Here is a 47,955-nt window from a genome sequence, read left to right as displayed (position 1 = left end):
GGCCGGGAATGTTGACTTACAACATCACCATTTTCCCAGTTCAGGAGGGGCATTTCCATTCCACACGCGGCTCGATCCGGCTACTTACATCGGTGGATCAAGGCTAAGCCCGCGCAACTGTGAGGCTCGCGCACCCCCTTGGGCCCGCGCACCCCCTGAGACTTATGCAGCTTTCGCGCGCACGAGCTTGAAGCCCTCCGACCAGGCCAGCAGGTCAGCGAGCATCGAACCGAACGGCTGCACCGACACCTCGGTCGGGGCGAAGACACCGTCAGCGAAGTCGGTGAAGATCGAGAACGACGCCGTGTGCCGGACGGTGGCGGCGCGGTGGTTCGAGAAGACCAGGCGCCATGCCTCGACGGCCCGCACACCCTTGTCTGCGCCGTAGCTGGAGAAGGCGATGGGCTTGTTGGCGAACTCGACGGCCACATAGTCCAGCGCGTTCTTGAGTGCCCCGGGAATGGAGTGGTTGTACTCCGGGGTGACGACGATGTAGGCATCGAACGGCGCGATGGCGGCGGCCCATTTCTTCGTGTGCGCGTTCTGGTAGTTGTGCGCGCCCGACGGGATCTCCTCGTCCAGCAGCGGCAGGCCGAAGTCCATGAAGTTGACGACCTCGAACTCAACACCGCGGTTGGTGAGCTGCTGGGAGATCCAGTCGACGACCTGCGGGTTGAGGGCTCCGGGGCGGCTGCTGCCGGCGATGACTCCGATGCGTGTCACGTGCGTGGGCTCCTTTCGGTCGCGGTCACGGCGACCTTGTAGTTGATGAATCAACTACACACTAGAACCGCTGGCCGGGTCTGCGCACACCGATCGGATTCTGCTCGGCGATCTCACAGCTTCGCCAGTCCAGCCTCACCCGTGTGATGCCGCCACGAAACGGTGAGCATCTCACGCAGCACACCGAGGTCGAGGTCGGCGAGCTTGTTCGCATAGAGGCAGGACACACTCGTCGTGTGCTTGCCCAGGCGGGCCAGGTCATCGCGGTAGGCGTCGAATCCCTCGGAGAAGTACAGCGTCAGCTTCGCCTTCCGCGGGCTGAACCCGAGTGTCGGCATCTCGCCTTCCCGGCCGCTGGCGTATCGGTAGTGCTGCGGGCCGAAGCCGATGATCGATCCGCCCCACAGCACCGCCTGCTGCCCGGAGATCTCGGCCACCATCTCGATGAGCGTCCGCGTCTCCGGCTACCGGCGCTCAGGCAGTGCGGCGATGAACTCCTCGATCGCGGCATCAGTGGGCCGCAGCACTGCATCGTCATTGCGCCGGCCATCACCAGCACCATCAGCCGCCCCAACAGCACCAACACCCCCACCGCCCACCGCCGGCTCCTGCTTCGCCACCGGCGTCAGTCCATCACGAGGCCGTTGTCGACGACGAGGTTCTGGCCGGTCACCGCGCGCGAGGCCGGTGAGGCGAAGAACGTCACCGCCGAGGCGAACTCCTCCGGCGTGGTCACATGTCCCAGCGGCGTGCTCGCAGCGATCGCATCGAACACCTCGTCAGGGGTGGCCGAGGAGGCGTCGGTGGTGCGCAGCAGCCCGCCGGAGACCATGTTCACGCGCACGCCCAGCGGCCCGAGGTCCTTGGCGTAGGTGCGGGTGAGTGAGAGCAACGCGGCCTTGGCGGCGGTGTAGTCGTGGTACGGCACGACCGGATTCTGGAACAGGTTCGTGCCGATGTTGACGACCCGGCCAGAGCCGATCTCGCGGAACCCATTCATCGCCGCCTGGATGACATGCATCGCCCCGCCGACGGTGCCGCGGAACTGCTGCTCGAAGGCGGCGAAGGCGATCTCATCGGCGTCCGGGCGCTCATCGCCGTTGAAGGAGAAGTCGACGAGGGCGTTGTTCACCACGGTCGTGACCGGCCGGCCGAACTCCTCGCGGGCGGCTTCGAACATCGCGACCACCTGGCGGAAGTCGGTGACGTCGGCTTCGACGGCCAGGGCCTGACCGCCTCGGGCGCGGATCTGCTCAGCGAGCTCCTGGGCCTGGTCGGCGGAGTGGCGGTAGTTGATAACGAGGGCTGCGCCTTCCTGGTAGAAGGCCTTGACGATCGCGGCGCCGAGCCCGCGGCCGCCGCCGGTGACGAGGACGAGCTGATCGCTCAGCGGCAGCGCCGCCGTCGTGTGAGCCTGTGCGTTCGACATTGAACCTCCCGTGTCGGGGGCCGGATGTGCATGCGACCGGCCCGAAGATGTGACCTGTCACCAGCCTATCGGTTCCGCCTGCCCAGCGGCGTGCCCGGCGATTCTGCCCAGCGGCGTGCCGATCAGCGGCGGGCGGCCCGCTCGGCTTCCCGGCGCTCGCGGCGGGTGAGGAACTCGCCCGCGCCTGCCGGCTCCGGTGCGGCATCCGCGCCCGAGGTAGGGGTCGCCTCAGCGGGGGCATCGGTTCCCGAGGCGGCATCCTCACCCGAGGTGTCGGCGGCCGTGCGCGCCCCATCGGCCGACGGCAGCTCGGAGGGGTCGAAGCCCAGCTTCCGGCCCGGGGCGGTGAGCGGGTAGAGGATCGCGAACCACAGGGCGATGAGCACGCCGGCGACGATGAGGATGTTGCCCCAGGCGGGGATCGCGCGGTCGAAGGCGAGCAGCGCCTCCTGCAGCTTCGCTGCGGTCGCCGTGGAGATGACTTCGGGCGCACCGACGAGCCCGTTGGTGGCCATGAAGATGATGCCCACCGCGATGAAGATGATGCCGGTGATGAGCGAGGTGGTGTGGAAGGGCCGGCCGCCGATCATCAGCGTCTTCCCGCGCAGCCACTGCATCCGGCCTGAGCCCAGGCGCTGCCAGATGAGGGCGATGATGAACACCGGCGCCGCGATGCCGAGCGCATAGACCGACAGGTAGAACATGCCCACCAGCGGCGAACCGCCGGTCGCGGCGATCGTGAGCACCGCGCCGAGGATCGGGCCGGTGCAGAACCCGGCGACCCCGGAGACGATGCCGAGCACATAGGCGCTCAGCAGTGAGGCGGTGCCGCCGTTGCCGGGGTTGCGCATGCTCTCGGGCAGGAAGCGGCCGAGGTCGAAGCCGAGGCCGAAGATCTGCAGCAGCCCGAAGATGATGAGCAGGATGCTCGCGACCATGATGACGGTCGTGCGGTGGGCGGTCAGCAGCCCGCCGATGAAGCCGGCGCCGGCTCCCATCGGCAGCAGGATCGTGAGCAGGCCGATGAGGAACATCGCCGAGCGGCCAATGAGCTTGGCCCCGCCGGAGACGGTGAAGGCGAAGAACGCCGGGATGAGCAGCGCCCCGCACGGGCTCAGCAACGCGAGCACCCCGCCGAGGAACGCGGCAGTGAGGCCTATCGTCACGAACCGGCACCCCCGCCGCCCTCACCGGAGCCGCCCTGGCCGGAGCCGCCCTGGCCGGAGCCGCCCTCATAGGGGTTGTCCTCCGCGGCCGCCTTGATGACCTTCTCGAACTCCTCCAGCGGCTGCGCGCCAGACAGCGGCTCGCCGTTGATGAGGAAGGCCGGAGTGTTGAAGGCGCCGACAGCCGCGGCCTCATCGACGTTGTCGTGCACATGCTGATAGGCCTCATCGGCTTCGATGTCGCGCTCGAACTGCGCGATGTCCATATTCAGCGACTGCGCGACCTCGGTGAGCTTCTCCAGGGTCAGATCCTCGGGATCGAGCGCCTCCCCATCACCGAAGAGCGTCTGATGAAACTCGATGTACCGATGCTGCTGCCCGGCCGCCCACGCGCCGCGCGCCGCAAGATTGGAGTCATCGCCGAAGAAGTCCACATCGCGCCATTCGATGCGCAGCTGCGAGCTGTTGACGTACTCGTCGATGAGCTGCGACTCCGTTTCAGCCGAGTGCCGGGCGCAGAACGGGCACTGGAAGTCGGTGAACACGACCATCGCAACCGGCGCCTCGGGGTAGCCCAGGGCGAAGGGGTCCTCCGCCTCGCGGGTGGCCTCGCCCGGCTGGGCGAGCTGCTCGCCCTCACCTGCACCGTCCTCGCCTCCCGCGCCCGAGGCGTCACCGCCGGGCCCGCCTGCCTCACCCTGGCCTGCCGGCTGGGAGGGCTCGGCGACTGGGGTCGGCTCATCGGCCTCGTCGATGACGAGGATGAAGATCGCGATGAGGGCGATGACCACGATGTTGACCGGGATCGCCCAGAACCAGAAGGGGCGGGAGTTGGGTCGCACGCTTCCACCATAGACAGGATGAGCGAACCTGTGCACACGCTGAGAAACCGACCCGGGTATTTCCCGACACAAGCTTCCTTGCGGGTTCGCAATCGGCGCCGCGACGGCCGGCGGCAGGGCTCGGGTGCGTGCAGGAATTTCGCAGCGTGGGTATTAGGATGAGTCGGAGACTCCTGCACCGGCGACTTCTGAAACGGACCCTCTTTGAACGGCAATTCGTCTTTCCGGCACTCCAACGTCGCACTTCTCGGCCTCGCCGAGGTGACAGCTCCTGTCGAGGTCACCTCGGCATCGTTCGATGAGCGGCTGGCCGGAACCCTCAAGCGTCTGGGCCTGCCCGCCGGCCTGCTCCAACGTGTGGCCGGAGTCCACACCCGCCGCAACTGGGAACACCCCTCCGACTTCGCCACCGGTGCCGCCGAGGCCGGCCGCAAGGTGCTCGCCGACACCGGCATCGACGCCGATGCCGTCGGCCTCATGATCAACGCCTCGGTCACCCGCGAGAACCTCGAACCCTCCGTGGCCGTGTCCGTCCACCACGGCATCGGGCTGCAGCCGCATGCCATGAACTTCGATCTCACCAACGCCTGCCTCGGGTTCGTCAACGGCATGACCCTGGCTGCCACGATGATCAACTCCGGCCAGCTCGACTACGCGCTCATCGTCGCCGGTGAGGACGCCTCCCGGGTGCAGGAGTCGACGATCGAGCGGCTGTCGCGCCCGGAGATCACCCGCGCTGAGTACCTCAACGAGTTCGCCTCTCTGACCCTGGGCTCCGGCGCCTCGGCAGCCCTGCTGGGACCGGCCGACAAGCACCCGGAGGGCCACCGGATCCTCGGCGGCGTGACCCGCGCTGCGACGTGGAACCACCAGCTGTGCGTCGGCGATCACGACGGCATGTTCACCGATGCCAAGGGCCTGTTGGACAACGGCATGGAGCTCGTCACCACCGCCTGGCACACCGCCCACGGCGACGGCTGGGACTGGCGGAACATGGACGCCTACGTTATGCACCAGGTCTCGGATGTCCACACCAATGCGATCGCCAAGGCCGTCGACCTCGACACCTCCCGGATCCCCACCTCGTATCCGGAGCTCGGCAATGTCGGGCCGGCCTCGCTGCCCATCACGCTCACCCGCAAGGCCCCGGAGCTCTCCGCCGGCGACCGCGTGCTGTGCATGGGTGTGGGCTCGGGTCTCAACACGGCGATGACGGAGATCGAGTGGTGAGACTGCCCGGTCTCGGATCACTGCCCGGTCTCGGATCACTGTCCGGCCTCGGTTCGCTCACCGGACCCAGCTCTCTGCCGGCCCGCCCGGCCGCGCTGCCGGGCGAGCTGCCCGGCTGGGATCCGCAGTGGTCCAGGCTCGTGACGGTCCCCACCGTCGACGGCGAGCGCACCTTCCACGTCCTCGACACGCTGCCGGCGCTGCAGGCTGCCGGCCTGGAGCCCACCGGCACGATCCTCGCCCTCCATGGCAACCCCACCTGGTCGTATCTGTGGCGGCACCTCGCCGCCGTGTCGCTGGACCGCGCCCGAGGCGCCGGTCCGGCTGGTGCTGGTGACCGCGCCCGAGGCGCCGGTCCGGTCTGGCGCATCATCGCCCCGGATCAGCTGGAGATGGGCTTCTCCGAACGCCTCGCACACGATGCCCTCCCAACCACCCACGGTCCCGGCTTCCGGCGCATCGCCGAACGGGTCGCCGACTTCGATGCCGTCGTCACGGCGCTCATGGCCGAGCAGCCGACTGCGCACACCGTCACCCTCGGCCACGACTGGGGCGGGGTGCTGTCCCTGACGTGGGCGGCCCGCCACGAGGACCGCGTCGATGCGGTCATTTCCCTCAACACCGCGGTCGCCCAGCCGGAGGGTACCCCGATCCCTGCGCCCCTGCAGGCCGCGCTGGCCGGGCCGATGCTGCCGCTGTCGACCGTGCGCACCGACTGGTTCCTGCGCACCACCCTGTCGCTGGCCCAGGGCTCACTCACCGACGCCGAGAAGGACGCCTTCCGCGCCCCGTACCGCAGCGCGGAGCAGCGCGGCGGAATCGGTGCCTTCGTCGCCGACATCCCGGCGGTCGAGACCCATCCGTCGTATTCGGAGCTGCAGCGGCTAGGCGAGGACATCGCCGAGCTGCAGGTACCGGCGCTGCTCGTGTGGGGGCCGAAGGACCCGGTGTTCCTCGAGCGGTTCCTGCGCGATCTGCGCCACCGCCTGCCGCAGGCCGATATCCACCGCTGTGAGAAGGCATCCCACCTCGTGAGCGAGGATGCCGATGTCGCCAGCATCGTCCTCGGCTGGCTCGACACCCGGTTCGCCCCCGCCGCCGTTTCCGGCTCGGATGCCGCGGAGGCGACCCCCGCCTCGGGAACGGAAAGCGCCGCCGTGGGCACGCGGATGATCTTCGATGCACTCGCCGAACGCGCCGAGGATGAGGCGATCGCCTCGGTCGACATGTCCCAGTCCCCGCCGCAGTCGGTGAGCTGGCGGCAGCTGGCCGGCGTCGTCGACGGGATCGCGGCGGGCCTGCAGGCGCGCGGGCTCGAACCCGGCGACCGGGTCTCGCTGCTCGTCACTCCCGGCAACGATCTCACGGCCGCCGCCTACGGCGTGCTCAAGGCCGGCGGCACCGTCGTCGTCGCCGATGCCGGGCTCGGGGTGGCCGGTATGACCCGGGCGATCCGCTCGGCGGATCCGCAGTGGATCATCGGCGAGCTGCCCGGCCTCACCCTGGCGCGCACCGCCGGCTGGCCGGGCCGTCGCATCTCCGTCAGCGCGCTACCGGCGCCGGAGCGGCTGACCCTCGGCGTCGAGACCTCGCTCACCGAGCTCATCCGTGCCGGCCGCGCCCACCTCGCCGGCACTGCGTCCACAACAGGGGAGGCCGCTGCCGGGCAGACCGCACCGGGGCGAGCCGAATCTGCGCAGACCGCAGCAGCCCTGCGCCGCCCGGACCCCGATGATCTCGCCGCGGTGCTCTTCACCTCCGGATCGACCGGTCCGGCCAAGGGCGTGCGCTACACCCACGCCCAGCTCGCCGCCCTCATGGACGTGCTCACCCGCACCTTCGACATGCGCCCGGGCGCCGGCCTGGTCGCCGGGTTCGCGCCGTTCGCGCTCTTCGGCCCCGGCCTCGGCGTCACGAGCGTCACCCCGGACATGTCGGTGACGAAACCGCGCACGCTCACTGCCTCGGCGCTGGCCGCTGCCGTCGCCGAGGCCGACTGCACGATGGTCTTCGCCTCACCTGCCGCCTACACCAACGTCTGCGCAACCGCCGGTGACCTCACCGAGGCGCAGCGGGCCGCCTGCGCCGGCGTCGAGCTCGCACTCTCGGCCGGCGCACCGGTGCCGCTGGCGCTCATGGACCAGGTGGCTCAGATCTTCCCGCACGCCGAGATCCACTCGCCCTACGGCATGACCGAGGGGCTGCTGCTGGCCGATATCGACCGGCACGCCGTGGCCGCCGCCGAGGCGGAGGGCACCGAAGCTGAGGGCCCCGCCGAAGCAGCTGGTACCGAATCTGAGGGCGCCGAGGCTGCGGAGGCCGAGGCGGCCCAGCCCGAGGCGGCCCAGCCCGAGGCGGCCCGGCGCGGGGCGCATGCCGCGCGCGGCGTGTGCGTCGGCACCCCGATCGACGGGGTGCGCTTCGCCCTCGCCCCGATCGACGCGGCCGGGGAATCTGCCGAGGAGCTGCTCACCGGAGCGGACGCCCAGGAGCGGCTCGGCGAGTTCGTCGTCTCCGCCGCACACATCCGCGACGGCTACGACCGGCTGTGGTCGACCGACCGGCAGGCCAGCCGCGACACGCTCGACGGGCAGCGCTGGCACCGCACCAACGACATCGGCCACATCGACACCGCTGGCCGCATCTGGATCGAAGGCCGCCTCCAGCACATCATCACCACTCCGGCCGGCCCGCTGGGCCCCGGCGGGATCGAAGCGCTGACCGACCGCGACCCGGCAGTCTTCCGCTCGGCCGCCGTCGGCGTCGGCCCGACCGGCACGCAGGCGCTCGTTCTCGTGCTCGAACCGGCCGCCGGCAGCGACCCGGACACCGGCGAACCCCTGGCCCCCGGCCTGGCTCCGCTGCCGGTGGCTCAGCGGCTGCGCACCCACGTCGCGGCCGCGACCGGCGCGGATGTCGCAGCCGTGCTCGTCGCCCCGTCGTTCCCGACCGACATCCGCCACAACTCGAAGATCGACCGCTCGCGGCTCGCCGACTGGGCGGCGGCCGTGCTGGGCGGCGAGCCGATCCGCAAACCGTAACCACCGCCTCGGGCCCGGCCAGCTCATATCGCGCCAGCCAGCTCACCAGGAGGAACAGTGAAGATTCTCGTCACCGGCGCATCTGGCCTGCTCGGCTCCTCGGTCGCCGCCGCGCTCGTGTCCGCCGGGCACACGGTCACTACCCTGCAGCGCCGCCCGTCGGGGGTCGGCGGGGCCCGCGACATCGTCGCCTCGATCACCGATGCCGCTGCCGTCGCCGAGGCGGTGGCCGGGCAGGAGGCGGTCGTCCACCTGGCGGCGAAGGTCTCGATGACCGGCGACCCGGCCGATTTCGAGGCGATCAACATCGCCGGCACCCGCACACTGCTCTCAGCGGCCCAGGATGCAGGCGTGAGCCGGTTCGTGCACATCTCCTCGCCCTCGGTCGCCCATGCCGGTGACTCGCTTGTCGGCGTCGGGGCCGGCCCGGCCGATCCTGAGCATGCCCGCGGTGAGTATGCGCGCACCAAAGCCCACGGCGAACTGCTGGCACTCGCCGCTGACAGCGAAGACTTCCGGGTGCTCGTGCTGCGCCCGCACCTCATGTGGGGGCCAGGGGACACGCAGCTGACCGAGCGGATCATCGACCGCGCCCGCGCCGGCCGGATGCCGGTGCTCGGCACGGGTGCCGCGCTCATCGATACGCTCTACATCACCAATGCCGTCGACGCGATCGTCGCCGGGCTCAGCGCCGTCGACCACCACCACGGTGAGGCGCTCGTCGTCACCAACGGCCAACCGCGGCCGGTCGGCGAGCTCATGACCCAGATGGCCCTGGCCGGAGGCGCCCGCCGCCCGAAGCTCAGCGTGCCCGTGCCGGCTGCGCTGGTCGCCGGGACTGTCGTGGAGAAGGTGTGGGAGCTCGCCGGGGATCTTGAGGAGACGCTGACCGACCGGCTGCCGGAGCAGGCCGCCGCCCGCCTGCATGAGACCCTGGCCGATGAGCCGCCGCTCACCCGGTTCCTCGCCGAACAGCTCTCAACCGCCCACTGGTTCGATCAGCGCCGCACCCGCGAAGTCCTCAACTGGACGCCGCGGGTGAGCATCGAGGAGGGCCTGGCCGAACTCGCCGCCCACTACGGCGGCACCGCGCCCGAACCTGGGACCGCGCTGACGGCAGGCCGCTGATGCTCACCATCGAAAGCCTCGTCGCCGGCTACCCGGCCGGATTCGCCCTGCCGCCGCTCGACCTGCAGCTGCAGCCCGGGTCGATCACCCGGCTGGCCGGGGCGAACGGGGCCGGCAAATCGACCCTGCTGCAGACGATCGCCGGCCGGCAGACGCCGCTTTCCGGCCGCGTGCTGCTCGGCGGCGAACCGGCAGACCACACCGGGCCTGCCTGGAAGCGGCAGGTTGCAGCCCTCCTCGGCGACGACGCCTGGCTCACCGGGCTCACCGCCGGTGAGCACCTGACGCTGCTCGCCCGAGCCCATGACGTCACCGCTCCCGAGGCGGCCATCACCGAGATCTGTGCCGCCCTCAACCTGCCGATCCGGTTCCTCGACGCTTACCCGGAGGCGCTCTCCAGCGGGCAGCGGCGCAAGGTGCTGCTGGCCAGCGCGCTCATCCGGCCAGCCGAGGTCCTGCTACTTGATGAGCCCGAACAGAACCTCGATGCCGCCTCGGTCCAGGCGCTGCGCCGCCTGCTGATTGCCCGCGCGGAGAGCGGCACGGCGATTCTGCTCTCCACCCACGACGACGCGCTCATCGACCCCGAGCGCACCACCACCGTGCAGATCTGCGAACACCCCGACGGGACGCTGGGCTATGACGCCGCCTGAACCGACCCTGCCGCACCCCCTCACCCCTGCCGGCCTCGCCCGGCTCACCCGCAGCCGCCGCCCGCACACGCTGAGCGCCGGGGCGGTCTACACCTACGCGCTGGCCGCAGCCGTGTTCATCGCCGTCCTCGCCTCGGCCGCGCAGTCCCTCGCCGCACCGCTAGTCGCGGCGCTCACCGCCCTGCCGGCCGGCGCCGTCGCCGATGCGGTGGTCGCCTCCCCGTTCCCCGTCCTGCAGTCGGTCCTCATCGCCGCGTGCGGAATGTTCGTGCTCGCCTGGCTGCTCACCCGCCTCGGCCCGCTCGGGCTGCCCGAACCGGTGAGAGTGTGGCTGTTCCAGCACCCCGGCTTCAGCCCAGCCTGGCTGCGCCGCCGTCTGAGTGCCGTCATCCTCGGCGGGGTGGCCGGCGGGATCATCATCGGGCTGATGGCGCTCGTGCCGCACTTGTCCTGGCAGGCCACCGGTGGCGCGGTGGCGTTCGACCTCGGCATCACCGCAGCTGCCGCGAGCGCACTTGTGACCGTGCTGGCGGCCACCGGGGCGGCGGGTGCCCTCATCCTCATTGGCCTGCAGACGGGCCTGTTCGGCACGACGGTCGACACCGAGCAGCTCGGCGACCGGCTGCTGTGGGCTGCGGTCGCGGCACTGGCGCTGCTTGCCCTCACCGCACCGCTGGGCGACCTCACAGGCACAGTCATGCACGCTGCAGCGAGCGGACTGGCCGCACCGGTCGCGATCGGGTTCGCAGCGGTCCTGGTATTGCTCATCATTGCCGCTGCCGCGTGGATGGTGCTGAGGCCCCCACGGTTGTCGTGGCCGCAGCTCGAAGCCGGCTCGCGGGCCTCGCAGCTCATGCGCTTCGGGCTGGTGACCGCCGATGCCAATGCGCTTGCCACGACCCTCTTCGCCCGCCTGCGGACTCACCGCGGAGGGCGCTCCGGCCAACTGGCGGCACGCTTGATGCGACTGCCGTCTCTGCTGGCCCTGCCGACCGGACTGCTCATCGGGCTGACCCGCACGGCAGGCGTACCGGCGCTGCTCGCCATAACGGTGCTGCTGCCGTGGGCGGCCAGCGCCATGCCGCTTGGTCAGCTGCCGGTCGCCGGAGTCCTCATCGCCTGCCTGAGCCTGGGGATCGCCGGCTGGCTGGCCGTCATGAGTGTGCGCACCTCTGCTGCGAACCCGTCCTTCACCGAGGTGTTCCCGTTCAGCCTCGCCACCTCCCGGCTCCTCATCGCACTCGCACCGGTGGCGGTGCTGCTGCCCGCCGGAGCCCTCGTATTCCTGCCGGTGACCGTGCAGCTCAGCCAGCCGCTGCTTCTCGCCCTTGCCTGCCTGTTCACGCTCATCTGCGCGGCGGCAGCGACACACGCCGCACTGCGCCCGCCGCCGAACTGGTTGGCTCCGGCGGTCATGACCGAAGCCGGTGCGCTGCCCGTCGGCGTCATCGCACAGCTGATCACCCCGGTTCTCATGACAGCGCTCGGTGCGCTGGGAATGCTGCTGGCTGCCAGCACAGTGGTCTCACCGGCAGGTGGTGCGGTGCTGCTGGCCGGCGTGGCCGGCTGGGCGGTCTACCGGCTGCGTCGCAGCGCACACCAGTGACCCAGTGACGTGGGGCCTCAGTCGGTGCCGTCTGGTCGCCCGGCGCCCGGTTCGCCCGGCTTCGCCTGCGCATCAGCGCCCGGCTCGGCCTGCTCATCAGCACGCGGCTCGGGCTGTTCTCCGCGGCGGGCACTGCGGGAGGCTTCGCGCTGGGCGCGGCGCAGCTCGCGCTGCTCGTCCTTGGCCGCCTCCTCGACGGCGATCCGCTTGTCGCGGTCGGCGTTGTCCTCACTGGGGCTGACGATCTCCCAGATGATGAGCGTGCCGACCATCACCACACCGGCGATCGTGCCGAGTGTCAGCGCACCCCATGGCCGCGGCAGCGAACCGAGCCCCACCGCCCAGTGGATGCCCAGAACGGCGAGCGCGGCCAGGGCCATGGCGACGACGTAGCGCATTCTCTCTTCAGCTCCTCCGCCAGCACCTGCTGCGCACCGGCACGTCTTTGCAGGTCCCAGCCACCGCCTCGGGCGCGGGGCAGCCGGCAGGCGCCGGCGCGAGGAGACCCGCTGTTCAACTCTAGTGTGTCGTAGGCAACAATAGAGTATGAGCGATCACACTGACAGCGCCGCCGCGACGGCGCAGCAGCCGACAGACACCCCCTACGACCGCGCTTTCGCCTTCGCCGCTGAGGATCCGGAGGGCTTCTGGCTCGACGCCGCTGAGCTCATCGACTGGGTGAAGAAGCCGACCCGCGCCCTCGACACCTCGCGCGCCCCGATCTACCGCTGGTTCCCCGACGGCGAGCTCAACGTCTGCTACAACGCCCTCGACCGGCACGTCGAGGCCGGCCGCGGCGAGGATATCGCCCTCATCTACGACTCCCCCGTCACCGACCAGATCAAGCGCTTCACCTACAGCGAGCTGCTCGATGAGACCGCCCGCTTCGCGCAGGCGCTGGCCGGTCGCGGCATCGGCAAGGGCGATACCGTCGTCATCTACATGCCGATGATCCCCGAGGCGGTCGTCGCGATGCTCGCCTGCGCGCGCCTGGGCGCGATCCACTCGGTGGTCTTCGGCGGGTTCTCGGCCAATGAGCTGGCTGTGCGGATGAACGACCTGCGCCCGAAGGCGATCATCTCGACCTCCTGCGGCATCGAGCGCACCCGGGTCATCGAGTACAAGCCGCTGCTCGACGCCGCGATCGAAAAGGCCGAGGAGGACCCCGAATTCACCGTCATCGTCCAGCGCGAACAGCATCCGTGCGAGCTCATCGACGGCCGCGACCTCGACTATGCCCAGCTGCTCGCCGCGACCACCGAGCACGCCCCGTGCACGCCGGTCGCCTCGACCGATGAGCTCTACGTGCTCTACACGTCGGGCACCACCGGCAAGCCCAAGGGGATCGTGCGCGACGGCAGCTACGCGACCGCGCTCGCCTGGTCGCTGCCGAACCTCTTCGATCTGCATCCCGGTGACACGATGTTCACCGCCTCAGACGTCGGCTGGGTGGTCGGGCACTCCTATATCGTCTACGCCCCACTCATCGGCGGGGTGACGACCGTGCTGTTCGAAGGCAAGCCGATCGGCACCCCGGATGCCTCGACGTTCTTCCGGGTCGTCGCCGAACATGACGTCGACGTGTTCTTCGCCGCGCCGACCGCGATGCGCGTCATCCGCAAGGAGGATCCCGACGGCGAGGTGATGAAGCGCTACGACATGGCCTCGCTCAAGGCCTGGTACATGGCCGGCGAGCGCCTCGACCCCGACACCTATGAGTGGACGACCGAGAAGCTCGCCGAGGCGACCGGCCGGTCGATCCCCGTCATCGACAACTGGTGGCAGACCGAGACCGGCTGGCCGATCGCGACGAACCCGATCGGTCTGCAGGAGTACCCGCTCAAGGCCGGCTCCCCGACGAAGCCGGTGCCCGGCTACCGAGTCGAGGTCGTCGATGCCGCCGGCAGTCCGGTGCCGGCTGGTCAGGACGGGCTCGTCGTCATTCGGCTGCCGCTGCCGCCGGGCACCATGGCGACGGTGTGGGGCGACGATGAGCGCTACATCTCCTCCTACCTCTCGGCGATCGAGGGCTGCTATCTCACCGGTGACGGCGGGCTCATCGATGAGGACGGCTACGTCTATGTCATGGGCCGCACCGACGATGTCATCAACGTCGCCGGCCACCGCCTGTCGACGGGCATCATGGAGGCCGCGATCGCCGCGCACCCGGCCGTGGCCGAATGCGCTGTCATCGGTGTCGCCGATCCGACGAAGGGCCAGATCCCGCGTGCTTTCGTCGTCCTCAAGGACGCCCCGGGTATCGACGAGGAGACGGTCAAGACCGAGCTCGTCTCGCTCGTGCGCTCCGACATCGGCCCGGTGGCCGCGATGAAGCGCGTCGACGTCGTCACCGCCCTGCCGAAGACCCGCTCCGGCAAGATCCTGCGCAAGACGATGCGCGAGATCGCCGATGGCCGCCCGGATGTGGCAGTACCGTCGACGATCGAGGATCCCGAGGTGCTCGACCGGATGCGTGCAGCGCTGCGGGAGGGATGAGCGCTGAGACGCTGAGCGTCTGAGACGACCGCTGCGGGCGGGGCACCGGCTGGTGTCCCGCCCGCACTTGTGTACATGGGGTGGCAAGTCTGGGAACCGAGCGCTCGGGTGCCTGAGTGCCGTGTCCGGGGACCGAGCGCGCTGAGATCACGAAGCTGTCATGTCGATGATGACAACGACATGTGTTCGTGATCCTGCTGTGATGTGAACCCGCCGAGGCGGTGTTTTCAGTGATCTGCAGCACACCTGACTACGACGAACGTCTAAGTCCGGAACCCGAAAGTGGTAACCGGAAAGCTCGAGAAGCCTTGAATATCGCTCAAGTTCTTTCAGATTCCGGACTCTCTGACGCTGCGTTGATGTTCCCTCAGCCCGATGACCAGCTGGGTTGTTGAAGCCTGCACGACGGGCTTGCGGCGCATGTGCGCGCCCGAGAGCGGCATCGCCGCCACCTGCTGCCGACGCTGAATTCAGTGAGCACCAAGATCGCATTCAGACTGTTCGAAGCCGTCGGCGGTTGAGAGATCACGAAACGGTTGCAATCGTGGAACACGTCGCTGAGATCTGCGGCACGGGCCCCACCCACGGTCCGAGGTCAGCCCCCACCTGGCAGCAGCGCTCAGTGGTATTGCACACCACCCCCGGAAGAATCCCCGAGAACCCGAAAGAGTAGTGACATGAAGCTCACCAAGACCCTCATCACCGCGACACTGACTGCTGGAATCCTCGGCGGAGGCGTGATGGCCTCACCGGCACTGGCAGCACCGGACTTTAACCCCGCCTCCGCTCCGGTCGAGCAGCGCCAGGCCGCCATGGCCTCCATCGATCAGCTCGACCAGGAGCAGATCGACAACGCCCGCACCATCATCGGCGTCGGCCGCGGCGGACAGATCTCCGACCAGGGCATCGTCATCGCCCTCATGACCGCCATGCAGGAATCGACGATGTACAACCTCGACTACGGCGACCGCGATTCGCTGGGCCTGTTCCAGCAGCGTCCGTCGATGGGCTGGGGCACGGAAGCACAGATCCAGGATCCGGTCTACGCTTCGAAGTCCTTCTACGGCATCAACCCTGAGGGCTCCAACCCGGGCCTCATCCAGGTCGAAGGCTGGGAGAACATGGCCCCGACCGAGGCCGCCCAGGCTGTGCAGCGCTCGGCCTACCCTGATGCCTACGCCAAGTGGGAGCCGCTGGCCCGCGAGCTGCTGGCCGCCCACGGCGACGCACCTGCCATCCCGTGAAACATCCCCTGACGCACCCCCTCCCCTGATTCATCCCCCATGAGGTCGCACTCCCCTTGTCGGCCGAACGGCTTCCTGAGGGGACCCGAGAGCCCCTCAGGAAGCCCCCCCCCCACAATCCCCTCGACCACCCAGATCCCCTCAACCCCACAATCCCCGCAGTCCCCTCTGCACCCCACCCCTCGGACGGAGGATCATGACTTTCGCTCTTCTCAGCACCACCACCCGCCGCATCGGCACCGCTGCTGCCGCTGTCACCATGGCCGCCACCGGCCTTGCGATCGCCCCGGCGGCACAGGCCTCGGCGACCCCCGCCTCGGGCGCGGATGCCGCAGCCGCCGAGCAGGCCGAGACCGCCAATGCCGACCGTCGCGCGGAGATCATCGACCGCGCCCAGTTCTGGGTCAACGAAGGCGTGCCGTACAGCATGGAGGCCACCTACCCGGACGTCAACGGCAAGCACTACCGCACCGACTGCTCCGGCTTCGTCTCGATGGCCTGGGGCCTCGACGACAGCCTCAGCACCGTGACCCTGCCCGACGTCGCACACGAGATCCCGATGGAGGACCTGCAGCCGGGTGACGTGCTTATGCGCGGCGGCCCAGGCACCGAAGGTGCCAACGGCCATGTGGCGATCTTCAACGGCTGGGCCAATGAGGAGCACACCGCCTACCACGCCCTCGAACAGGCCGGCGGGTCCGGCGCCGTCGCCCGCGACATCGGCTACCCCTACGACGGCCTCGACGGCTTCGTACCCTACCGCCTCAACGGACTCTGATCCGGCGCTGCGGCACACCGCACCCAGCGGACCCCCCATAACGGCGGGGTCCGCTGTTGCATTCACCGGCCGGGTGGGTGCGCTGGGCCGGTCCCGAGGCGGTCGTCTGGCTGCGCTGGAACCGGCAGCACAGGACAGGTGCGGCGATTGTGATGAACCTAGCCCTCGACAAGCCGGAGCCGCAGTGTCATGAACATCGGGCCAGGCGATAGCATGGCGGGCATGGCTCGTTCCTCGCGCCGCGGGCAGTACGTCGGCCCCACCATCGGATTCAGCATCACCGCCGCGATCCTCGCGTCGGTGTTCATCGTCGTGTGGGCGATCGGCGCGATGGGTGTCACCGGTCCGACGATCGTGCGCCAGTGGGAGCTCAGCCATGTCGACCGTCTCAACGACAGCCAGATCGGCTATGCGCAGACGATCATCGACGTCGGCCGCGATGCCGATCTGCCCGATGATGCGATCATCATCGCGCTCATGACAGCGTTGCAGGAGTCTTCGCTGCGCAACCTCGACCACGGCGACCGCGATTCCCTGGGGCTGTTCCAGCAGCGGCCCTCGCAAGGTTGGGGCACCCCGGAGGAGATCCAGGATCCGGTGTGGGCCGCGCAGTCCTTCTACGGGGTCAATCCCGAAGGGCGCAATCCCGGCCTGGTGCACATCGCCGGTTGGGAGTCGATGACCCCCAATGAGGCGGCGCAGGCGGTGCAGCGCTCCGGGTTCCCGCACGCATACGGACGCTGGCAGCCGCTGGCCGAGGAGATCCTCAGCTCCTACGATTCCGTCACCGCCTCCGAGTGACGCGCGGCCGGACCCGGCGGCGATTCCCTGTGGTTCTCCGCGGACGCTGCGACCGGGTGACCACGCCGACTCTGTCCTGGGGTGACCACGCCGGCTCTGCCATGACGTGACCAAAGCAACACCGCAATGGGACACCCCGGTTGCTCAGGTCGCGACGAATGCAGGTATAATTAAGATTACATATAAGGCAAGCGGTTATCATTGAGTGATGCACGAACCGCCGCTACAACAGAAGGAGGATCGCATGGCCGACCACAAGATCGCAGAGCACACCACTGAAGAGCACCAGCACGGCGGCGCGGACTGCACCCACGAGAAGGTGCAGCACGGCGACCACGTCGATTACATCCACGACGGCCACCGCCACGCCGAGCACGGTGACCACTACGACGAGCACTGAGAAGCGCTCGCCCGAAGAACCCTGAGACTATGTGGCCGGGTACGTGAGTGCCCGGCCGCATAGCGCAGTGAGCAGTCCCCACTTTCTCGCGCGGAATCAGCGGTGGCACGATACTTAACTACCGGCCGGAAATTATAGTGGTGTCACACTACACTCACTCCCACTCCGAGAATAGAGTTTTCCCATGCAGACGAAACCAGACATCGACGCCCTCCCGCGTACACATGACGACCACCCCCATGTCTCGGAGACACTGCTGACCGATGTCCCTACCGATGTGCGTGACGACGCCACGATCAACCGCACCGCCGAGCTGTTCAAGGCTCTGGCGACCCCGTCGCGCCTGCGCATCCTGCTGGTCCTCTCGCACGGACCGACATCGGTCTCCGGCATCGTCGACCAGACCGCGCTCTCACAGCCGCTCGTCTCCCAGCACCTCAAGCTGCTGCGCGGACTGCATCTGGTGAGCGTCGACCGGGTGGGCCGCGAAGCGATCTACTCGCTCAAGGACGACCACGTCGCCCACGTCATCGTCGATGCGATGGCCCACGCCGCCGAACCGCACCTCTGACCTCGGCAGCAGCCTGACAGCGGCGGCTGAGCACCCGCATCCCGCCGGAGACCAGCCACACGACGGCGACCACGATGACGATGCCCAGCCACTGACCGACCGCCAGCTGCTCACCTGCCAGCAGCGTGCCCAGCAGCACCGCGGTGATCGGCTGGGCGAGCATGAGAGAGGCCGTCTCCGTCACCGGCAGCCGAGTGGAGAACACCGCCAGCAGCCCCCACGCTCCGGCCTGACCGAGCACCGCCAGGCCGACCATCGCCGCCCAGCCGGAGAGCCCGAGGTCGAAGTCGAATCCGCCGAGCACCAGCCCGCCGATGAGCGTCACGAGGCAGGCGGCCGTCGTGGCGATGAGCACCGGGGTGACGATGAGCGCAGGAGACAGCACCCGGCAGCGGTGGGTGCCGTAGATGTAGACGCCGTAGAGCACCCCGGAGAGCACACCGAGGATTGCCCCGCGCAGCGGTGCCGCCGCTCCGGGATCGACACCGAAGGCACCGCCGGTCAGCAGCATGCCGCCGAGCATCACCGGCACACACCACAGGAAGAGTCGGCCGGGATGCTCCCGGTGCAGCAACCACACAAGGGCGGGGAACACAACAGCCTGCACGCTGATGAGCACCGTCGAGACCCCGACGCCGGCGTCGTAGACGCTCTGCGCCCACATGATGTAGTCGAATCCGAGGAACGCCCCGGCACCGGCGGCGATGCCGACTGTCGCCTTTCCGGGCAGGCCGTGGCGGGACACCTCGGCGACGGCGAAGGGAGCGAGCGCGAGGATCGCCAGGGCGCAGCGCAGGAAGGCGGCCGTGGAAGGCGAGGCCTGGGAGATGGTGAGCAGCAGCGCCGCCGAACCCAGGCACACGGCGGCGATGAGGACGCCGAGGCGGGCGAGCGCCGGCGCGGCGTTCACGCCCACCGCAGCCCCAGCTCAGCCGGCATCGCGGACCCGGTCGGTGAAGGTCCGGATGCGGGCCAGCGCCGCGGAGATCGCATCCGGGCCGGCGGCCAGGGACAGCCGCACGCACTCATCGCCGTGGACGCTGTCGAAGTCGAGGCCGGGTGAGAGCGCCACACCCTCCTCTTCGAGCAGCGCGGCGCACCATTCGGTGGCGGTGGCATAGGGGCCGAGCACACCGGTGATGTCGGCGTACATGTAGAAGGCGCCGTCGCAGGGCGCGAGGTCCTTCCAGCCGAGCTCATCGACGGCATCAAGAACGTACTGGCGGGCCGCGGCGAACCCGGCGACCGCTGCCTCGCCTTCGGCATAGGCGGCATCGGAGAACGCCGCCACTGCCGCATGCTGAGCCGGCACCGGCGCGCACAGGGTGAGGTTGCCGGCCAAGCCGGCGGCGGCCTGGTGGATGGGCTCGGGCATGATCGCCCAGCCGAGCCGCCAGCCGGTCATCCCCCAGAACTTAGAGAACGAGGAGATGACGATCGCCTCATCGGCATAGGCGATGGCGGTCTCGCCGTTGGGGTTGCCGCCGGCGGTCGCCTCGGTGCCGGGGAAGGTGACGCCGTGGTAGATCTCATCGGAGATCAGCTGCACGTCGTGGGCGCGGCACCAGCCGGCGAGTTCGATGAGGCTCTCCCGGTCGAGCATCGTGCCGGTGGGATTGGCCGGGGAGGCGACCATGAGACCCCGCAGCGGCGCCTCGGCGTGGGCGGCTTCCAGCAGCTCGACGGTGGGCTGGAAGCGCTCGGCGACACCGCAGTCGAGCTCGACGACCTCGCAGCCGAGAGCGGTGAGGATGTTCTTGTAGGCGGCATAGCCGGGGCGGGCGAGCGCCACCCGGTCGCCGGCGTCGAAGGCGGCGAGGAAGGCGAGCAGAAACCCGCCGGAGGAGCCGGTGGTGACGAAGAACCGGTCGGCGGGCACATCGAGGTCGTACCAGCGGCGGTAGTGACCCGACAGCGCCTCGCGCAGCTCGCGGATGCCGGTGACCGGCACATAGCCGAGGTCGGTGCCGTCGCGCATGAGCTCCTGGGCCCGCTGGCGCACCGCGGCCGGGGCTCCCTGGCCGGGCTCGCCGACGCACAGGGAGATGACGTCCCTGCCCTCCGCTCTGAGTTCGGCCACCCGGGAGACGATGTCCATGACGGCGAAGGGGCGGACGGTCTGGGCCCGCTCAGAGATGCGGATGCTGCGCTGTGTCATAGCGTCAGCTTCTCATACCGCGTGCGGTGCACCACACCTCGACAGGCGGGCGGCGACCGGGCGGGCGGCTCCCAGGTGGGCGCCGACCGGGCTGCTGATCGCCGACTCGCCTACTGATCGCCGACCGGCCACGTGTGCACCGGCTCGCCGGTGGCCTGATGGCCGATGTAGAGCTCGAGCAATCGTGCGAGCGCCGCCCGCCGCTCAGCGGTGTCCGGATCGGTCAGCCGCGGCTTGAGCGCCATCAGGGTGCGCAGCTGCCAGGTCGCGCCGTTCTGCCGGGTGCGGGCCCGGGCTTCGATGATGTCCATGTACTCGTCGATGATCGCCGCGTCGACGTCGAGCATCTGCAGACCCTTGCGCGCCTGCGGCACGAGGGTGGTGCGGATGAGCTCGGCGACGTCAACGCGGCCGAGCTTGGGCCACAGGATCCGCGAGTACAGACCTGAGCGGGCGGCGGCGAAGAAGTTCTTCTCCGCATCGGGAAACGACAGCCGCGACCACACCGGCCGGTTCTCCTCGCCCATGTACTTCACCACGCCGTAGTAGAAGGCGGCATCGGCGATGAGGTCGACGACGGTCGGACCGGCCGGCAGCAGCCGGTTCTCCAGCCGCACATGGGCGAGATCGCCGTCGGGGGCGTAGATGGGCCGGTTCCAGCGCCACACGGTGCCGTTGTGCAGGTTGAGGTAGTGCAGCGCCGGGGAGCTGCCGAGCATCACCGGGGTGCCGGACTCCTCGCGGCTTTCGGGCAGCATCGGCGGAAAGTAGCGCACATTCTCCTCGAAGAGGTCGAAGACGCTGGTGATCCACCGTTCGCCGAACCACACCCGCGGGCGCACTCCCTGGGTGACGAGTTCGGGGGCGCGGGTGTCGATCGATTGGGTGAAGACCGGGATGCGGTTCTCATGCCACAGCTTGTACCCGGCGAACAGCGGGGCGTTGGCGCTGAGCGCCACCTGGGCTGCGGCCATCGCCTGCGAGGCGTTCCAGGCGGTGGCGAACCGATTGGGCGGGACCTGCAGGTGCAGCTGCATCGAGGTGCAGCTCGATTCGGGGGCCACATCGGTGAAGTCGTGCCGGTAGTACTCGCGGTCGTGGATCTCGATGCGCACCAGCTCACCGCGCATGTCGATGACGGCGTTGCTCAGCGCCCGGTAGCGGTTCTCGTCGGTGACCCAGCTGGGGTCTTCGAGGAACTCGGTCGTCAGCGTCGGCAGCGTGCCGATCATCGCGACTTTTGCGCCGTGCTCGGCTGCTGCGGCATGGGCCATGTCGAGACGGGACTGCACGCCGTCCTGCAGCTGTGTGAGCCCATCGCCCTGGACGGTGAGGACGGGGTGGTTGAGCTCGATGTTGTAGGCGCCGATCTCGGACTGGAAGTCCGGATGGTCGATCGACTCGAGCACCTTGTGGTTGACCTTCGCCGGCTGCATGTCCGCATCGACGAGGTTGAGCTCGAGTTCGAGGCCGATCGTGCCCTGACTGGAGAACTCCGCCTCCTGCAGATACGAGTCGAAGGTCTCCAGATCAGCGTTGAGCTGCTCACGGTAGCTGGTGCGCTGCTGCGGCGTATAGCGCTGCCTCGAAACGTCATCTCCCATGACCTGATGATACGTGCCGGGACCGCGCCTGGGCAGGCCTGCGGCATACAATGATCCCGACTGTACGCCGCTGTGTGGAATTGAGGACCTGATGACTGACCGCTCCGTCGACCTTGCCGCTCTGCCTGATGCCGCCCAGGCGCGGCTGCCGCAGATCCTCACCGACCTGGAGCGGGTCATCACGCTGGAGACGCCCTCGGAGGACCTCGCCGCGGTCGCCGCCGGCGCCCGGGACCTCGCCGCGCTCATCGAGGAGCGGCTGGGCACCGCTCCCGAGGTGGTGGAGATCGACGGCGTCACGCACCTGCGCCTGCGGTTCGGTTCCGGTCCGGTGAAGGTGGTGCTGCTGAACCACCAGGACACGGTGTGGCCGCACGGCACCCTGGAGCGGCTGCCGTTCTCCACGGCTGATGGGATCCTGCGCGGGCCCGGCAGCTTCGATATGCTCACCGGCACGATCATGAGCATCCACGCCACCGCGATGCTGCTCGATGCGCTCGGCGATGCTGCCGCACTCGACGGCCTCACCCTCCTCATCACCGGCGATGAGGAGCTCGGCTCGACGACGTCCTCGCAGCTCATCCGCGAGGAGGCCGCCGGTGCGCGCGCCGTCTACGTCATGGAGGCTTCGGCCGCCGGCGCACTCAAGCTCGCCCGCAAGGGCACCTCCGACTATCATGTCACCGTCTACGGCAAGGCCGCCCACGCCGGTCTCGAACCGGAGAAGGGCGTCAACGCCGGTCTCGAACTCGCCCGCCTCATGCCACTCATCGCGGATCTGGCCGATGCGGAGAAGGGCACCACCGTGGTGCCGACGACGCTGAGCGGCGGCACCACCCCGAACACGGTGCCGGCCGAGGCCAGCGTCCACGTCGATGTGCGCGCCCGGCTCATCGAGGAGCAGCAGCGCATCGAAGAGCAGATGAAGGCGCTCACCGCGCAGCTGCCCGGCGCCCGGGTCGAGGTGACCGGCGGGATCAACCGGCCGCCGTTCGAACGCGACGCCGCTGCCCACCTGTTCGACCGGGCCGTCGCCCTGGCCGCCGAGCTCGGGATCGCTGAGCCGACCGGCACCGCAGTGGGCGGGGCCTCCGACGGCAACTTCACCGCCGGCGACGGCATCCCGACCCTCGACGGACTCGGGGCCGTCGGCGACGGCGCCCACGCCGAGCACGAGCACGCGATCATCTCCGAGATCCCACCGCGCACAGCGCTGCTCGCGGCCCTCATCGCCGACCAGCTCGCCGACTGAGCAGCCAGCTCTCCGCTGCCGGCGGATTGCTAAGGTGGCGGTATCAACCGCCGCAACGCCGCACGGGAGCCTGCTGTGAAACTGACATCGCTGACCCTCCACCAGATCCGACTGCCGCTCGTCTCTCCGTTCACCACCTCGTTCATGCGGGAGACGGAGAAGGACTGCTACCTCGTCGAAGCCCGCTTCGACACGCCAGCCGGCGAGATCACCGGATGGGGCGAGTCGGTGGCGATGGTCGGTCCGCTGTACTCCGAGGAGTACACCACCGGCGGCATCGACGTCACCCGCGACTGGCTGGCACCGGCGCTGTTCCGCGTCGAGCACCTGACCGCTGAGACGGTCGGCTGGCATCTGCGCCACATCATCGGCCACCCGATGGCCAAGTCCGCCCTCGAGATGGCGGTCATCGAAGCGCAGCTGAAGATGCAGAACCTGTCCTTCAAGGACTACCTCGGCGGCGTTGTCGATCAGATCCCCTCCGGCGTCTCGGTCGGCATCCAGGATTCGATCCCCGAGCTCATCACGACGATCGCCGGATACATCGATGAGGGCTATGCCCGCATCAAGCTCAAGATCAAGCCTGGCGCCGACATCGAACCGGTGGCAGCCGTGCGCCGGGAGTTCGGCGATGACTTTCTCTTCCAGGTCGACGCGAACGCCGCCTACACGCTCGTCGACGCCAACCACCTCAAGCGGCTCGACGAGTACGGCCTGCTGCTCATCGAACAGCCCCTCGGCGAGGCCGACATCCGGCAGCATGCGCAGCTGGCCAAGCTCATGGACACCCCGATGTGCCTCGATGAGTCGATCGTCTCCGCCGAGGCAGCTGCCGATGCGATCAGCCTGGGCGCCGCCTCGGTCATCAACATCAAGCCCGGCCGCGTGGGCGGCTACATCGAAGCCAAGCGCATCCACGATCTGTGCCGCGCCCACGGTGTTGCCGTGTGGCACGGCGGCATGGTCGAGACCGGTCTGGGCCGGGCCGCCAATGCGGCGATGGCCTCACTGCCGGGCTTCACGCTGCCCGGTGATGTGTCGGGTTCGAAGCGGTTCTTCCACGAGGACATCACCGAGGAGATCGTCATGCACGACGGCGTCGTCGACGTGCCGAGAGGCCCGGGCTTCGGCGTGACGATCGACCCGGCGAAGCTGGAGAAGTTCCGCGTCGCGAAGTTCGACATCACCCCCAGCTGAGCTGACGGGCTCAACTGGCTGGGCGAACTGGCGGCTGAGCTGGCCCGGCTGACGGGCTGAGACGAGCAGATCCCCGGTGAGCAGTGCTCACCGGGGATCTGCTCGTCTGTCTGCTGATCCTCAGCTCTGCGGAACCGGCGGGCCGAGGATCAGCAGAACGGTGAAGAGGACTGCCACGCCGATGAAGCCGACGATGACGGCCTGGACCGGCCGGCGGATCGCCCAGGCGCACCAGCCTTCGAAGAAGTTGCGGGGCTCGCGCGGGCCGCGGCCGAGCTCCCAGTCGCTGTCGAGGATGCCGGCCCGTCGAGCATAGATCTCGAACGGGATCGTGGCGTAGGGGATGATGGCCGAGCCCAGGCCGGTTGCGATCTGACCTGCCTTCCAGCGCTGTGAGGTGCCGATGAGCACGGTGACGACGCAGTAGGTGAGGAACACGAACCCGTGGATGCCACCGCCGATCCGCACACCGAGTTCAGTGGTGTGGGTGACGTATTTGAGGATCATGCCGGCGATGAGCAGGGTCCAGGTGATGGCCTCGGCGATGGCGAATGTGGTGAAGAGCTTCTTAGGAGTCACCACACCATTGTGCCCGCACCGCCTGGCAGAAGACGAAACGGGGGCCGATGGCGCATTGCCATCGGCCCCCGCTGCTGTCAGCTCAGCTGGTCATCTGCTCATGCAGGCGCTCAGCTGCTGATGCTGTCTCAGGAGTTCGACTTCCGGCGCAAGGTGGCGGCGGTGATGCCCAGGCCTGCGATCAGCAGTCCGGCAGCTCCCCAGACGAGCGGGCCGGATTCGCTGCCGGTGCGCGGCAGCTTGCCCTTGTCGTCCTTGCCCTTGTCATCCTTGCCGTTCTCGTCGCCGCCCTTGCCGTCGTCATCCTTGACGTCGCCGACGGTGAAGGTGCCGGTCAGATCGTCGCCGCCCTCACAGCTGACAACGACGTCGTAGGTGCCGACATAGCTGCTGGCGCGAGCCTCGTCGACGCCGTGGACACCGAAGGAGACGGTGCCGTCTTCGCCGACCTCAGCGGTGTCCTCGTGCTTGAGGATGTCGCCTTCCTGGGCCTCAACCATGAGAGTGGCTTCGGTGCCCGGGGTGCAGCCGGCTGCAGTGATGGTGACACCCTTGTCCTTGTTGACGAAGTCAGTCGGCGAGATCTGCTCCGGCTCGATGCTCAGGCCGCGCTCGATCGGAGCGTCATCACCATCGTCATTGCCCTCATCGTCGTCATTGCCCTCGCCGTCATCGCTGCCTTCTTCGAGCTCGTAGGCGAGGACGTGCGCAGCCCAGCCCATGGCAGGGGCGAAGATGTTGAGCGATTCGCGGTTGACGTTCTCGAGGTTGTCGTCCGGGGTGTGGTAGTTGCGGTCGCGCTGCACGCCGGCTTCGCCGCCGAACTTCTCGACGTCTTCCTCAGTCTTGATGCCGTCAGCACCGGAGAACAGACCGGAGACCGGAATGTCGTTCTCGATGAAGGCCTGGTAGTCCGAACGACCCGAGAACTCGGTGCCGATGTGCGGCTGACCCTTGGCATCGAAGAAGTCGGTGTAGATCTTCTCCAGCTCAGCCGAGCCCTCCGGAACGTTGACGCCCGGCGGGATCTCGACATCGGACCCATCGGAGTCGAGCGTGCCGACGACGAAGTTCTCCGAGCCGATCATGTCGTAGTTGAGGTAGGACTTGATCTTGGCCAGCTCATCAGGAGCGTTCTCAGCGAGGTCGTTGACGTAGTGGGTCGAACCGACGAGGCCGACTTCCTCTGCGCCCCAGAATCCGAAGCGGACCTTGTTGTCGACTTTGTAGTCGAGTGCGGCCATGCCCTCGGCAACAGCGAGGAGTCCGGCCACGCCGGAGGCGTTGTCGTTGACGCCAGGGCCCTCAGGAACGCTGTCGAGGTGCGCGCCCATCATCTGCACGTTGTCCGGGTCGCCGTCCGTGGTCTCGGCCATGACGTTCCAGGTTTTGACGGTCTCGAAGGTCGTCTCAACCGTCATGTCAGCGGTGACAGCGGTCTCCGGATCCTCCGGATCGACGTCCTTGATCTTCTGGGCCAGGGCGTCACCCTGGGCCTTGCTCAGAGCGCCGGCGGGGGCATTGCCCTTCACACGGTCTCCGGCGGTGAAGTTGTTGGCGCCATCCTGGTTGTTGTAGATGATGACGCCGGCTGCACCGGCCTTGCTGGCGTTGGTGATCTTGTCGCCGAAGGCGCATTCGCCGCGCTGGATGAGGACGATGGAGTCGGCATTGTCTTCGGTGAAGGCTTCATCGGAGCAACCCAGGCCGGAGTTCTCTCCTTCACCTGTCGGCAGCGTCATCGGAACGTCCTTGAGCGGTTCCTCGGTGCCCTCGGCGTTCGAGATCGAGCCGAAGTCCGTCTGCTCTTCGCCGTTGACGCTCAGGCTGACCTCGCCGAAGGTCTGCCGCGGGAGGTCGAACTCCTGCCGCTCAACCTCGAAGCCGGCTTCTTCCATGACGCCTTCGACGTACTTGGAGGCTTCTTCATAGCCCTTGGTGCCGAGCGCGCGGTATCCATCGTCCTTATTGGCCATGGAGATTTCGTTCAGCTTCGACAGGTGCTTGAACACCTGGTCACCGGTCACACCCATATCGGTGTGCTGTGTCACTGGAGCGGCCATTGCAGGGGAGGTCATCCCCAGGCCGAGTGCCGCTGCGGCTGTCACCGCGAGAGCAACGCGTGCCATTCGTTTCGACATATCAACCTTTCGATCCTTCTGCGGGCAGTGCACCTCGCTGTGCACCACATAGTGATCGGCATCACACAGTCCAACACAGTATTACAGTTCACTCCACATTTAGTAACGAAACGATAACACCCGCAACGGAACGGTAACAGAAACCGCCGAGATCGGCATGTACATGCGGATCCCACGGACGCAGAGAATGCACAGAAAAGTTCCTTTGCTCATCTGCGCACATGTTGGATCAACAAACATTTGCGCCTATCATTGAACGTATGCCTGATACCCGTGCGCAAGTGCCTGCCGAGCCGAGCCCTGCCCTCATCCGCCGGTGGCAGCGGCACCTGGCCAATGAGCGCCTCGAAGAGCGTGTCTACCGCAAACTCGCCGCCCGCAAGGAGGGCGAGGAGCGTGAGATCCTCCTCGCCATCGCCGATGCCGAACGCCGCCACCAACAGCACTGGATCGAACTCCTCGGCCCGCATGCCGAGCATCGCCGGCGCCCTGACCTCGGCACTCTCATCCTCTCGATGCTCGGCAGCATCTTCGGCTCCGTCTTTGTGCTCGCCCTCATCCAGCAGCAGGAGACCACCAGCCCGTACGAGACCGACCAGTTCGCCACCGACCAGATGGCCGCTGATGAGAAGGTCCACGCCGAGGTCGTGCGCGCCCTGGCGGCGAAGTCCCGCGCCCGGCTCTCCGGCAACTTCCGCGCCGCCGTCTTCGGCACCAATGACGGTCTCGTCTCGAACCTCGCCCTCGTCCTCGGCGTCGGCGCTGCCGGCATGTCGAACCCGGTCATCCTGCTCACCGGCATCTCCGGCCTGCTCGCCGGAGCCCTGTCGATGGGTGCTGGCGAGTACATCTCCGTGCGCAGCCAGCGCGAGCTGCTCGAGGCCTCCCGCCCGGTCCGGCAGCCCGCCGAGGCGCTCACCGCCCTCGACTTCGACGCCAATGAGCTCTCCCTCGTCTACCGCGCCCGCGGCCACGACCCGGAGACCGCGCTGGCCAAGGCCCGGCGCACCCTCGCCCGCGCCCACGGCGGCACCCTGCCGTCCCATACCGCGCAGGTCGCCGGCGATGCCGAGCACGAGGAGCTCGGCACCGGGCTGGGAGCTGCCGCCTCGTCGTTCTGCTTCTTCGCCTCGGGCGCGGTCGTGCCGATCCTGCCCTACATCTTCGGCATGTCCGGGATGCCGGCGGTCCTCACCGCCGCCGGGCTCGTGGGCCTCGTGCTGCTGGGCACCGGCGGCACCGTCGGCGTGCTCTCCGGCCGCCCGCCGCTGCCGCGCGCGCTGCGCCAGCTGGCCATCGGATTCGGCGCGGCCACCGCGACCTATCTGCTCGGCCTGCTCTTCGGCACCTCGGTCGGCTGACGCCTCGGGCCCGGCGCTCCCACAGGCCGGGCACAACGGCCGCTGGCCGCGGCAGGTGATTTAATTGGGAGCATGACCCTCGCCCATTCTCTGGCTCTCGTCGACGTCAGCGCGGGCACGCACGAGCTCGCCGATCTCAGCGCCGCGCACCTGCCTGTCGACGACCTCTCAGCCCACCGCGGCGACGGCATCTTCGAGACCGTCCTCGTCATCGTCACCGACGGTGTGCCCTCCATCAAGGCCCGCCGGCTGCACTTCGACCGGTTCCGCGGTTCGGCGCGCGCTCTCGGCCTGCCGGTACCCGTTCCCGAGGTGTGGGACGCCGCCGTCGACGACGTCGCCCGGGCCGTCGTGGCCGCCAATCCCGGCGTCGCCGAATTCACCATCCGCTACACGCTCTCCCGCGGGCTCGACGCTCCGCGCGGCTGGTCGATGTCGATCTCACTGCCGGATGAGTACCCGGCACAGCGGCGCGAGGGCATCGATGTCATCAGCCTCGACCGCGGCGTCGAATCCTATGTCGGCGAGGCCGCGCCCTGGCTGCTGCTGGGGGCGAAGACCCTGTCCTATGCCGTGAACATGGCCGCCGGCCGCTGGGTGGAGGAGCATGGGGCCGATGACGGGCTGTTCATCAGCCGCGACGGCCTGGTGCTCGAAGGCCCCACCGCCAATGTCATCATCCGCCGCGGACATGAGCTCATCACCCCGGACCCCAAGGCGGGGCTGCTGCATGGGACGACCCAGCAGACGATCTTCTCTGCCGCCGCCGACCACGGCTTCCTGTGCTCCTATGCCGATCTCACCCGCGATGATCTGCTCACCGCCGATGGCGCGTGGCTCGTGTCCTCGGCCCGGGTCGCGATCCCCATCCGCAGCCTCGACGGCGAAGCGCTGCCGGTCGATCCCGCCCTCAGCGGGCAGATGTACGACTGGGTCGTCGGCGCCCCGGACGACGGCGCGAGCGGAGAGCCCGGAGCTGGGGAGTCTGCGTCGAAGGAGCCGACGCCGGAGGAACCTGGAGCTGAGGAGCCTGCGTCGGAGGAGCCGGCCTCTGAGGAGACCGGGCCGGCATGACGGTAGGGGCGATCCTCTTCGGGCTGCTGACCGGCACCGTCATCGGCCTGACCGGAGGCGGCGGAGCGATCGTCGCAGTCCCGGCACTCGTCTACGGCCTCAGTCTGCCGATGGCCACCGCGGTGCCCACCTCGCTCATTGTCGTCGCCTCCTCATCGATCGGCGGGATCCTGCCGCGGCTGCGCGCGAAGATGGTCGACTGGCCGATCGCCGGCACCATCGGCGTGACTGGCATGCTCACAGCGATCATCGGCGCACGCGTGCACGACCTGTTCCCCGAACGCGGCCTGCTCATCGCCTTCGGCGTGCTCATGCTGGTCGCAGCGATCCGCATGTTCATGCCGATGCCCCACGTCGATCCCGACACCGGCGCCTTCACCGCCGCCCGGATCGCCAAGGGCGTGGCCACCGGCGCGATCGTCGGCTTCCTCACCGGTCTGCTCGGCGTCGGCGGCGGATTCCTCATCGTGCCGGCGCTGACGATCCTGCTGCATGTGCCCATCCACATCGCCGTCGGCACCTCGCTGGCCGTCGTCGCCCTCAACTCGCTCGCCGGGATCATCGGCTATGCCGACCGGCTGGCCGGACTCGACTGGCCGGTGGCCATCACCTATACGCTGTGCGCCATGCTCGCCTCCCTGTTCGCCGGGCAGCTCGGCCGCCGCCTGCCCAACAGCTGGGTGCGCTACGGCTTCGCCACCCTCGTCATCCTGCTGGCCGCCTTCGTGTTCTTCGAGACCTTCGTCCTGCAGGGCTGACGGGCAGACACTGCAGGGCTGACGCGCGAACGCGGCCGGGCTGACGGGCAAACGATGCCGGGCAGGCGCCGACGAGCGGTAGGCTGGGACGAGAAGTCCCGAAACTGACCTCAGAACTGACCTCAGATCCGCAAGGGAGATGGAGACATGGGAAAGATCGCGTGGCAGATCCTCGGCGTCGGCGGCACCGCGCTGGCGACCTTCGCTGCTCGCAAGGCACTGGGCATCGTGTGGGAGAAGACCACCTCGAAGCCGGTGCCCATCAACACCGAAGACGAAGAAGTCGGCCTGAGTGAGGCACTGGCCTGGACGATCATCTCCGGTGTCGGCATCGCCGTCGCCCAGCTTGTCGTGCAGCGCTACGCCGCAGCCGCCGTGCGCAACCGCTTCGGCGAGACGGCACTGCCCAAGAAGCTGCAGAAGGACGCCGAGATCGACTGAGCGCACTCCGCTGACCTCAGCCGCCCGCGGTGCCGGTTCCCCACCGGTGCAGCGGGCGGTCTCATACCCCCTCTCACTGCACAGAACCCCAGGTCAGCAGGGTTCGAACCCTGCGCGAGCTCACCAGCGAGAACACGCCTGCCGCGCCCTATTGACACCGCCTGTACCCAGCCTCACACTGTGAGGCATGACACAGCCGCGTGAGCCGTATCCGGGCCTGCAGCCGCCGGAGAGCTCCACCCCCACCACGGTTCCGGGAAGCACTCCGGTCACCGGTGAGTTCCACAGCATGCGCCCCGGCGGCTTCGGCGCCGCCCGCCGGCCCACACCTCGGCCGGGGGAGGCTGACACTCCCGGCGCCCGCCGCATGCTCTTCTCCGCCGAGGAATATGAGCAGCGCCTGGCCGCCGTGCGCCACCGGATGCGCGACCAGGGCCTGTCCGGGCTCATCGTCACCGACCCGGCGAACATGTTCTACCTCACCGGCTACAACGCCTGGTCCTTCTACACCCCGCAGCTGCTCTACGTGCCGGCATCGGGCCCGATGACACTGTTCGCTCGGGAGATGGACGCCCACGGAGCGCAGCGCACCTGCTGGCTGCCCGAGGAGGACATCGTCGGCTACCCCGAGCGCTACGTCCACCGCCCGCACATCCACCCCTTCGACTGGATTGCGTTCGCCCTGCGGCAGCGCTGGGAGGTCGCCCCGGCCGCCCATGGCTGCATCGGCGTGGAGATGGACAGCCACTACTACTCCCCGCGCGCCCACCGCGCACTCGTCCACGGCATCCCGGAGTGGACGCTGGTGGATTCCTTCGAGCTCGTCAACTGGATCCGGGCGATCAAATCTCCAGCCGAGATCGCGATCATGCGACAAGCCGCTCAGGTCACGACCGCGGCGATGAACGCCGCACTCAACGCCGTTGAGCCAGGTGTCCGGCAGAACGACGTCGCCGCCGCGATCGCCCACGCTCAGGCGGCCGGCACCGCCGAGGTGTGGGGAGACTTCCCGGCGATCGTGCCGATGCTGCCGACCGGTGAGGGCGCCGACACCCCACACCTGACGTGGACCGACCGCAGGCTCAGGTCCGGGGAGCCGGTCGTCATCGAACTCGCCGGCGCCCATCACCGCTACCATGTGCCGCTGGCCCGCACCGTCATGCTCGGCAAGCCGCCGGCTCAGCTGCAGCACACCGCAGATGTCCTCGCCGAAGCGCTGAATGAGGTGCTGGAGACGATGCGCCCGGACGTGCCGGTCGCCGAACTCGCCCGGGTGTGGAATGCGGTGCTCGCCCGCCACGAGATGGTCAAGGAGTCCCGGCTGGGCTATTCGATCGGGATCGGCTATCCCCCGGACTGGGGTGAGCGGACGATCTCGCTGCGCAGCGAAGACGAGCAGGTGCTCGCCGCCGGCATGACCTTCCATGTCATCGCCGGTATGTGGCTCGATGGCATCGGCTACGAAGTCAGCGAACCTGTTGCCGTCACCGCCACCGGCGTCGAGCGCTTCACCGACTTCCCCCGCACCCTCATCAGGAAGTGACGGACATGGCAGGCCCCGACCCAGCGCGCACCCGGCCGGCAGACAGCTCCCTGCCCGGCCGGCTCGTGGAGCTGACCGGGGATCTCATCCGCGCCCGAGGTGAGAATCCCGGCGGCACCGAAGCGGCCACCGTCGATGTCATCGCCAGGTTCGCGATCGCCCACGGCCTGCTCGTCCACACCGCCGAGGCGGCTGCGGGCCGGCCGAACATCATCGTCACCGCCCCGGCCAGCCCAGCAGCGGCTGCACTGCCAGCACCCAGCACGGCGCCGGCGTCCACCTCGCTGCCGGCACGCACCACGGCGCCGGCGTCCACCCCGCTGCCGGCACGCGGCGGCCGCGCGGCGCGGCCCGGGCTGCTGTTCCTCGGACATTCGGATGTCGTGCCCGCCGGGCCCGGCTGGTCGGGCGATCCCTTCGAGCCGCGGGTCACCGGCGACTGGCTCACCGGCCGCGGCTCCTCCGATATGAAGGGCGGCTTGGCCGCGGTGCTGTGGGCGCTGGCCGATGCCCACGCCTCCGGTCAGCTGCTGGCCCCGGTGAGCCTGGCCGTCACCGTCGATGAGGAGGATCTGGGCACCGGCATCCGCCACCTCGTCGCCGATGGGTTCGGCCCGCATGCCGGCCAGCAGTTCTCCGGCTGCATCGTCACCGAGCCGACCGATCTGCAGATCGTCACCGCCTGCCGCGGGGATGCGTACCTGGAGGTGCAGCTGAGCGGGATCGCCGCGCATTCGGGCCGGCCTGCCGATGGGCGGTCGGCGATCATCGCCGCCGCCCGCCTCATCACCCTGCTGATGGAGAACCAGGAGCACCTCGACGCCCACGGCCACCCGCTGCTCGGCGCCGGGTCGTGGAGCCCGGGGATCATCGCCGGCGGGCAGGGCACCTCGATGGTCGCCGATGCCTGCCGGGTCTCCATCGACCGCCGCCGGCTGCCCGCTGAGGACGCCGCCCAGATCGCCTCCTGGCTCGTCGCGGCCGCAGCCGAGGCGGACATCACCGGCGATGGGATCGGCCTCGGCGTCGAGGTGACGATGGAGATGCCCGGGTTCATCACCGAGCCGGACGCCCCGCTCGTCACCACCCTGCAGGCCGCAGCCGAGGCGGTGACCGGCTCTGTGCCGGCGTGCACCGTGTGGACGGCCGCCTGCGATGGCGGCTACATCGCCCGGGACTTCGAGATCCCCACCCTCGTGTGCGGGCCGGGCTCGATCGGCAAACAGGCCCACCACGTCGATGAGTCCATCAGCATCACGGAGATGACGACCGCCTGCCGGATCTACCGGCAGCTCATCGACGCCCTCGCCAGGTGATCACCGGCTCAGTCCTCACCGACGCCGTCGGCAGGTGGCCGGCTCAGTCCTCACCGGCGAGGACCTGCAGAGTCTGCACCACCTCGGCGACGGTCACCTGCCCGGGCGCCGAGCCCTCGCCGACGGTCGCGAAGGTCGCCGCGGAGCCGAACTCGCCGCCCACGAGCCGGGTGAACCGGCCCTTGCGGCCCATCGCGATGACGATGACGGGGATCTCGAGGCGGGCGCTGGCGCGTTCAGCGGCGTCGAGGACAGCGAGCACATCGGTGGTGGTGTGCGGCATGACCGCGACCTTCGCGGCCGCCACGCCGATCTCGGCCATCCCCTGCATGGTGCGCAGCAGCTGCTTGGCCGGCGGGGTATCGGTGAAGTCGTGGGCCGAGGCAACCGAGGCGACCCGCGCCTCGGCGGCGGCAGCGACGAGCTCAGCGGCATCCCGGCGGGCGAACTCGATGTCGATGGCAGCCGGTCCGGCGGCGAGCGCCTCGCGGAGGAGAGCGGTGTAGGCGTCCTCGTCGAGTTCGGCGGCCCCGCCCTCGTCTGCAGTGCGCAGCGTCAGCAGCACCGGCAGCGCGGTGTGGGCGCTGATCGCGGCGAGGCCGGCGGCGAACAGCTCAGTGCCGGCCTCCGGGGTGCCCTCGTCGAACTCGGTCAGGGCGTCGACGCGCCATTCGAGAGCGTCGATGCCATCGGTGGCAGCGCAGGCGGCGGCGAGCCGGCCGAGCTCATCGAGGTCTGCGGCGACGAGGGGGACGATGACGGCAGGAAGCTCAGCAGCGGCGACGAACGGCAGCGGTCTCATGGCACTACCCTAGGCCACCGCCTCGGGCGCGGGTGCGTCATGCTGCGGGAGCGGGCAGGGCATGCATCAGGAGCGGGTGCGTCATGACTCGAACAGCGACTGGCCGATGTACTCGCCCTCTGCTGCGCCGGGCGGGATCGCCCACACGGTTGAGCCGATCGGCGCCGTCCATTGGTTCAGCAGATCGACCTCGTCGAGGCGGCGCTGGATCGGCAGGAACTGGCGTTCGACCGAGGCCTGGTAGGAGGCGAACATGAGCCCGGCGGTGCCGACGATCGCGCTGCCGGTCGGCCCGGTGCCGGCGTCAGCGGCGTCCGGCACCTGATGGTAGTTGTAGACCCGCCGGTAGATCTGCTGCTCAGGGGCGTCGTTGTTGCGGCTGCGGGCGACGTGGCTGGCCGGCGAGATGAGCGTGAAGCCCTTGTCGTCGGTGGCGTTCAGATCCGGGATGTCGTGCTCCTCGGCGCCGGTCAGCGGGGCGCCGTGAGCGAGGTCGCGGCCGATCGAGAACTCGCGTGCCGGCCGGTCGGCCTCATCCCAGGTGGCGAGGTTCATGTCGATATCGCGCAGCACCAGGGAGGTGCCACCCTCCAGCCACGCCGGATAGTCGGCGGCCAGGTCCAGAGGCGGCTCACCTCGGGCGGAGAACACCGGATCGGCATGCCCGCGGGTCTCACCCCACACGAGCCGCGCGAAGTCCTCCGAGCCCGGCCCTGGATTGGCGGTGCCGTCGACCTGGCCGAAGAGATTGCGGGTGGTGGTGCCCTGCGGATCGGAGCCGTAGGAGCGGCGGAAACTCGAGCGCGACCAGGCGACGTCCATGAAGGCGCGGGCGTCCTTGAGCAGCATCCGCACCGCATGGGCGATGGTAAACGGGTCGTCGCTGCACACCTGCAGCAGCAGATCGCCGCGGCACAGGCGATCCTTCAAGCGGTCGATGCCGAAGGACGGCAGCGGGGCGAGCCAGTCCGGCGCGTGCCGCTCACCTGCAAGCTCGACGAAACCGCGGCCGAAGCCGAAGGTCACCGTCAGCCGGGCCGGGCGCGTGTTGAGCTCCGGTTCCGTATCCGCCAGCGGCGCAGCACCCTGGGTCATGAGCGCGGCATCATCGGTCAGCAGCCTGAGCATGCGCACTGCGCGGGTGGCGTCGGTGTCGGGTCTGCGCACGAGCGCGATGAACATCGCATGTGCCTGCGGCAGCGTTTCGACTCCGGCCTGGTGGCGGCCGTAGAACGGTTCGGTCTGGGTGCCGTTGAGGCCCGAGGTGTCGGGCTGGGGCTGGGCTTTCGCGGCCGGCTGGCGGCCTGCGAGGAACCCGAGTCCGGCGCCGGCAGCTCCTGCCCCGACGCCGAGTGCGGAGGCGCCGAGCAGGCCTCGGCGATCGATCTCCACTGACAATCATCTCCTCATGAAAGGGGTGGCCGCCTGCGACCGGCCGGTGCCGGGTGGCACTGGGCAATGCCGGCCGGCCAGTGCCGGCCGGCCGCAGGCAGCAGCTCAGGGCTGATCAGTGATCGTGATCGGCGTGCTCGTCATCGCCGTGGTCATGATCGTGGCCGCTGTGGTCACCATGGTCATGGCCGCTGTGGTCACCATGATCGTGGCCGCTGTGGTCACCATGATCGTGGCCGCTGTGGTCGCCCTGCTCGTACTCCTCCTGGGCGCCGGCGAACTCCTTAGCCGGCACGGTGACCTCCAGGTCACCGGCATCGGTCACAAGGGTGACCGTCACCTCGGCGCCGGGCTCGATGTCCTCGCTCAGCTCCATGAGCATGATGTGGTTGCCGCCGGGCTCCAGGGTCAGCTCTCCGCCGGCGGGGATGACGAAGCCGCCCTCCTTCTCCTGCATCATCGTCGAGCCGGTGGAGCCGTCCTCGACCGTCTCGTGCAGCTCGGTCATCCCGGCCATCGCAGCATCGGCGCCGGTGAACTGGATGTCCTGATCTGAGGAGTTCTTTAGCTGCCCGAACACGGCGGTCATGCCGTCATCGGCGGCCGCGGCCTTGACCCAACCCTCGGACAGGGTCAGGGCGGATGCGGCATCGACGGCGGCATCCGCCTCGGCGCCGGCTTGCGCATCAGCAGTGTCGGCATCACTGCTGCCGCAACCGGTGAGGGCGAGCGCCAGGCCGAGCGCGGAGGCGGCGGCAGCGGTGCGGAGCGCGCGGGTGCGAGTGGGGCGGAATGCGGTGGTCTTCTTCATGGTGGTGAGTCCTTTGCTCAAAGGTGCCGTGCACGGGTGCACGCAGGGGCGCCGGCGCATACGGGTGCGGCGGCGGGACCCTGCCGAGGGCACAGGTTCAGATGGAGACGATCTGCACCGCTCCCAGCTCGGGAGTCCGGTCGTGCAGATCAGGCAGGCAGTGCTGCCTGCAGGCGGGAGCCGAGGACTGCTGGCGGCCCGCGCCTGAACCGGGAGTCGAGGACGGCGCTCGTGACCGCGGCCAGCATCGGCACGACCTGCACGGGCAGGCGCGGGGTGAGCACGAGCGGCACGAAGCGGGTGACGGCGGTGGCGATGGGGCCGAGCGCCGCCTGGATGAGGGCGAAGATGAATTCCTCGCCGCATTTGAGGATCGCGATCGTCACGACCGCTGAGAGCACGTGGGCGATGAGCATCGAGGTGCCCGCACCGGCCTGTGCGGCAGCCTGCCCGGCGGCTGCGGCGGTATCGGCGACGGCGGCCGAGACCTCGGCGTCGGTCATGTGGTGGGCGTGCGCGCCGCTGCCGGCGCCGGTGCCCAGCTGCAGGTAGACCCGGCCGCTGTGGCCGCTGATGATGAGCGGGGCGTGGCTGAACAGGGTCATGAGGTGGTGCAGCGCCAGCTGCGCGAACGCCACGATCGCGCTGAGCGAGAGGATCCCGAGCCGCCGGCCGGCCAGCAGCACGCCGATCCACAGGGTGAGCACGAAGCACACGATGCCGGCCAGCAGTGAGGCGCTGCCGTGGGCGCCGAGGTGGAAGAGCGTCGCGATCGCGGTGGCGATGAATGCCGCACCCACCGAACGCCAGATGCGCAGCTGTCTGCTCATGCCACCTCCTCAGCTCACTCCTGCCGGCCCGCACCCGCGGTGCGAGCCCGCCTCATTCTACAACTTGTCGTGCAAACCTCGGGCCGCGGGTGTGACTGCGGGACGGCCGACGGGACCGCGCCTACGGCGGATGTGCGCCGAGTGCGCCGCATGCCCGCAGCACAGCGGTTGTGCACCGCCACCGGCGTAACGATGGGGTAACGTTCCGGCTTTCAGTGTTTGCCCAGGTCAGCTTGTCTTTTCTGAGCAGTTCGCGAGAGCGCATCGGAAGGCAGCCGGGCGCCGTCAGGGGGTCTGCGGTGGGCGGCTCCATAGACTGGTCGTCGTGGCCTGGCAGCGCTCTGACCTGCTTGTCGGTCGCCAGCCCGGGACCGGCCACAGCCCTGCGCGCCCTCCTGTTCTCTTCCTGCGCTGGGTCACACACCTGTGTTGCCGAAAGAAAGGTATCCGACCGCAGTGGCAGTCGTCGAAGCCTCACACGTATACAAGGTCTTCGGAAAGCGCGGGCGCGACGTCGTCAAACGCCTCGAAGCCGGTGCTGACCGCGCAGAGCTCTCCCACCTCGGCACCGCTGCCGTCATCGACGCCAGCTTCACCGTCGAACGCGGTGAGAGCTTCGTCGTGATGGGCCTCTCCGGATCCGGCAAGTCCACCCTCATCCGGATGATCAACGGACTGTGGTCACCCACCTCGGGAACAGTGCGCGTGGCCGGCGAGGACATCTCGCAGATGTCGGCAGCCCAGCTGCGGCGCGTGCGCCGGGACAACATCGCCATGGTCTTCCAGCACTTCGCGCTCATGCCGCACCGCACGGTGCGTGAGAACGCCGCCTACGCCCTCGAGATCAAGGAGGTCGCCAAGACCGAACGCCTTGAGCGCGCCGATCACTGGCTCGAAGTCGTCGGTCTCGACGGGTGGGGCGACAAGTACCCCAGCCAGCTCTCCGGCGGCATGCAGCAGCGTGTCGGCCTGGCCCGCGCACTCGCCTCGGAATCAGACATCCTCCTCATGGACGAAGCGTTCTCGGCACTCGACCCGCTGATCCGGCGCGAGATGCAGGAGCAGCTCGTCGAGCTGCAGTCGTCGCTGAACAAGACGATCATCTTCATCACCCACGACCTCAACGAGGCGATGTACCTCGGCGACCGGATCGCAGTCATGCGCGCTGGCCGGATCGTGCAGATCGGCACCGCCGAGGAGATCCTCACCGCCCCAGCCGATGACTATGTCGCGTCCTTCATCCAGGATGTCGACCGCACCCGTGTGCTCACGGCCGGTTCGGTCATGAAGACCACCGATGCGGTCGTGCCGGTGAGCGCCGGCCCGCGGGTGGCCGCCCGCGCGATGGAGGAGCGCAACGTCTCAGCGCTGTTCGTCACCGACCGCTCCCGCCAGCTGCTCGGCATCGTCACCGATGACGATGTCGTCGCTGCTGCCCGCACTGGGACCAGCGACCTCAGCGGGCTGCTGCGCACCGACGGCCTGCTCAGCGTCTCAGTCGACACGCCACTGTCCGACCTGTTCGCCCCCAGCGCCGAGGCGCTCGCGCCGCTGGCGGTGACCGATGACAAGAACCGGCTGGTCGGCATCATCCCGCGCATCCAGCTGCTCAATGCGATGGCCTCCGCCACGAGCGACACCTCGGCTGCATCCCCGCCGGAGGCTCTGGCAGGAGCCGGCGCGGCCGCCGCCGGCGGGTCATCACCGGCGAGCGGATCGACTGCCGCTGCAGTCATCGACGACGAGCAGAATCAGGAGGACTGAGCATGGACTTTCTCAAACCGCGCATCCCACTTGGCGACTGGGCTGAGGCGTTCCTCGACTGGTTCGAAGACGCGTTCGGCTGGCTCATCAACGGCGTCACCTGGCTGCTCGACGTGCTCTACGACAACATCGAGTCAGCGCTGACGTATCCGCATTTCCTCATCATGATCCTCATCTTCACCGCGATCGCCTGGGTGGCGGCGTCGTGGAAGCTGGCGATCTTCACTTTGCTCGGCTTCTACCTGCTGGCCGCACTCGATCAGTGGGAGACGGCCATGTCGACGGTCTCCCTCGTCATCGTCGCCGTCATCTTCGCGCTGCTGCTGGCCATTCCGATCGGCATCCTGGCAGCCAAGTCGCAGGTCGTCTCCACCATCGTGCGGCCGGTCCTCGACTTCATGCAGTCGATGCCGGCGCTGGCCTACCTGGTCCCTGCCATTGTGATGTTCGGCGTCGGCCAGGCCCCCGGGGCCATCGCCACGATCATCTTCGCGATGCCGCCGGGCGTGCGCCTGACCGAACTGGCCATCCGCCAGGTCGACCGCGAGGTCGTCGAGGCCGGCCACGCGTTCGGCGCCTCCGAGGGCCACATCCTCGGCCGCGTCCAGCTTCCGCTGGCGATGCCGACGATCATGGCCGGTGTCAACCAGGTCATCATGCTCGCCCTGTCGATGGTGGTGCTGGCCGGTATGGCCGGTGCCGGCGGGCTGGGCGGCCAGGTCATGCGCTCGATCAGCTCACTCGATGTGCCCCTCGGCGTCGAAGCCGGCATCGCCGTTGTCATCATCGCCATCTATCTCGACCGCGTCACCGCCGCACTCGGCTCCCGCAGCCCCGCCACCCGGGCAGCGGCGGCCTCCGCCGGCTGACCGCCCACCGCTGTCACACATCCGCAGAAGAACACAGGAAAGAGGTATCGTCCGATGAAACTCTCGACTCTGACCAAGACCGGCGGCATCCTGGCCGCATCGGTTCTCGCGCTCACCGCATGCGGTGGCGGCGGAACCGAATCCAACGGCGGATCAGGCAATGGCGACGGCCCTCAGGCCGAGATGGCTGACCCGGATCGCGACTGGGAGAACTGCACCCCCGGCGCCAACGCCCAGGACGTCACTGAAACCGAAGCAGACGACAACACCGACATCACCCTCGGTGCGTTCGACGGCTGGGATGAGTCCTTCGCCGCAGCCCACCTGACGAAGGCCGTTCTCGAAGAGGACGGCTACTCCGTCGACATCGAGAGTTTCCAGGCCGGGCCCGGCTTCACCGGTGTCGCCAACGGCGATATCGACGTCGTCCTCGACGGCTGGATGCCGCTGACGCACAAGGACTACATCGAGGAATTCGGCGACAAGATGGAGGTCCACGGCTGCTGGTACAACAACGCCAAGCTCACCATCGCCGTCAACGAGGACTCTCCCGCCCAGTCCATCGCCGACCTCAAGGACATGGGCGACGAGTACGGCAACACCCTCTACGGCATCGAGCCCGGCGCCGGCCTGACCTCGACGACGGAGAATGAGGCCATCCCGACCTACGGTCTGGACAACCTCGACTTCAAGATCTCCTCGACTCCGGCGATGCTCGCACAGCTGAAGAAGGCCACCGACGCCGGTGACAACGTCGCCGTGACCCTGTGGCGCCCGCACTGGGCCTACGACGCCTTCCCGGTCCGCGACCTCGAAGATCCCGAGGGCGCGATGGGCGGAGCTGAAGTGATCTACAACTTCGCCCGCGACGGCTTCGCCGAGGACAACCCGAAGGCCGCGCAGCTGCTGCAGAACCTCGTGCTCGATGACGAGAACCTCGCCAGCCTGGAGAACGTCATGTTCTCCGATGAGAACTACGGCGGCGAGAACCTCGACGAGGCCGTGGCCGAATGGCTCAAGGACAACCCGGACTTCGCCGAGAACTGGAGGGCCGGCAAGCTGAGCTGAGCTGAGCCGACTGCCGCCCGGCAGACCCCTGCGACGCCTGCCCCGCATCTGCATGATGCGGGGCAGGCGCGTCTCTTCCTGCGGCCCCGCCGCCGCTGCGCCCGCTTCGGCCTGGCAGGGACGCATGAGCCTATTGCCATTAGTGCTTATGAGCACCCGGCGCCTACTGTGTCGGTCATGCTCGTCAACGTCCACCATCTGCTGCCGCCGCAGCCCGGGCACGCCCCGGCGAGCGTGCGGCTGCCGCGTCACCGCGGGTATGTCGTCGACACCCGCGACTGGGGTCCGGCGCTCACCGGTGACGAGGCGGAGGGCACCGAGCCGCGTGCGTGCACGGTGTGCGCGCTCGCCCATGAGCTCGTCGACGTGCTCGAGCGGCTCTCCCACACGACCGAAGTGTTCGAGGTCATCGTCCCGTGGTGGCTGCACATCGGGCGGCTGCGCTCAACCCTGGCCAGCCACCTCGACGATGTGCGCATCGGGCGGATGGTGCTGCACGGCAGCCTCGATGGCCTCGAGGACCTGCTGTGGTCGACCGACGGGCTGGAGGAGTCGACTGACTGCGCGCTCACCGGTCACGCCGACCTCGCCGCTGTCGCCGTCGAGCATGCCAGCGTGCTCACCGCCCGGCACGTCCTCGGCGAGCGCACCCGGGAGCTGCTCATCCACCTCGGCTGCCCGGCCTTCGGGCCTGCCGCCGAGTTCCTGCCCGCTCCCGCTGCCGGGCCCGTGCGGGTGGGCCTGACCGGGGAGGGTGAGCACTTCGTCACCCGGGTCGTCTCCGCCCAGGGGCAGCTCGATGCCGAGGCGTTCTGCCGGCTGCTGCCCGAGGCGGCGGCCGGGGCGTGCCGGATCCGCGGCACCGTGTGGGTCGACTCCCGGCCGGAGACCCGCGTGCGGGTGTGCGGGATCGGCACTCAGGTGTGGATGGAGGAGGACGGCCAGTGGTTCGCCCCGGCGTTCTCCTCACCATCAGCGGTGCTCGCCTGCCATCACAGTGCGGATCCGCATGTCATCGACGCGCTGTGCCACTGGCACCCCCACCACGGCGACCGGTGTTCGCGCATCGCACTCACCGCTCCGCGGGAGTACGCCCAGGACTGGGCGGGCCTGCTGGCCGGGGCGGTGCGCTCCCAGCCGACGCTGCCCGACCACCTGTCCCAGCACTGAACCACCAGCTCTGCACCATCAGCTACAGAAAGGCACCCTCATGAAGGTCCGCAACTCACTGCGCTCGCTGAAGAACCAGCCCGGCTCCCAGGTGGTGCGCCGCCGCGGAAAGACCTATGTCATCAACAAGAAGAACCCGCGCCTCAAGGCTCGGCAGGGCTGACGCTTCAGCTGCCGAAGCTGCTGACGCTTCAGCACCTGCCCTCACATGCGCAGCCAGGTCTGCGCTGCGGCTGAGACCACGGCACCATCGGCAACAGCCGCCTCCAGCCAGTCGACCGGCTGGCCGTCGGCCCCAATGACTCCATCGGCGAGCACGACGACATCGAAATTGCAGGCCAGCCCGGCCATCGCCGTGTGGTAGACCGCACGCGCCTCGTCGACACCGCCGATGATGAGCCGGTCGACTGACAGGTCGTGCAGCCCAGGAGCCAGGTCGTCGATGCCGTCGAAGGCATCGGCGACCGGTGAGCTCAGCGCCAGATCGTCCTCCTCCTGCCCGAGCCCGCCGGCAGGCACATCGGCATCCGCATCCGCTGACGCCTCTGCAGGCTCCTCAACTGGGACGCGATCGTCACTGCAGTGCTCAGCGACCGCCTCGGCGACGGGGGCCTGCACATAGGCGACCACGCCGTCGGCGACGCGTGCCCGAGTGAGAACTTCGGTAAGCTGTGCAGAGATCTCAGACACGGCATCGCTGCTGCCTGCGGTGTTCATGAGCATGAGTGCGTCCATGGCAACAGCATAGCCACCGCCGCAGGGCGGAACCCACGCCTGGAGGAGGGACGATGGCCGATCTGCGCTACACCTACCGTTTCGCCTCCGAACACATAGGCAAGCGGCGTGACGACAACTTCGTCCTCTACTCCGACAACGCCGAGGTCGCCTCGATGACCTCGATCCGAGAGGCCGCCCGGGCGCTGGCCGCCGCCGAGGAATCCGATGAGGAGCGGCCGTTCCTGTGGATCGACATGTATCGGCCCACGCATGAGGATCTGACCGAACTGGCGGAGTCGTTCTCCCTGCACCCGCTGGCGATCGAGGATGCGATCGAAGCGCATCAGCGGCCGAAGTTCGAACGCTACGGCTCCACCGAGTTCGTCGTGCTGCGCCCGGCGGTCATCCGCCGGGCGAAGTCGGCGGAGAAGTCCGATGCGCAGGCGGCCGCGGGCACGAGTGCGCCGCCGGTGGAGATCCGAGTAGGAGAGGTCCACATCTTCCTCGGCGCCCGGTTCATCATCGTCATCCGGCACGGCACGCTGCTTGATACGCAGAACGTCCGCGAGGTCTTCGAGTCCGACACGCGGTTCACCGGCTTCCCGCAGTTCTCTGCGCTCTACCGTGTCATGGACCGCATCGTTGACAACTATCTGCCGGTGGTGGCGATCCTCGAGGACCAGACCGATGACCTCGAAGAGCGGATCTTCACCGGCAGCCCTGCAAAGTCGCAGGACATCTACCATCTCTCCCGTGAGCTCATCGAGCTCGACCGGGCGGTCAAGCCGCTCGAAGGGGTCATCGACAACCTCTTCACCTCGCTCGTCGTGCACACGGTGCCGGCAGAACTGCAGCGCGGCCTGCGCGACGTCGCCGACCACATCCACGGTGTGAATGAGCGCGTCGAACGGCTGCGCAGCGTGCTGCGGGAGCTGTTCACCTTCAACTCGACGATCATCTCCGAGGCGCAGAACGAAGACATGCGCCGAATGAATGAGCTGTCGATCCAGCAGAACGAGCAGATGAAGAAGATCTCCGCCTGGGCCGGTATCCTCTTCTTCCCGTCATTGGTCGCCGGCACCTACGGCATGAACTTCGCGAACATGCCGGAGCTGCACTGGGTGCTGGGCTATCCCTTCGCCCTTCTGCTCATGGTCGCCGGCTCCGGGTTCCTGTTCTGGCTGTTCAAGCGCGCCGGGTGGCTCTGACCGTCCCTGCCTGCAGAAATGCTGGAAGGCCCGCCCCAGGCCGCATGCGAGAATTCCACACGTGACCCGATCCCCCTGGCTTCATCTCCTCGCCTCCTACAGCGCAGCCGACCTGCCGCTGTGCCGGCGCTTCGAAATGAACCCCGACGCCCTCATCGAGATCTCCGGTGCCGACCGCCTCGGCGACCTCACCCCGGCCAACACGATCGAGGTCCCGCAGCTGCCCGAGATCACCGCCACGACGCTGACCGCCGAGGCGATCGCCGCTGACGACCCGCTGGCCACCACGCTGGCCGCTGCCCTGCGGCAGGCGCTGCAGCGCCGCCAGCTGCTGTGGCTGGCCGCCATCGACGCCGGGCAGGTCACCCGGTTGCAGGAGGCGTTCGGGGCGAACGTGCTCCACGTCGCCGGGGCAGGAGAGAACGGCTGCGTGCCGGTGGCGCTCAACCCCGAGAACTGGGTGCGCACGTGGGCGCATGGGTCGCCTGCCCAACAGGCATTCGTGCGCGCAGCCGGCACCGGCACCGATGCGCTGACGCTGACCCGCCGCAGCCTGGCGGCACTGCGCCGCACCGCCGCCCCGATCATCGAACGGTCCTGGCCGCGCCGGTTCTTCCGCAGCCCGAAGGTCATCGCCTATCTGGTGGTGCTCGTGTACTCGGCGCTGCGGGCCCTGCCGGTATCCTTCGTCTCGCAGTTCAAGGGCCAGCTGTCGGTGCTGTGGACGATCGACCTCGTCACCGCGATCCCGTACACGTGGGGTGTCATCGCGATGGTCGCCGGACGCCGGCGGATCACCCGGCTGCTCGGCACGATCGTCGCGATCATCACTTTCACCGCCCCGTACGTGTACTTCTGGCTCAAGGGGGACCGGTACCCGCTCTACGTCATCCTCATCGTCGCCGGTCTCATCGTCTTCACCTGCCTGCTGGAGGCGTCCCGCTGGCAGCGCGACCGGATCGTCAAGTGGCGTCTCGGCGGCCGCGCGCCGACGCGGCTGGACATCTCCGAGTCCTCCTAATGTGTCGCGTCACAAGCTCGCGCAATAGGTCACACAATTGGGGTATGGCACGAGCTGGGCGCCCGAAGGCCAAGCTGGAGCTAACCGAGAATGAGCGGGCACAGCTGCTGCGCTGGTCTCGGCGGCAGAAGTCCTCGCCGGCGCAGACCGGTGTCGATCTGCTCACCGACAAGCAGGTCGCCTGCCTGGAAGCGCTCTTCGCTGACGAGCAGCATAGCGAGGTCGAGGTCACCTGGGGCATTTACCAACGTCTGGTGGTGGCCGACCGGCAACCTGACAAGAAGTTCGGCCGCTCCCTGCTCAACAAGGAAATCGATGACATCAGCACAGGCGTTCCCACAGCACTCGTGGAGATACGCAGCCTGGGTCGGACCCTGAACCGGCGCGCCGCTGACGTGCTCGCGTTCTTCGACCGGCCAGGCACCTCCAACAGCCCCCACCGAGGCCATCAACGCCCGACTCGAGCACCTCCGCGGTATCGCCCTGGCCTTCCGGAACCTGACCCACTACATCGCCCGCAGCCTCCTCGAAGCCGGCGGATTCAAACCCCGACTACACCCTCGATTACGAAGAGCCCCTTTCTATGAGTCTCGTTGCCACCCACCCGTTGCACTCTCAACTAGAACCCGGGGTGTGGCCAGAGATTCGATGTCGTGATACCGTTGCCAACCAACGCGCTGCAAAATGTGAAGAGGACCACGATGTCGACACCCGATGCCGCGCCAGCTGGCCATGATTGGATGCCCCGTGCCCCGGAAGCCGACGGCACCTGGCTATTGTTCGACGCACGCTGCTCAACTTGCAGTCGAATCTCCGAGAAGCTTGAAGAGGCCTCCGCCGGCAAGCTCGCAGTGCTACCGCTCGACTCAGACTTCGCCGTGCAAGCTCGCCAGGCGGTCTTCGGTCACTCACCTCCCCACAAGCCCACATTGCTGAAAGTCACTAAGGGTCAACCCAGAGCGTGGGTTGGCGCCAGAATCGCGCCTTTGGTCGCTCACGAAGTTGGCATTGAACCTTCACTGCGCATCCTTAAGGTGCTAGGACTCGAACGTACCGGTGCAGAGCGGGACGCGGAGATCACGAACGACCGATTGCTCTCAAGGCGCGGATTCGCCCACCTCGCCGCGGGCATCGCTGCCGCGTCCGGAATTTTGGCTACCGGAAGCTTCACTGGAGTACGTTCGGCGGCCGCTGCAGAGACTTCGGTGAAAACAGTCGCCGGGCTAGGGCACGTGTGAAGGAGTTGATGACCCTCGCCCTTGATAGCAAAGACTTTCTCGGGATTGCAGATGCGGCAATGATTGATGCCATGAAGAATATGGCGTTGTCAAGCTCATCGGATATTTCCGAGTCTCAGTTCCTGCTGCGGCCTGCAGCCAAGACAGCCCAACAATACTCAACTGCAGACCCGATTATCCAGGCATTGGAAAAGACTCATACGAATGGTCAAGTTATTGAGACCCTCGGTCTTGCAGTCGAAAACACTGGGATCATGTACACGATCGATTTCACGAGCGCCGATGAGAGCGTTCACGCAACGCGGTACTCGTTCGACGCGAAGGCTGGAAATCTGGAATTTGTAGACGCCAGTGCTGGAGGGGTCAGGTTAGAGCCAGTTCCTGACGGCGTGGCGACGCACGGGAAGGATCCATGCGGCGGGTGCGCCAGCGCCACCAAGCTGCAACTCGGACCGCGATGCAAAACAAGTAAGCCTGTTCAGTGCGTACTCACCGGCGCAGGCTGCGGGGCCTGTATAGCTAGTTGCAGCGCTATCAATGCATCGTGTATTCTCTGCGTTGTCTCATCTTGCGGTTCCGCACTGGTTTCGTGTTGTGAAAAAACCGGAGACGGCGCCTGCTTCCCCTGCGGCGCAAGACCCTAATGTTGAAACCAGACGGAGGAAGGGATGATGAGAGAGATAATCACAGCTTTCGTTCTCGGACTTACATTTGCCGCCAGCATTTTAACAGGGTTTGATGGACTTCATTTCGGCTTCAGGGAGATTCTCCTAGTNGTCCTTCCGCATGGCGAAGTCCGACCTAGCAGCCCGACCGATCTTCCACCACACCCGGGACGCAATCGAAGCGCACCTGACCATCGTGTTCACCGCACTGGCAGTCACCCGCCACATGCAAGCCAGGACAGGACTGTCGCTGAAGCAGATCATCACCACGCTGCGACCCATCCACGCCGCACTTATCGAGACCAACGGAAAGATCGTGAAGATCCCCGCCCGCATCCCAGACAACGCCGCAAAGATCATCACCCAAATCAACGCAGAACCAGGACACTAAACGAATGCGCTAACTCAGGAGTCGTGTTTCCTGCTCTTGCACTCATCGGCTTAGCCTCACTGCTCATCAGATATAGCCGTCGCGACGAACTTTCGGCCCGTTCGTAATTGTCTTCAGCAGGGCCCGGTCGCGTTGCAGGTTCAGGGCCCTGGCATCGCGCAGGACTCGTTTGCGCCGGTATTGCCAGATCGCCTGCCACGCATCTGGATGCCCTTCAGGGTTCCAGACGGGTTCGTGAATGACGTTCACGCATCTCACATCCAGCCGTTTCACTCCTTTAGCGGCTCTTCAGAGTTGAGTGTGGGGTGAGGCATCTAGACTCCCGCCGATGAGGAGCATTCGTAGCTGGTAGTGCTCGAAGTTGCGGAACCTGCGAGCGATCCGCCTGCCCAGCTCGATGAGCCCGTTGACCGCCTCGGTGCCACCGTTGCTGGCACCGTCGGTGTCGAAGTACGCCAGGATCGTCGTCTTCCACTT

At 68.1% G+C, this 47,955-nt stretch carries 46 protein-coding genes and 2 pseudogenes; 29 read left to right on the top strand and 19 right to left on the bottom strand.

Annotated features, from left to right (window positions below):
* Positions 1-162 precede the first annotated feature (162 nt).
* From ACFFN1_RS01005 to ACFFN1_RS00980, 6 genes are all read right to left on the bottom strand, one after another.
* On the bottom strand, positions 163-723 hold the full coding sequence (locus ACFFN1_RS01005) for an NADPH-dependent FMN reductase (protein WP_376837766.1): 561 nt from the start codon (positions 721-723) through the stop codon (positions 163-165).
* A gap of 113 nt (positions 724-836) precedes the next feature.
* Entirely contained in the window at positions 837-1,169 is a 333-nt protein-coding gene (locus tag ACFFN1_RS01000; protein WP_376837771.1) for a DUF1801 domain-containing protein, read from the bottom strand.
* An 18-nt stretch (positions 1,170-1,187) separates the two neighbouring features.
* The gene (locus ACFFN1_RS00995; RefSeq protein ID WP_376837764.1) at positions 1,188-1,343 is read right to left on the bottom strand and encodes a hypothetical protein; all 156 of its coding nucleotides are present in this window, start codon (positions 1,341-1,343) and stop codon (positions 1,188-1,190) included.
* 5 nt (positions 1,344-1,348) lie between these two features.
* The gene (locus ACFFN1_RS00990) at positions 1,349-2,152 is read right to left on the bottom strand and encodes a 3-oxoacyl-ACP reductase (RefSeq protein ID WP_376837762.1); all 804 of its coding nucleotides are present in this window, start codon (positions 2,150-2,152) and stop codon (positions 1,349-1,351) included.
* 122 nt (positions 2,153-2,274) lie between these two features.
* Positions 2,275-3,318, bottom strand: coding sequence for a cytochrome c biogenesis CcdA family protein (locus ACFFN1_RS00985; protein ID WP_376837760.1), 1,044 nt, complete (start codon positions 3,316-3,318; stop codon positions 2,275-2,277).
* Positions 3,315-4,160: a DsbA family protein gene (locus tag ACFFN1_RS00980; protein WP_376837758.1), complete on the bottom strand. Its 846-nt coding sequence runs from the start codon at positions 4,158-4,160 to the stop codon at positions 3,315-3,317. Before ACFFN1_RS00980 ends, ACFFN1_RS00985 begins: the two co-directional genes overlap by 4 nt.
* A 204-nt stretch (positions 4,161-4,364) precedes the next feature.
* Between ACFFN1_RS00980 and ACFFN1_RS00975 the strand changes: the two genes are divergently transcribed.
* From ACFFN1_RS00975 to ACFFN1_RS00955, 5 genes are read left to right on the top strand one after another with little or no spacing between them, the layout of a single operon-like run.
* Complete coding sequence (locus ACFFN1_RS00975) at positions 4,365-5,390, top strand: 3-oxoacyl-ACP synthase III (protein ID WP_376837757.1); 1,026 nt, start codon at positions 4,365-4,367, stop codon at positions 5,388-5,390.
* The gene (locus tag ACFFN1_RS00970; RefSeq protein ID WP_417281573.1) at positions 5,387-8,431 is read left to right on the top strand and encodes an alpha/beta fold hydrolase; all 3,045 of its coding nucleotides are present in this window, start codon (positions 5,387-5,389) and stop codon (positions 8,429-8,431) included. Before ACFFN1_RS00975 ends, ACFFN1_RS00970 begins: the two co-directional genes overlap by 4 nt.
* 57 nt (positions 8,432-8,488) lie before the next feature.
* Positions 8,489-9,559: an NAD-dependent epimerase/dehydratase family protein gene (locus ACFFN1_RS00965; protein WP_376837755.1), complete on the top strand. Its 1,071-nt coding sequence runs from the start codon at positions 8,489-8,491 to the stop codon at positions 9,557-9,559.
* Positions 9,559-10,212, top strand: a complete 654-nt coding sequence (locus tag ACFFN1_RS00960) for an ABC transporter ATP-binding protein (RefSeq protein ID WP_376837753.1) — start codon at positions 9,559-9,561, stop codon at positions 10,210-10,212. Before ACFFN1_RS00965 ends, ACFFN1_RS00960 begins: the two co-directional genes overlap by 1 nt.
* Entirely contained in the window at positions 10,199-11,818 is a 1,620-nt protein-coding gene (locus ACFFN1_RS00955; RefSeq protein ID WP_376837751.1) for a hypothetical protein, read from the top strand. Before ACFFN1_RS00960 ends, ACFFN1_RS00955 begins: the two co-directional genes overlap by 14 nt.
* Before the next feature lie 17 nt (positions 11,819-11,835).
* Here ACFFN1_RS00955 and ACFFN1_RS00950 read toward each other — a convergent pair whose 3' ends face one another.
* Positions 11,836-12,216, bottom strand: coding sequence for a hypothetical protein (locus tag ACFFN1_RS00950; protein WP_376837749.1), 381 nt, complete (start codon positions 12,214-12,216; stop codon positions 11,836-11,838).
* A gap of 148 nt (positions 12,217-12,364) precedes the next feature.
* Between ACFFN1_RS00950 and ACFFN1_RS00945 the strand changes: the two genes are divergently transcribed.
* From ACFFN1_RS00945 to ACFFN1_RS00920, 6 genes are all read left to right on the top strand, one after another.
* Positions 12,365-14,314 (top strand): acetate--CoA ligase, encoded by a 1,950-nt coding sequence (locus ACFFN1_RS00945; RefSeq protein WP_376837747.1) that lies wholly within the window; start codon positions 12,365-12,367, stop codon positions 14,312-14,314.
* Between the two features lie 677 nt (positions 14,315-14,991).
* Entirely contained in the window at positions 14,992-15,558 is a 567-nt protein-coding gene (locus ACFFN1_RS00940; protein WP_376837745.1) for a peptidoglycan-binding protein, read from the top strand.
* A gap of 196 nt (positions 15,559-15,754) precedes the next feature.
* The gene (locus ACFFN1_RS00935; RefSeq protein WP_376837743.1) at positions 15,755-16,336 is read left to right on the top strand and encodes an NlpC/P60 family protein; all 582 of its coding nucleotides are present in this window, start codon (positions 15,755-15,757) and stop codon (positions 16,334-16,336) included.
* A gap of 222 nt (positions 16,337-16,558) precedes the next feature.
* On the top strand, positions 16,559-17,137 hold the full coding sequence (locus ACFFN1_RS00930) for a peptidoglycan-binding protein (RefSeq protein ID WP_376837741.1): 579 nt from the start codon (positions 16,559-16,561) through the stop codon (positions 17,135-17,137).
* A gap of 244 nt (positions 17,138-17,381) precedes the next feature.
* Positions 17,382-17,537 (top strand): zinc transporter permease, encoded by a 156-nt coding sequence (locus ACFFN1_RS00925; RefSeq protein ID WP_376837739.1) that lies wholly within the window; start codon positions 17,382-17,384, stop codon positions 17,535-17,537.
* Between the two features lie 184 nt (positions 17,538-17,721).
* The gene (locus ACFFN1_RS00920; RefSeq protein WP_376837737.1) at positions 17,722-18,108 is read left to right on the top strand and encodes an ArsR/SmtB family transcription factor; all 387 of its coding nucleotides are present in this window, start codon (positions 17,722-17,724) and stop codon (positions 18,106-18,108) included.
* Here ACFFN1_RS00920 and ACFFN1_RS00915 read toward each other — a convergent pair.
* The 3 genes from ACFFN1_RS00915 to ACFFN1_RS00905 all read right to left on the bottom strand — a co-directional run bounded on the left by ACFFN1_RS00915 (position 18,065) and on the right by ACFFN1_RS00905 (position 21,870).
* Complete coding sequence (locus ACFFN1_RS00915; protein ID WP_376837735.1) at positions 18,065-19,018, bottom strand: DMT family transporter; 954 nt, start codon at positions 19,016-19,018, stop codon at positions 18,065-18,067. The two genes, ACFFN1_RS00920 and ACFFN1_RS00915, sit on opposite strands and share 44 nt — an antisense overlap.
* A gap of 18 nt (positions 19,019-19,036) precedes the next feature.
* Complete coding sequence (locus ACFFN1_RS00910; protein WP_376837733.1) at positions 19,037-20,266, bottom strand: pyridoxal phosphate-dependent aminotransferase; 1,230 nt, start codon at positions 20,264-20,266, stop codon at positions 19,037-19,039.
* Positions 20,267-20,376: 110 nt separating this feature from the next.
* Positions 20,377-21,870: a glutamate-cysteine ligase family protein gene (locus ACFFN1_RS00905; RefSeq protein WP_376837732.1), complete on the bottom strand. Its 1,494-nt coding sequence runs from the start codon at positions 21,868-21,870 to the stop codon at positions 20,377-20,379.
* A gap of 91 nt (positions 21,871-21,961) precedes the next feature.
* On the opposite strand from ACFFN1_RS00905, the gene ACFFN1_RS00900 reads away from it, so the two are divergent.
* Together ACFFN1_RS00900 and menC are read left to right on the top strand one after the other, a co-directional pair.
* Positions 21,962-23,122 (top strand): M20 family metallopeptidase, encoded by a 1,161-nt coding sequence (locus ACFFN1_RS00900; RefSeq protein WP_376837730.1) that lies wholly within the window; start codon positions 21,962-21,964, stop codon positions 23,120-23,122.
* Between the two features lie 75 nt (positions 23,123-23,197).
* Positions 23,198-24,319 carry an o-succinylbenzoate synthase gene (menC, locus tag ACFFN1_RS00895; protein WP_376837729.1) on the top strand — a complete coding sequence of 374 codons (1,122 nt, stop codon included), beginning with the start codon at positions 23,198-23,200 and terminating at the stop codon, positions 24,317-24,319.
* 120 nt (positions 24,320-24,439) lie between these two features.
* Here menC and ACFFN1_RS00890 read toward each other — a convergent pair whose 3' ends face one another.
* The gene (locus ACFFN1_RS00890) at positions 24,440-24,898 is read right to left on the bottom strand and encodes a DUF3817 domain-containing protein (protein ID WP_376837727.1); all 459 of its coding nucleotides are present in this window, start codon (positions 24,896-24,898) and stop codon (positions 24,440-24,442) included.
* 128 nt (positions 24,899-25,026) lie between these two features.
* Positions 25,027-27,027, bottom strand: a complete 2,001-nt coding sequence (locus ACFFN1_RS00885) for a M20/M25/M40 family metallo-hydrolase (protein ID WP_376837725.1) — start codon at positions 27,025-27,027, stop codon at positions 25,027-25,029.
* Between the two features lie 272 nt (positions 27,028-27,299).
* Between ACFFN1_RS00885 and ACFFN1_RS00880 the strand changes: the two genes are divergently transcribed.
* The 6 genes from ACFFN1_RS00880 (at position 27,300) to ACFFN1_RS00855 (ending at position 33,532) form a co-directional block, all read left to right on the top strand.
* Positions 27,300-28,400, top strand: coding sequence for a VIT1/CCC1 transporter family protein (locus tag ACFFN1_RS00880; RefSeq protein ID WP_376837723.1), 1,101 nt, complete (start codon positions 27,300-27,302; stop codon positions 28,398-28,400).
* 72 nt (positions 28,401-28,472) lie between these two features.
* The gene (locus ACFFN1_RS00875; RefSeq protein WP_376837721.1) at positions 28,473-29,474 is read left to right on the top strand and encodes an aminotransferase class IV; all 1,002 of its coding nucleotides are present in this window, start codon (positions 28,473-28,475) and stop codon (positions 29,472-29,474) included.
* Complete coding sequence (locus ACFFN1_RS00870) at positions 29,471-30,232, top strand: sulfite exporter TauE/SafE family protein (protein WP_376837719.1); 762 nt, start codon at positions 29,471-29,473, stop codon at positions 30,230-30,232. The genes ACFFN1_RS00875 and ACFFN1_RS00870 overlap by 4 nt, the downstream gene beginning before the upstream one ends.
* Before the next feature lie 147 nt (positions 30,233-30,379).
* Positions 30,380-30,673 carry a DUF4235 domain-containing protein gene (locus ACFFN1_RS00865; RefSeq protein WP_376837717.1) on the top strand — a complete coding sequence of 98 codons (294 nt, stop codon included), beginning with the start codon at positions 30,380-30,382 and terminating at the stop codon, positions 30,671-30,673.
* Positions 30,674-30,860: 187 nt separating this feature from the next.
* Positions 30,861-32,216 carry a M24 family metallopeptidase gene (locus ACFFN1_RS00860; protein WP_376837716.1) on the top strand — a complete coding sequence of 452 codons (1,356 nt, stop codon included), beginning with the start codon at positions 30,861-30,863 and terminating at the stop codon, positions 32,214-32,216.
* Positions 32,217-32,221: 5 nt separating this feature from the next.
* Positions 32,222-33,532, top strand: coding sequence for a M20 family metallopeptidase (locus ACFFN1_RS00855; protein WP_376837714.1), 1,311 nt, complete (start codon positions 32,222-32,224; stop codon positions 33,530-33,532).
* Between the two features lie 43 nt (positions 33,533-33,575).
* Here the strand turns inward: ACFFN1_RS00855 and aroD are convergent, their stop codons facing one another.
* The 4 genes from aroD to ACFFN1_RS00835 form a co-directional block, all read right to left on the bottom strand.
* The gene (gene aroD, locus ACFFN1_RS00850; protein WP_376837712.1) at positions 33,576-34,334 is read right to left on the bottom strand and encodes a type I 3-dehydroquinate dehydratase; all 759 of its coding nucleotides are present in this window, start codon (positions 34,332-34,334) and stop codon (positions 33,576-33,578) included.
* 81 nt (positions 34,335-34,415) lie between these two features.
* Positions 34,416-35,726, bottom strand: a complete 1,311-nt coding sequence (locus ACFFN1_RS00845) for a Dyp-type peroxidase (protein WP_376837710.1) — start codon at positions 35,724-35,726, stop codon at positions 34,416-34,418.
* Between the two features lie 115 nt (positions 35,727-35,841).
* On the bottom strand, positions 35,842-36,537 hold the full coding sequence (locus ACFFN1_RS00840; protein WP_376837709.1) for a copper chaperone PCu(A)C: 696 nt from the start codon (positions 36,535-36,537) through the stop codon (positions 35,842-35,844).
* 149 nt (positions 36,538-36,686) lie between these two features.
* The gene (locus ACFFN1_RS00835) at positions 36,687-37,367 is read right to left on the bottom strand and encodes a hypothetical protein (RefSeq protein ID WP_376837707.1); all 681 of its coding nucleotides are present in this window, start codon (positions 37,365-37,367) and stop codon (positions 36,687-36,689) included.
* 456 nt (positions 37,368-37,823) lie between these two features.
* Between ACFFN1_RS00835 and ACFFN1_RS00830 the strand changes: the two genes are divergently transcribed.
* The 5 genes from ACFFN1_RS00830 (at position 37,824) to ykgO (ending at position 42,401) form a co-directional block, all read left to right on the top strand.
* Entirely contained in the window at positions 37,824-39,131 is a 1,308-nt protein-coding gene (locus tag ACFFN1_RS00830; protein ID WP_376837705.1) for a quaternary amine ABC transporter ATP-binding protein, read from the top strand.
* 2 nt (positions 39,132-39,133) lie between these two features.
* The gene (locus tag ACFFN1_RS00825) at positions 39,134-40,000 is read left to right on the top strand and encodes an ABC transporter permease (protein ID WP_376837704.1); all 867 of its coding nucleotides are present in this window, start codon (positions 39,134-39,136) and stop codon (positions 39,998-40,000) included.
* 54 nt (positions 40,001-40,054) lie between these two features.
* Positions 40,055-41,068, top strand: coding sequence for a glycine betaine ABC transporter substrate-binding protein (locus ACFFN1_RS00820; RefSeq protein WP_376837702.1), 1,014 nt, complete (start codon positions 40,055-40,057; stop codon positions 41,066-41,068).
* Positions 41,069-41,245: 177 nt separating this feature from the next.
* Positions 41,246-42,238, top strand: a complete 993-nt coding sequence (locus tag ACFFN1_RS00815; RefSeq protein ID WP_376837701.1) for a GTP-binding protein — start codon at positions 41,246-41,248, stop codon at positions 42,236-42,238.
* A gap of 40 nt (positions 42,239-42,278) precedes the next feature.
* A complete protein-coding gene (gene ykgO, locus ACFFN1_RS00810) occupies positions 42,279-42,401 on the top strand; it encodes a type B 50S ribosomal protein L36 (protein ID WP_376837699.1) in 123 nt (40 codons plus the stop codon).
* A 41-nt stretch (positions 42,402-42,442) separates the two neighbouring features.
* Here ykgO and ACFFN1_RS00805 read toward each other — a convergent pair whose 3' ends face one another.
* Positions 42,443-42,973 carry a cysteine hydrolase family protein gene (locus ACFFN1_RS00805; RefSeq protein WP_376837697.1) on the bottom strand — a complete coding sequence of 177 codons (531 nt, stop codon included), beginning with the start codon at positions 42,971-42,973 and terminating at the stop codon, positions 42,443-42,445.
* Positions 42,974-43,026: 53 nt separating this feature from the next.
* Between ACFFN1_RS00805 and ACFFN1_RS00800 the strand changes: the two genes are divergently transcribed.
* From ACFFN1_RS00800 to ACFFN1_RS00780, 5 genes and pseudogenes are all read left to right on the top strand, one after another.
* Positions 43,027-44,163, top strand: a complete 1,137-nt coding sequence (locus ACFFN1_RS00800) for a magnesium and cobalt transport protein CorA (RefSeq protein WP_376837695.1) — start codon at positions 43,027-43,029, stop codon at positions 44,161-44,163.
* A gap of 61 nt (positions 44,164-44,224) precedes the next feature.
* Positions 44,225-45,184 (top strand): cytochrome C oxidase subunit IV, encoded by a 960-nt coding sequence (locus ACFFN1_RS00795; RefSeq protein ID WP_376837693.1) that lies wholly within the window; start codon positions 44,225-44,227, stop codon positions 45,182-45,184.
* A 146-nt stretch (positions 45,185-45,330) separates the two neighbouring features.
* Positions 45,331-45,748 (top strand): annotated as a pseudogene (locus ACFFN1_RS00790) (transposase); the annotation flags it as partial.
* A gap of 682 nt (positions 45,749-46,430) precedes the next feature.
* Entirely contained in the window at positions 46,431-47,066 is a 636-nt protein-coding gene (locus ACFFN1_RS00785; protein WP_376837691.1) for a hypothetical protein, read from the top strand.
* A gap of 133 nt (positions 47,067-47,199) precedes the next feature.
* A pseudogene (locus tag ACFFN1_RS00780) lies at positions 47,200-47,478 on the top strand (IS1634 family transposase); the annotation flags it as partial.
* 66 nt (positions 47,479-47,544) lie between these two features.
* On the opposite strand, the gene ACFFN1_RS00775 reads toward ACFFN1_RS00780, so the two are convergent.
* Together ACFFN1_RS00775 and ACFFN1_RS00770 are read right to left on the bottom strand one after the other, a co-directional pair.
* Positions 47,545-47,727 (bottom strand): hypothetical protein, encoded by a 183-nt coding sequence (locus ACFFN1_RS00775; RefSeq protein ID WP_376837688.1) that lies wholly within the window; start codon positions 47,725-47,727, stop codon positions 47,545-47,547.
* 39 nt (positions 47,728-47,766) lie between these two features.
* The coding region (locus tag ACFFN1_RS00770; RefSeq protein WP_376837686.1) for a transposase at positions 47,767-47,955 on the bottom strand (189 nt) is incomplete at its 5' end.

Origin of the sequence: Brevibacterium otitidis (assembly GCF_042429315.1) — a bacterium.
In the GTDB taxonomy this organism is placed as follows: domain Bacteria; phylum Actinomycetota; class Actinomycetes; order Actinomycetales; family Brevibacteriaceae; genus Brevibacterium; species Brevibacterium otitidis.
The sequence above is the reverse complement of the archived record's forward strand: the minus strand, read 5'-3'. Positions and strand labels throughout refer to the sequence as shown.

Excerpts from the sequence above, each read along its gene's own strand:
- ACFFN1_RS00870 (WP_376837719.1), top strand. The coding sequence starts at position 29,471 with ATGACGGTAGGGGCGATCCTCTTCGGGCTGCTGACCGGCACCGTCATC.
- ACFFN1_RS00815 (WP_376837701.1), top strand. The coding sequence starts at position 41,246 with ATGCTCGTCAACGTCCACCATCTGCTGCCGCCGCAGCCCGGGCACGCC.
- ACFFN1_RS00825 (WP_376837704.1), top strand. The coding sequence starts at position 39,134 with ATGGACTTTCTCAAACCGCGCATCCCACTTGGCGACTGGGCTGAGGCG.
- ACFFN1_RS00855 (WP_376837714.1), top strand. The coding sequence starts at position 32,222 with ATGGCAGGCCCCGACCCAGCGCGCACCCGGCCGGCAGACAGCTCCCTG.
- ACFFN1_RS00955 (WP_376837751.1), top strand. The coding sequence starts at position 10,199 with ATGACGCCGCCTGAACCGACCCTGCCGCACCCCCTCACCCCTGCCGGC.
- ACFFN1_RS00940 (WP_376837745.1), top strand. The coding sequence starts at position 14,992 with ATGAAGCTCACCAAGACCCTCATCACCGCGACACTGACTGCTGGAATC.
- ACFFN1_RS00880 (WP_376837723.1), top strand. The coding sequence starts at position 27,300 with ATGCCTGATACCCGTGCGCAAGTGCCTGCCGAGCCGAGCCCTGCCCTC.
- ACFFN1_RS00945 (WP_376837747.1), top strand. The coding sequence starts at position 12,365 with ATGAGCGATCACACTGACAGCGCCGCCGCGACGGCGCAGCAGCCGACA.
- ACFFN1_RS00805 (WP_376837697.1), bottom strand. The coding sequence starts at position 42,973 with ATGGACGCACTCATGCTCATGAACACCGCAGGCAGCAGCGATGCCGTG.
- ACFFN1_RS00785 (WP_376837691.1), top strand. The coding sequence starts at position 46,431 with ATGACCCTCGCCCTTGATAGCAAAGACTTTCTCGGGATTGCAGATGCG.
- ACFFN1_RS00840 (WP_376837709.1), bottom strand. The coding sequence starts at position 36,537 with ATGAAGAAGACCACCGCATTCCGCCCCACTCGCACCCGCGCGCTCCGC.
- ACFFN1_RS00935 (WP_376837743.1), top strand. The coding sequence starts at position 15,755 with ATGACTTTCGCTCTTCTCAGCACCACCACCCGCCGCATCGGCACCGCT.
- aroD (WP_376837712.1), bottom strand. The coding sequence starts at position 34,334 with ATGAGACCGCTGCCGTTCGTCGCCGCTGCTGAGCTTCCTGCCGTCATC.
- ACFFN1_RS00930 (WP_376837741.1), top strand. The coding sequence starts at position 16,559 with ATGGCTCGTTCCTCGCGCCGCGGGCAGTACGTCGGCCCCACCATCGGA.
- ACFFN1_RS00960 (WP_376837753.1), top strand. The coding sequence starts at position 9,559 with ATGCTCACCATCGAAAGCCTCGTCGCCGGCTACCCGGCCGGATTCGCC.
- ACFFN1_RS00860 (WP_376837716.1), top strand. The coding sequence starts at position 30,861 with ATGACACAGCCGCGTGAGCCGTATCCGGGCCTGCAGCCGCCGGAGAGC.
- ACFFN1_RS00925 (WP_376837739.1), top strand. The coding sequence starts at position 17,382 with ATGGCCGACCACAAGATCGCAGAGCACACCACTGAAGAGCACCAGCAC.
- ACFFN1_RS00865 (WP_376837717.1), top strand. The coding sequence starts at position 30,380 with ATGGGAAAGATCGCGTGGCAGATCCTCGGCGTCGGCGGCACCGCGCTG.
- ACFFN1_RS00885 (WP_376837725.1), bottom strand. The coding sequence starts at position 27,027 with ATGGCACGCGTTGCTCTCGCGGTGACAGCCGCAGCGGCACTCGGCCTG.
- ACFFN1_RS00990 (WP_376837762.1), bottom strand. The coding sequence starts at position 2,152 with ATGTCGAACGCACAGGCTCACACGACGGCGGCGCTGCCGCTGAGCGAT.
- ACFFN1_RS00900 (WP_376837730.1), top strand. The coding sequence starts at position 21,962 with ATGACTGACCGCTCCGTCGACCTTGCCGCTCTGCCTGATGCCGCCCAG.
- ACFFN1_RS00920 (WP_376837737.1), top strand. The coding sequence starts at position 17,722 with ATGCAGACGAAACCAGACATCGACGCCCTCCCGCGTACACATGACGAC.
- ACFFN1_RS00800 (WP_376837695.1), top strand. The coding sequence starts at position 43,027 with ATGGCCGATCTGCGCTACACCTACCGTTTCGCCTCCGAACACATAGGC.
- ACFFN1_RS00835 (WP_376837707.1), bottom strand. The coding sequence starts at position 37,367 with ATGAGCAGACAGCTGCGCATCTGGCGTTCGGTGGGTGCGGCATTCATC.
- ACFFN1_RS00820 (WP_376837702.1), top strand. The coding sequence starts at position 40,055 with ATGAAACTCTCGACTCTGACCAAGACCGGCGGCATCCTGGCCGCATCG.
- ykgO (WP_376837699.1), top strand. The coding sequence starts at position 42,279 with ATGAAGGTCCGCAACTCACTGCGCTCGCTGAAGAACCAGCCCGGCTCC.
- ACFFN1_RS00910 (WP_376837733.1), bottom strand. The coding sequence starts at position 20,266 with ATGACACAGCGCAGCATCCGCATCTCTGAGCGGGCCCAGACCGTCCGC.
- ACFFN1_RS00950 (WP_376837749.1), bottom strand. The coding sequence starts at position 12,216 with ATGCGCTACGTCGTCGCCATGGCCCTGGCCGCGCTCGCCGTTCTGGGC.
- ACFFN1_RS00905 (WP_376837732.1), bottom strand. The coding sequence starts at position 21,870 with ATGGGAGATGACGTTTCGAGGCAGCGCTATACGCCGCAGCAGCGCACC.
- ACFFN1_RS00875 (WP_376837721.1), top strand. The coding sequence starts at position 28,473 with ATGACCCTCGCCCATTCTCTGGCTCTCGTCGACGTCAGCGCGGGCACG.